This is a genomic window from Paenibacillus sp. PSB04 (assembly GCF_025809195.1).
Classification (GTDB): domain Bacteria; phylum Bacillota; class Bacilli; order Paenibacillales; family Paenibacillaceae; genus Paenibacillus_AQ; species Paenibacillus_AQ favisporus.
The window spans coordinates 1,355,001-1,412,671 of the sequence record NZ_CP081301.1 but is presented as its reverse complement, the minus strand read 5'-3'; the positions used below and the strand labels follow the sequence as shown (position 1 = coordinate 1,412,671).

The 57,671-nt window shown below is 52.8% G+C and carries 54 protein-coding genes, 2 rRNA genes, 1 pseudogene and 1 riboswitch (2 of these 58 cut by a window edge); of the genes and pseudogenes, 3 read left to right on the top strand and 54 right to left on the bottom strand.

The window, feature by feature from the left end:
- From pabA to pth, 28 genes and pseudogenes are all read right to left on the bottom strand, one after another.
- Positions 1-180, bottom strand: the 5' portion of a protein-coding gene (pabA, locus tag K2F33_RS06840) for an aminodeoxychorismate/anthranilate synthase component II (RefSeq protein ID WP_076176688.1). Its footprint begins 402 nt before the window's first position; the window shows 180 of its 582 coding nt (coding positions 1-180); it begins with the start codon at positions 178-180; its stop codon lies beyond the left edge, outside the window.
- A 4-nt stretch (positions 181-184) separates the two neighbouring features.
- The gene (locus K2F33_RS06835; RefSeq protein WP_263881298.1) at positions 185-1,783 is read right to left on the bottom strand and encodes an anthranilate synthase component I family protein; all 1,599 of its coding nucleotides are present in this window, start codon (positions 1,781-1,783) and stop codon (positions 185-187) included.
- A 192-nt stretch (positions 1,784-1,975) separates the two neighbouring features.
- Positions 1,976-2,914, bottom strand: coding sequence for a cysteine synthase A (cysK, locus tag K2F33_RS06830; protein WP_076176686.1), 939 nt, complete (start codon positions 2,912-2,914; stop codon positions 1,976-1,978).
- Positions 2,915-3,164: 250 nt separating this feature from the next.
- A complete protein-coding gene (locus K2F33_RS06825) occupies positions 3,165-4,121 on the bottom strand; it encodes a peptidylprolyl isomerase (protein ID WP_263881297.1) in 957 nt (318 codons plus the stop codon).
- A gap of 17 nt (positions 4,122-4,138) precedes the next feature.
- The gene (gene hslO, locus K2F33_RS06820; RefSeq protein WP_076176685.1) at positions 4,139-5,023 is read right to left on the bottom strand and encodes an Hsp33 family molecular chaperone HslO; all 885 of its coding nucleotides are present in this window, start codon (positions 5,021-5,023) and stop codon (positions 4,139-4,141) included.
- Between the two features lie 108 nt (positions 5,024-5,131).
- Positions 5,132-5,899: a type III pantothenate kinase gene (locus K2F33_RS06815; protein WP_145142616.1), complete on the bottom strand. Its 768-nt coding sequence runs from the start codon at positions 5,897-5,899 to the stop codon at positions 5,132-5,134.
- Between the two features lie 5 nt (positions 5,900-5,904).
- The gene (gene nadC / locus K2F33_RS06810) at positions 5,905-6,771 is read right to left on the bottom strand and encodes a carboxylating nicotinate-nucleotide diphosphorylase (protein WP_263881296.1); all 867 of its coding nucleotides are present in this window, start codon (positions 6,769-6,771) and stop codon (positions 5,905-5,907) included.
- A complete protein-coding gene (nadB, locus tag K2F33_RS06805; RefSeq protein WP_263881295.1) occupies positions 6,761-8,377 on the bottom strand; it encodes an L-aspartate oxidase in 1,617 nt (538 codons plus the stop codon). Before nadB ends, nadC begins: the two co-directional genes overlap by 11 nt.
- A 39-nt stretch (positions 8,378-8,416) precedes the next feature.
- Complete coding sequence (gene nadA / locus K2F33_RS06800; protein WP_076176681.1) at positions 8,417-9,355, bottom strand: quinolinate synthase NadA; 939 nt, start codon at positions 9,353-9,355, stop codon at positions 8,417-8,419.
- Positions 9,356-9,796: 441 nt separating this feature from the next.
- Positions 9,797-11,917 carry an ATP-dependent zinc metalloprotease FtsH gene (gene ftsH, locus K2F33_RS06795; RefSeq protein WP_076176680.1) on the bottom strand — a complete coding sequence of 707 codons (2,121 nt, stop codon included), beginning with the start codon at positions 11,915-11,917 and terminating at the stop codon, positions 9,797-9,799.
- A gap of 113 nt (positions 11,918-12,030) precedes the next feature.
- Positions 12,031-12,570 carry a hypoxanthine phosphoribosyltransferase gene (gene hpt, locus K2F33_RS06790; RefSeq protein WP_076176679.1) on the bottom strand — a complete coding sequence of 180 codons (540 nt, stop codon included), beginning with the start codon at positions 12,568-12,570 and terminating at the stop codon, positions 12,031-12,033.
- 52 nt (positions 12,571-12,622) lie between these two features.
- On the bottom strand, positions 12,623-14,068 hold the full coding sequence (gene tilS, locus K2F33_RS06785; RefSeq protein WP_263881294.1) for a tRNA lysidine(34) synthetase TilS: 1,446 nt from the start codon (positions 14,066-14,068) through the stop codon (positions 12,623-12,625).
- 75 nt (positions 14,069-14,143) lie between these two features.
- On the bottom strand, positions 14,144-15,091 hold the full coding sequence (locus K2F33_RS06780; protein ID WP_263881293.1) for a serine/threonine protein kinase: 948 nt from the start codon (positions 15,089-15,091) through the stop codon (positions 14,144-14,146).
- Positions 15,075-15,812: a vWA domain-containing protein gene (locus K2F33_RS06775; RefSeq protein ID WP_076176676.1), complete on the bottom strand. Its 738-nt coding sequence runs from the start codon at positions 15,810-15,812 to the stop codon at positions 15,075-15,077. The genes K2F33_RS06780 and K2F33_RS06775 overlap by 17 nt, the downstream gene beginning before the upstream one ends.
- A 166-nt stretch (positions 15,813-15,978) precedes the next feature.
- A complete protein-coding gene (spoIIE, locus tag K2F33_RS06770) occupies positions 15,979-18,390 on the bottom strand; it encodes a stage II sporulation protein E (protein ID WP_373309647.1) in 2,412 nt (803 codons plus the stop codon).
- Between the two features lie 536 nt (positions 18,391-18,926).
- Positions 18,927-19,418, bottom strand: a complete 492-nt coding sequence (locus K2F33_RS06765) for a S1 domain-containing RNA-binding protein (RefSeq protein WP_076176674.1) — start codon at positions 19,416-19,418, stop codon at positions 18,927-18,929.
- 125 nt (positions 19,419-19,543) lie between these two features.
- The gene (locus K2F33_RS06760; protein ID WP_089549459.1) at positions 19,544-19,909 is read right to left on the bottom strand and encodes an FtsB family cell division protein; all 366 of its coding nucleotides are present in this window, start codon (positions 19,907-19,909) and stop codon (positions 19,544-19,546) included.
- 60 nt (positions 19,910-19,969) lie between these two features.
- Positions 19,970-20,548 (bottom strand): spore cortex biosynthesis protein YabQ, encoded by a 579-nt coding sequence (gene yabQ / locus K2F33_RS06755; RefSeq protein WP_076176672.1) that lies wholly within the window; start codon positions 20,546-20,548, stop codon positions 19,970-19,972.
- Complete coding sequence (gene yabP / locus K2F33_RS06750) at positions 20,545-20,826, bottom strand: sporulation protein YabP (protein ID WP_076176671.1); 282 nt, start codon at positions 20,824-20,826, stop codon at positions 20,545-20,547. Before yabP ends, yabQ begins: the two co-directional genes overlap by 4 nt.
- 187 nt (positions 20,827-21,013) lie before the next feature.
- Positions 21,014-21,292: an RNA-binding S4 domain-containing protein gene (locus K2F33_RS06745; RefSeq protein WP_076176670.1), complete on the bottom strand. Its 279-nt coding sequence runs from the start codon at positions 21,290-21,292 to the stop codon at positions 21,014-21,016.
- A gap of 1 nt (position 21,293) precedes the next feature.
- Positions 21,294-21,566, bottom strand: a complete 273-nt coding sequence (locus tag K2F33_RS06740; RefSeq protein ID WP_076176669.1) for an HU family DNA-binding protein — start codon at positions 21,564-21,566, stop codon at positions 21,294-21,296.
- 315 nt (positions 21,567-21,881) lie between these two features.
- Positions 21,882-23,372 carry a bifunctional methyltransferase/pyrophosphohydrolase YabN gene (mazG, locus tag K2F33_RS06735; RefSeq protein WP_263881292.1) on the bottom strand — a complete coding sequence of 497 codons (1,491 nt, stop codon included), beginning with the start codon at positions 23,370-23,372 and terminating at the stop codon, positions 21,882-21,884.
- Positions 23,373-23,591: 219 nt separating this feature from the next.
- A pseudogene (locus K2F33_RS06730) lies at positions 23,592-25,270 on the bottom strand (putative polysaccharide biosynthesis protein).
- 190 nt (positions 25,271-25,460) lie between these two features.
- The gene (spoVT, locus tag K2F33_RS06725; protein WP_076176700.1) at positions 25,461-26,003 is read right to left on the bottom strand and encodes a stage V sporulation protein T; all 543 of its coding nucleotides are present in this window, start codon (positions 26,001-26,003) and stop codon (positions 25,461-25,463) included.
- Positions 26,004-26,248: 245 nt separating this feature from the next.
- Entirely contained in the window at positions 26,249-27,442 is a 1,194-nt protein-coding gene (locus K2F33_RS06720; RefSeq protein WP_212986135.1) for a peptidylprolyl isomerase, read from the bottom strand.
- Positions 27,429-30,953, bottom strand: coding sequence for a transcription-repair coupling factor (mfd, locus tag K2F33_RS06715; RefSeq protein ID WP_076176665.1), 3,525 nt, complete (start codon positions 30,951-30,953; stop codon positions 27,429-27,431). The genes K2F33_RS06720 and mfd overlap by 14 nt, the downstream gene beginning before the upstream one ends.
- A 239-nt stretch (positions 30,954-31,192) precedes the next feature.
- Positions 31,193-31,423 carry an anti-sigma-F factor Fin gene (locus tag K2F33_RS06710; protein ID WP_076176664.1) on the bottom strand — a complete coding sequence of 77 codons (231 nt, stop codon included), beginning with the start codon at positions 31,421-31,423 and terminating at the stop codon, positions 31,193-31,195.
- Positions 31,424-31,504: 81 nt separating this feature from the next.
- The gene (pth, locus tag K2F33_RS06705) at positions 31,505-32,065 is read right to left on the bottom strand and encodes an aminoacyl-tRNA hydrolase (RefSeq protein ID WP_076176663.1); all 561 of its coding nucleotides are present in this window, start codon (positions 32,063-32,065) and stop codon (positions 31,505-31,507) included.
- Positions 32,066-32,214: 149 nt separating this feature from the next.
- Between pth and K2F33_RS06700 the strand changes: the two genes are divergently transcribed.
- A complete protein-coding gene (locus K2F33_RS06700) occupies positions 32,215-32,415 on the top strand; it encodes a hypothetical protein (RefSeq protein WP_076176662.1) in 201 nt (66 codons plus the stop codon).
- Positions 32,416-32,491: 76 nt separating this feature from the next.
- On the opposite strand, the gene K2F33_RS06695 is transcribed toward K2F33_RS06700, so the two are convergent.
- The 13 genes from K2F33_RS06695 to K2F33_RS06635 form a co-directional block, all read right to left on the bottom strand.
- The gene (locus K2F33_RS06695; protein ID WP_076176661.1) at positions 32,492-33,445 is read right to left on the bottom strand and encodes a ribose-phosphate diphosphokinase; all 954 of its coding nucleotides are present in this window, start codon (positions 33,443-33,445) and stop codon (positions 32,492-32,494) included.
- Positions 33,446-33,549: 104 nt separating this feature from the next.
- Positions 33,550-34,941, bottom strand: a complete 1,392-nt coding sequence (gene glmU / locus K2F33_RS06690) for a bifunctional UDP-N-acetylglucosamine diphosphorylase/glucosamine-1-phosphate N-acetyltransferase GlmU (RefSeq protein ID WP_163883102.1) — start codon at positions 34,939-34,941, stop codon at positions 33,550-33,552.
- A gap of 123 nt (positions 34,942-35,064) precedes the next feature.
- Positions 35,065-35,349, bottom strand: coding sequence for a septation regulator SpoVG (spoVG, locus tag K2F33_RS06685; protein WP_076176659.1), 285 nt, complete (start codon positions 35,347-35,349; stop codon positions 35,065-35,067).
- 194 nt (positions 35,350-35,543) lie between these two features.
- A complete protein-coding gene (gene purR, locus K2F33_RS06680; protein WP_076176658.1) occupies positions 35,544-36,374 on the bottom strand; it encodes a pur operon repressor in 831 nt (276 codons plus the stop codon).
- A 120-nt stretch (positions 36,375-36,494) separates the two neighbouring features.
- Complete coding sequence (gene ispE, locus K2F33_RS06675; protein WP_263881291.1) at positions 36,495-37,349, bottom strand: 4-(cytidine 5'-diphospho)-2-C-methyl-D-erythritol kinase; 855 nt, start codon at positions 37,347-37,349, stop codon at positions 36,495-36,497.
- 313 nt (positions 37,350-37,662) lie between these two features.
- Entirely contained in the window at positions 37,663-37,842 is a 180-nt protein-coding gene (locus tag K2F33_RS06670) for a small, acid-soluble spore protein, alpha/beta type (protein WP_076176656.1), read from the bottom strand.
- A 134-nt stretch (positions 37,843-37,976) separates the two neighbouring features.
- Positions 37,977-38,252: a biofilm formation stimulator Veg gene (gene veg / locus K2F33_RS06665; protein WP_076176655.1), complete on the bottom strand. Its 276-nt coding sequence runs from the start codon at positions 38,250-38,252 to the stop codon at positions 37,977-37,979.
- 237 nt (positions 38,253-38,489) lie between these two features.
- The gene (yabG, locus tag K2F33_RS06660) at positions 38,490-39,389 is read right to left on the bottom strand and encodes a sporulation peptidase YabG (protein WP_076176699.1); all 900 of its coding nucleotides are present in this window, start codon (positions 39,387-39,389) and stop codon (positions 38,490-38,492) included.
- Between the two features lie 56 nt (positions 39,390-39,445).
- Positions 39,446-40,336, bottom strand: coding sequence for a 16S rRNA (adenine(1518)-N(6)/adenine(1519)-N(6))-dimethyltransferase RsmA (gene rsmA, locus K2F33_RS06655; RefSeq protein ID WP_076176654.1), 891 nt, complete (start codon positions 40,334-40,336; stop codon positions 39,446-39,448).
- Entirely contained in the window at positions 40,333-40,887 is a 555-nt protein-coding gene (gene rnmV / locus K2F33_RS06650) for a ribonuclease M5 (protein ID WP_076176653.1), read from the bottom strand. Before rnmV ends, rsmA begins: the two co-directional genes overlap by 4 nt.
- Positions 40,888-41,113: 226 nt before the next feature.
- Positions 41,114-42,286, bottom strand: coding sequence for a resuscitation-promoting factor (locus tag K2F33_RS06645; protein WP_263881290.1), 1,173 nt, complete (start codon positions 42,284-42,286; stop codon positions 41,114-41,116).
- Positions 42,287-42,556: 270 nt separating this feature from the next.
- Positions 42,557-42,783, bottom strand: a riboswitch (cyclic di-AMP (ydaO/yuaA leader).
- Positions 42,784-42,987: 204 nt separating this feature from the next.
- Positions 42,988-43,758: a TatD family hydrolase gene (locus tag K2F33_RS06640; RefSeq protein WP_116234472.1), complete on the bottom strand. Its 771-nt coding sequence runs from the start codon at positions 43,756-43,758 to the stop codon at positions 42,988-42,990.
- Between the two features lie 58 nt (positions 43,759-43,816).
- Positions 43,817-45,097: an HD domain-containing protein gene (locus tag K2F33_RS06635; RefSeq protein ID WP_263881289.1), complete on the bottom strand. Its 1,281-nt coding sequence runs from the start codon at positions 45,095-45,097 to the stop codon at positions 43,817-43,819.
- Positions 45,098-45,420: 323 nt separating this feature from the next.
- Between K2F33_RS06635 and K2F33_RS06630 the strand changes: the two genes are divergently transcribed.
- Entirely contained in the window at positions 45,421-45,675 is a 255-nt protein-coding gene (locus tag K2F33_RS06630) for an AbrB/MazE/SpoVT family DNA-binding domain-containing protein (RefSeq protein WP_036712714.1), read from the top strand.
- A 307-nt stretch (positions 45,676-45,982) separates the two neighbouring features.
- Here K2F33_RS06630 and rsmI read toward each other — a convergent pair whose 3' ends face one another.
- From rsmI to K2F33_RS06580, 10 genes are all read right to left on the bottom strand, one after another.
- Positions 45,983-46,867: a 16S rRNA (cytidine(1402)-2'-O)-methyltransferase gene (rsmI, locus tag K2F33_RS06625; protein ID WP_263881288.1), complete on the bottom strand. Its 885-nt coding sequence runs from the start codon at positions 46,865-46,867 to the stop codon at positions 45,983-45,985.
- Positions 46,864-47,631 carry a tRNA1(Val) (adenine(37)-N6)-methyltransferase gene (locus K2F33_RS06620; RefSeq protein WP_076176648.1) on the bottom strand — a complete coding sequence of 256 codons (768 nt, stop codon included), beginning with the start codon at positions 47,629-47,631 and terminating at the stop codon, positions 46,864-46,866. The genes rsmI and K2F33_RS06620 overlap by 4 nt, the downstream gene beginning before the upstream one ends.
- A 111-nt stretch (positions 47,632-47,742) precedes the next feature.
- Complete coding sequence (yabA, locus tag K2F33_RS06615; RefSeq protein WP_076176647.1) at positions 47,743-48,108, bottom strand: DNA replication initiation control protein YabA; 366 nt, start codon at positions 48,106-48,108, stop codon at positions 47,743-47,745.
- A gap of 29 nt (positions 48,109-48,137) precedes the next feature.
- A complete protein-coding gene (locus tag K2F33_RS06610) occupies positions 48,138-48,938 on the bottom strand; it encodes a PSP1 domain-containing protein (protein ID WP_076176646.1) in 801 nt (266 codons plus the stop codon).
- A 45-nt stretch (positions 48,939-48,983) separates the two neighbouring features.
- Positions 48,984-49,958, bottom strand: coding sequence for a DNA polymerase III subunit delta' (holB, locus tag K2F33_RS06605; protein WP_105442445.1), 975 nt, complete (start codon positions 49,956-49,958; stop codon positions 48,984-48,986).
- Positions 49,959-50,097: 139 nt separating this feature from the next.
- The gene (locus K2F33_RS06600) at positions 50,098-50,541 is read right to left on the bottom strand and encodes a YaaR family protein (RefSeq protein ID WP_076176644.1); all 444 of its coding nucleotides are present in this window, start codon (positions 50,539-50,541) and stop codon (positions 50,098-50,100) included.
- A gap of 15 nt (positions 50,542-50,556) precedes the next feature.
- Positions 50,557-50,886, bottom strand: coding sequence for a cyclic-di-AMP receptor (locus K2F33_RS06595; RefSeq protein WP_036712689.1), 330 nt, complete (start codon positions 50,884-50,886; stop codon positions 50,557-50,559).
- A 175-nt stretch (positions 50,887-51,061) separates the two neighbouring features.
- Positions 51,062-51,691, bottom strand: coding sequence for a dTMP kinase (gene tmk / locus K2F33_RS06590; RefSeq protein WP_076176643.1), 630 nt, complete (start codon positions 51,689-51,691; stop codon positions 51,062-51,064).
- Positions 51,688-53,367 (bottom strand): aminotransferase class I/II-fold pyridoxal phosphate-dependent enzyme, encoded by a 1,680-nt coding sequence (locus K2F33_RS06585; RefSeq protein WP_412973968.1) that lies wholly within the window; start codon positions 53,365-53,367, stop codon positions 51,688-51,690. The genes tmk and K2F33_RS06585 overlap by 4 nt, the downstream gene beginning before the upstream one ends.
- Positions 53,368-53,675: 308 nt before the next feature.
- The gene (locus tag K2F33_RS06580; RefSeq protein ID WP_076176641.1) at positions 53,676-53,861 is read right to left on the bottom strand and encodes a sigma factor G inhibitor Gin; all 186 of its coding nucleotides are present in this window, start codon (positions 53,859-53,861) and stop codon (positions 53,676-53,678) included.
- Between the two features lie 210 nt (positions 53,862-54,071).
- Here K2F33_RS06580 and K2F33_RS06575 point away from each other — a divergent pair, with 210 nt between their 5' ends.
- On the top strand, positions 54,072-54,596 hold the full coding sequence (locus K2F33_RS06575) for a hypothetical protein (protein WP_263881287.1): 525 nt from the start codon (positions 54,072-54,074) through the stop codon (positions 54,594-54,596).
- 101 nt (positions 54,597-54,697) lie between these two features.
- Here K2F33_RS06575 and K2F33_RS06570 read toward each other — a convergent pair whose 3' ends face one another.
- From K2F33_RS06570 to K2F33_RS06560, 3 genes are all read right to left on the bottom strand, one after another.
- Positions 54,698-55,114 carry a hypothetical protein gene (locus K2F33_RS06570; protein WP_076176639.1) on the bottom strand — a complete coding sequence of 139 codons (417 nt, stop codon included), beginning with the start codon at positions 55,112-55,114 and terminating at the stop codon, positions 54,698-54,700.
- 420 nt (positions 55,115-55,534) lie between these two features.
- A 5S ribosomal RNA gene (gene rrf, locus K2F33_RS06565) occupies positions 55,535-55,651 on the bottom strand.
- 59 nt (positions 55,652-55,710) lie between these two features.
- Positions 55,711-57,671 (bottom strand): 23S ribosomal RNA (locus tag K2F33_RS06560) (it continues 967 nt past the right edge of the window).

Sequence of the window (57,671 nt, the reverse complement as noted above, 5' to 3'; positions counted from 1 at the left end):
CCCCGCCTCGTTCGGCGTGCAGGGGCCCGGGGAAATCAAAATATGGTCGGGTGCAAGCTCCTCAATGCCGGACACGGTAATTTCATCGTTGCGGTATACCTTCACTTCCTGTCCGAGTTCCCCCAAATACTGCACCAGATTGTACGTAAAAGAGTCATAATTGTCGATAACCAAAATCATATGCTCATCCCCTTATCCCAGATTTGGCGGCGGATTCCTCTTCGCTTGCGAGAACCGCCAGGATCATGCCTTTAGCTTTGTTTTGGCATTCCCGGTATTCCCGGTAAGGGTCGGAATCGATGACGATTCCCGCCCCGGCCTGGATATATCCCGTACCTTCCAGGACGGCCATCGTTCTTATGATAATATTTAATTCCATATTGCCGTTGTAGTCAATCCAGCCGATTGAGCCGGTGTATGGCCCGCGCCTTACGGGTTCCAGCTCCTCGATGATCTCCATCGTCCTCACCTTAGGGGCGCCCGTGATGGTTCCTCCCGGGAAGAAGGCGGCGATCACGTCGTATACGCCTTTGCCCGGAGCGAGCCGGCCTTCCACCTGAGAAACGAGGTGCATCACATGGGAGTAATGCTCGACCGTCATCAGCTCCGGGACGTGCACTGACCCGTACGCAGCCACCTTCCCCAGATCATTGCGTTCGAGATCCACCAGCATGATATGCTCGGCTCTCTCCTTCTCGCTGCCCAGCAGCTCGGCCGCCATGGCCGCATCCTCCTGCGGGGTAAGCCCCCGGCGCCTTGTGCCGGCGATCGGGCGGGTGCTGATCCGCTCCCCCTGAAGCTTCACCAACAGTTCCGGGGAGCCGCTGACCAGCGTGAAACCCGGGGAACGCAGAAGCCCCATGTAAGGGGAAGGGTTCAGCAGGCGGAGCCATTCATAGGCCTGCTCCGGCGGCGAATGCAGGTCCAGCTCCTGACGGAGCGACAGATTCACCTGGAAGACGTCTCCTTCGCGAATGTACTGCTGGATGGCTCGCACAGCCCGCTCAAAGGATTCCTGCGGGAATCCGGTACGCAGCTGCGGCCACTCCATCCGGGGGGACAGCTCCTCTGCCTGCTTTCGCCGCCGGTCCGCTTTGGCCTGGCTCCCTTCGTCCAGGTTCACCATGGACAGCCACAGCGACTGCATGGACCGGGCACGCTCGGCAGCCTCTTCGTAAAGCACACCCAGCCTTTGCCCGATCAGATCCCTGTCCAGCCCTTCTGCATCAAAATGCACATGGACCGTGCAGTACACCTTCCGGCTGTCTGCATCATGTACCCACAACTCTTCCATCCGCATCCACAAATAATCCGGGAATGCCGGAAGATCGGCTGCCGTGGACGGCAGATTTTCAAGGGAACGAACGATGTCATACCCTAGAAAGCCAACGCATCCTCCAAGAAGGGGCGGCAATTCTGGATTCGGCAGCTGGGGAGCCCGGTACGGCGCCATCCACCGCTGCAGCACCTGCAGCGGACTTCCGTCCACCTTCTCCGTCGCCCCGCTCAGCAGGTGCGTCACGACGCCACCGTGATCTTTTCCGTGAAGAACCGACACCGGCCGCAGCCCTAGGTAGGTGTACCGCCCCTCCTTACCGCTCTCGAGTACGAAGGAATAGGGCGAAGCCTGTTCCCAGGCCGACGTCCAAGCCGCCGGGAGCTCCCCTTCTTCCTGCCGGTCCCATCCTCCGGACGACAGCACATATGGAAACATCGTGATGCCCTCTGCGGCCCAAGTCATCCATTGATCCAAGGTGATCAAACCGCGCTCATTTCTCTTCATTTTCTGATCCCCTTTTAGTAACAAGACCCGTCTATTGGTTGTCAGTATACTTGGAGTCGGCAGGTTTGAAAAGACTTTTTCCAAAAAGATACCTGATTTGGCTTCCAATGAGCAGCAATATGAACAAAAAAAACCTGCAGCCGGATAGACCGGCAGCAGGGGCGAGAGTTTTTACAATGTATAAGACGTTAATTACGCCTCAAAGTTATACAGCGGTGTGCTCAAATAGCGTTCGCCGTTACTTGGGATAACTACCACGACACGTTTGCCTTTACCGAGCTCTTTGGCCACTTTGAGTGCGGCGAACACGGCAGCGCCGGAAGAAATACCGGACAGGACGCCTTCTTCTTTGGCGACACGGCGTGCCGTTTCAAAGGCTTCGTCGTTCTCCACGTGAATGATTTCATCGTAGATGTCACGGTTAAGGATATCCGGAATAAAGTTGGCGCCCAGACCTTGAATTTTGTGCGGTCCTGGTTTGCCTCCTGCCAGAATTGGAGAAGCCGCAGGCTCAACAGCCACGATCTTGATGTCAGGGAAGCGGTTCTTCAGCACTTCGCCGGCACCGGAAATCGTTCCGCCCGTTCCGATTCCTGCCACGAAGGCGTCGAGGGATCCGCCAATGGATTCAATCGCTTCCACAATTTCCGGACCCGTCGTTTCGCGGTGAATCTTCACGTTGGCCGGGTTTTTGAACTGCTCAGCCATAAAGTAATCCGGATTTTCCTTCACGATTTCTTCGGCTTTCTTAACGGCACCGTTCATGCCTTCAGCTCCCGGTGTCAGAACCAATTCTGCACCGTAAGCGCGAAGCAGGTTGCGGCGCTCGAGGCTCATCGTTTCAGGCATGACGATCACGGCTTTGTAGCCTTTGGCTGCAGCTACCATAGCCAGACCGATACCGGTGTTGCCGCTTGTCGCTTCCACAATCGTACCGCCAGGCTTCAGAAGGCCGTCCTTCTCCGCTTGTTCGACGATGCTGATCGCAATCCGGTCCTTAACGCTGGAGCCCGGATTTTGATATTCCAGCTTCAAGTAAATTTCCGCGCTGTCTTCCGGTGCAAGCCGGTTCAGCCGGACAAGGGGTGTTCCTCCGATTAATTCCGTTACGTTGTTGACGACCTTAGCCATAGGTAAATCCTCCCTGTTTATAATGAATTTGATGAATAACTGCTGTATACAAAATTCTAGAAAGAGAATCTGGCTGGCTTGGATCAAACTATATCCGAGTAAATAAGTAGGTATTTATACCTTCATCTTATCAACCTTCCACCTCAATGTCAATACGAACCCGGACGTAAGGCCTGGTTGTAAACAAAGAAAACATCCTGAAAACGTAGGTTAGCCAGGGCTCATCATCTTGCCTGCCGCTTCTGTCGTTTCAGGATGCTTTGGATGGCGATATTTTGATCAAAATTTTGGCGTCATATTTGTTTCTCAACTGTTCTTCCAGCTGCGAAAGGGGAACCGCCTCGCTTAAGGCCAGCTGTTTGCGGGCCTCCCGAATGATCTCCTCGCTGCTCTTGGTACTGCCGTTCTCCACGCTGATCAGCTGGACGACCGCATATCCGTCATTTAGCCGTACCGGACCCGCTGCGTCCCCTGGCTTCAGGGTTGAGGCTGTCTGCAGTACTTCCGGAGCAATAAAAGGATCATCCTCCTCCACCGTCCCCAGATCGCCGCCTTGATCGCGTGTAAATTCATCCAGGGAGTACGCTGCCGCCAGCGTGCCGAAATCCTCTCCCTGCTGCAGGCGGTCAAGCACCCGATTCGCCTCATCTTCGGTATCCGTCTGAATCCAGGCAAGATGATAAGCCTTCTTGGCTGCAAACTCCTCTTGATGCTGATCGATATAACGCTGTACCTCCGTATCCGTGATGCGAATTCCTGCGGTTGCGATCTTTTGCAGTGTGAGACGGTACTCGGTTTCCGCCCGGATCTCCTCGGGAGTCAGGTTCAGCTGGTCGGCCATCTCCCGATAATAGTCGTCCGGGGAAGCGTAACCCTGCATTTCCCGGTTAATCTCCTCCGTCACTTCCTCCGGGGTCACCTTAATTTTCAGGGACTGGGCTTCCGCATATACCGCCTTGTGATTCAGCATCTGCGTCAATGCTTCCTCCCCATGCGTCCGTTTCAGCTCCTCGACCCAATCGCTTTCCGTAATGGTGCTGCCGTTAAAAGACGCCACCGCATCCGCCCCTGCTTGCTTGTCTTCAGCCGGTGACGGCTCATCTGCCGGTTTAAGTCCCCGGATGACAATCAGACTCCCCATAAACAACACGCCCGCTGCCAAAATAATGACCGCGGCCCACAGCCCCTTCTCCTGTCTGGTTATCATATCATCGAACCCGCCCCTTACTTCATGGCTTGTTCAAGAATTTGCTGCAGTTGTTCCCTGTCAAAATCATACGCTTCATTGCAGAAATGGCACACCACTTCCGCCTGTCCATCTTCCTCAATCAAACGCTCCAGTTCCGCTTGGCCCAGGCTGACCAGCGTTTGCTCTACCCGCTCACGGGAGCACTGACAGCGAAACTTGATATCCATCTCTTCGAGAACCTCTACATCGGGAAGCAGCTGCTTCAGCATATCTTCCAGCTCCAACCCTTGGTCCAGCAGGGTGGTTACCGGCGGAATCGCGCTTACCGCCTGCTCGATCGCCGTGATTTCCTCATCGGAAAGGCCCGGAAGCAGCTGAATGATAAAGCCGCCGGCCACGAGGACGGAATTGTCGGGAGCGACGAGAACGCCCAGGCCAACCGCAGTAGGGGTTTGCTCCGATACGGCAAAATAATACGTAAAGTCCTCTCCGAGCTCTCCCGAAATAATCGGTACGCTTCCGCGATAAGGCTCTTTGAGGCCCAGGTCTTTCGTTACGTGCAGGTATCCCTCACGGCCAACCGCGCCGGCTACGTCGAGTTTTCCCTGGCTGTTGCTGGGCAAATGGACATGCGGATTAGTTACGTATCCCGTCACTTCGCCAAAAGAGTTGGCTTCTACGACGATCTGTCCAATCGGTCCGTCGCCCTTGACTTGAATGCTGAGCTTTTCCTTGCCCTTCAGCATTGCGCCCATCATACCAGCGGCTGTCAGCGTGCGTCCCAGCGCCGCTGTGGCGGTAGGCCACGTATCATGCCTTCTGCGAAGCTCCTCCACGAGAGCCGTCGTTCTCACCGCGAAAGCCCGGACCCGTCCGTTCATGGCCGTGCCCCGGATGAGGCGGTCCTGTTTGTTTTCCATTATGTGTACTGCCTCCTTTATTGGATGAGCCGGGAAGGCTCTGCCATTATCTATCTATTTTACCGCAAAACAGGCCTTTTTGGTGATCCGGTTGATCTTTCTGGCAATTCAGCGGTTGCGCTCATAAATAATCCGGAGACCGTCGAGCGTCAGCAGCGGATTCACTTCCTGGATGACCTTCGTTTCGCTGGCGATCAGATCCGCCAGTCCGCCCGTTGCGACCACTTTCAGGGAGGGCACCTGCATCTCGCCGCGAATCCGCTCTACAATGCCGTCAACCTGCCCGGCGTATCCGAAAATAATGCCTGCCTGCATCGCATGGACTGTATTTCGCCCGATGACCTTTTTGGGCTTCTCCAGCTCAATCCGAGGCAGCTTCGATGCACGCTGATACAGCGCTTCGGTCGCAATGCCGATGCCCGGCACGATCAGGCCGCCGAGATAGGCGCCTTTGGGATCGATGCAGTCAAATGTGGTAGCCGTGCCAAAGTCGATCACGACGAGCGGGCCCTGGTACTTCTCCACGGCGGCAACGGCGTTGGCGATCCGGTCAGCCCCGACCTCGCGCGGATTTTCGTAACGCAGATTGAGCCCGGTTTTAATCCCCGGTCCCACGATGAGCGGCGAATGGTGGATATATTTTTGGCACATCTCCTCAATGACATGGACCATAGGCGGTACCACCGAAGAAATAATCACGCCCTCAATATCGCTAACCGGGATCCCGGACATCTGAAACATGTTCCGGAACATAATGCCGTACTCGTCCGGCGTGGAATGATTGACCGTGCTGAGACGGAAATGATGCAATAGCTCCCGGTTTCTGTATATCCCCAAGACGATGTTCGTATTCCCGATGTCGATCACCAGAATCACGGGGGCTATCCCTCCTTCACCGCATTGAGATCAAGGCTGATGTCCAGGCTGTCGAAGGAATACGTCAGTCTGCCGACCGAAATGACGTCGACGCCGCAGGCCGCGATCCCCTTCACCGTCTTCAAAGACACGTTGCCGGAGGCCTCCACGGTCACATGCGGGGACTTGGACTTAATACGCCGGACAGCCTCTTTCATCAGATCCTGGCTCATGTTATCCAGCATGATGATGTCCGCACCGGCTTCCAGCGCTTCCTCGACCTGCTCAAGCGATTCCGTCTCCACTTCGATGGTCATCGTATGAGGGATAAACGCCCGGGCACGCTCCACGGCCTTGCGGATTCCGCCGGCGCCTTTAATATGGTTGTCCTTGATCATCACAGCATCGTACAGCCCGAAGCGGTGGTTGGCTCCCCCGCCGACGCGCACCGCGTATTTCTCCAGCATGCGGTGTCCCGGCGTCGTCTTCCGGGTATCGACCAAGCGGGTAGGCAGGCCCTCAAGCGCATCCACGAACGAACGTGTCCGGGTCGCAATGCCTGACAGGCGCTGCAGCAAATTCAAGGCCAGCCGCTCCCCCGTCAAAATCCGGTGCGTGCTGCCTTCCACGACAGCGAGTACCGTTCCCTTCTTTACAAAATCGCCTTCCGATACTTGAGGCGTGAACGTGAGCGCCGGATCCACGACTTGAAACACAAGCTCCGATACGGGCAGTCCGGCTACCACGCCATCTTCCTTGGCATGAATGATTCCCTTGGATTCATGACCGGTCGGGATGGTCGACAGCGTCGTCACATCTCCCGATCCGACATCCTCTCTCAGCCACAGCCGGATGGATTCCACAAGACTTTCATCATATCCGTTAAACGTCATCGCTGATTTCCTCCACTATTTCTTGATCCCGCCGCAGCAGCAGATGCTTGCGCCAGCCTTCGTCATCCCGCAGGGGGAAGTCTTCGCGGTAATGCGCCCCACGGCTCTCTTCCCGGGACAATGCCGCGCTGGTCACCAGCAGACTGCTGGTCAGCATGTTGGCAAATTCAAATTCCTCACGCTTGCTCAGTCCGGACTGAAAAATCGGCAGCTGGCGCTTCAGTTCATCCAGCCCCTTCAGCAGCAGCGTCTTGTTCCGGCGCAGACCAACGTACCGCACCATCACCTTCTGAAGCTTGAGCCGACGCTCTACAATGGCCTGCCTTGGCGATTCCAGACGCCCCTCATCGACCCGGATATCTTTAGGCTCCCAGTCCAGCGGGGACAGTTCCCGCAGGCGGTTCACAATACGCCGTCCAAACACGATCGCTTCAGAGAGCGAGTTGCTGGCCAGCCGGTTGGCGCCGTGAACACCGGTCGAGGACACTTCGCCGCAGGCAAACAGCCGCTTGATGCTGCTCTCGCCGTTCAGGTCCGTTTTGACGCCGCCCATCATATAATGCGCAGCCGGAGCCACCGGAATCCAGTCCGTCGACATATCCAATCCGTAAGTCATGCACGTTTCGTAAATGGTCGGAAACCGATGCTTAAGCATATCCTCCGGCTCATGGGTAATATCCAGATAGACGAAGGTGGATTTCGTTTCTTCCATTTCGCTGAGGATCGCTCGGGCGACAATGTCGCGCGGCGCCAATTCGAGCAGCTCATGGTATTTTTCCATAAAACGTTCGCCTTTAATATTCCGCAGAACGGCGCCTTCGCCCCGAACCGCCTCGGAGATTAAAAACCTCGGAGCACCCGGATAACAAAGAGCGGTCGGGTGAAACTGAATAAACTCCATATCGCGGATCTCAGCCCCTGCCCGATAGGCAATCGCCACACCATCGGCCGTGGCCACTTCCGGATTAGTGGTGTACCGGTAGAGCTGTCCCGCGCCGCCGGAACAAAGCACGGTCGCGTTAGCCTGCACAAAGATCCGCTGTCCATCCGGGCGCTGAACCAGTGCTCCCTTGCACTCGCCGTCTTCTGTAATAACGTCTATTACAAAGTGATGCTCCCATACCTCAATATGATCATGCTCCGCAACCTTCTCCGCCAGCGCTCTGACAATTTCGTAGCCGGTCGCGTCCCCGTTGGCATGCAAAATTCGCCGGTGGCTGTGCGCGCCTTCCTGTGTCAGGGCAAGCTCCCCGTTCTCCAGGTCAAACGTTGTGCCGAGCCGGATCAGCTCCTTGACGCCCTCCGGGCCTTCATTGACCAAGAGGTCCACCGAGGAGGACGAACACAGCCCTGCACCCGCCATCAGCGTATCCTGCCGGTGATACTGAGGGGAATCATCCTCCGAAATGACCGCGGCAATCCCCCCTTGTGCATACCGGGTGTTGCTTTCGAGCAGTGCCTTTTTCGTGATCATGATGACGTGCCGGTCCTTGCTTGCCTGAATCGCCGTATACAACCCGGCTATGCCCGAGCCGATGACGATGACATCCGTCTTGGTCCGGGGCAAAGTCTGCAGATCAAAGTCAACCAGATATTGTGGAATCATGTGCCTGTTCACCTGTCTTAAGAGAAAGAGTAGCGCATGCTACTGTACTTGTAACATGCGCTCTAAAGAAGTTCTGGCTTTATCTGCAACAACCGGCGGCACGTAGATTTGCGGCTTCATGGTTTCCAGACACTTCACCAGTTTTTTCAGATTGTTCACCTTCATGTTCGGGCATACCAAAAACTTGGTGGCGAAATGAAACTCCTTATCCGGGCTATCGAGACGAAGCTGGTATCCGGTACCGTCTTCGGTTCCGACGATAAACTGTTTGCTGCTTGATTTTTTGCAGTATTCCAAAATCGCCGTGGTGCTGCCCACGAAATCGCCCATGGCTACGACCTCCGGACGGCATTCCGGGTGTACGACAAACTCGGCGTCGGGATATTTGGCTTTCATCTCCACAACGTCTTTTACCGTCAGCATATCATGCGTATTGCAGTACCCTTCCCAAATGATGAGCTTCTTGTCGGTATGCTGCTGCACATAGTGACCCAAATTTTTGTCCGGTACCCAGATGATCTCATCGGAATCGACCGATTGAATCACCTTTACCGCATTGGAAGAGGTACAGCAAATATCCGTTTCCGCCTTGATCTCTGCCGAAGAGTTGATATACGTAACGACTTTGGCGTTAGGATGCTGCGCTTTCAGTTTGCGGAGTCCGTCCACGTTGACCATATCGGCCATTGGACAGCCTGCACGCTCATCCGGAATCAGCACCGTTTTGTTCGGAGCCAGAATCTTAGCGCTTTCACCCATAAAATGAACGCCGCAGAAGACGATGACTTCCGCATCGGTTTGAGCCGCTTTCTGGGCAAGCAGGAAGGAATCGCCACGGAAATCCGCTACTTCCTGAATTTCATCCCTTTGATAATAATGCGCCAAAATAATGGCGTTTCTTTCCTTCTTCAGCTTAAGCAGCTTCTCCGTCAGTTCCCGCTTTTGTTCCTGCTTATGCTCCAGTGCCAGAGCTTCCACCAGTAACCCACTCCCTCTGAAATCCCATGATTTTACCCGGTTGATGGCTTCATAACCTCATAACATCATGAATAGTTTGTGAAAATTCTCCCAAAGTTGCCCGTTGCAACCTCGAGACCATCTTGTTTATCAACTAATTTACACAAGGTTCACGATACTGTCAATTGACTAAAATGATCTTTATATGCTATCTAGCCGGAAGAAAACAAAGCTTCCCGCTCGATTCCGTCCGATTAGGCCGCCTCGCTTCTGTTTGGAGCTTGCAGCCGCCCCAATCGCTACTATGCCTCAAAAAAAATTAACTGGTGCAACAGAGTTAAGGCGGAACGCTGTCGGCTTTAATGCTTGAACACCTCAAATGTCCGCCGCTCTTATTTCCTGGCAAACGACACAAAAAACCCGGGGACGGCTAACCGTCTCCGGGCTGTTGTTGCATTGGGATTAGGATCTGGATTCCGGCGGTGTTCCGCCGTTGCCCGAACCTGGATTCTCATTCGTTCCATCATTGTTATTTGGAATGTCGCCCGGCGTATCCGTGTTGATATCGCTTGGCGGGTCATTCGGCAAGTTGGATGGAACATCGTTCGGAATTTCTTCCGTTGGCAGGCTGGTATTATCCTTGCCCTGAATGCGTACACGCACGTCACCGACGTTGTCGATGACAGGGGCGCCATGTTCGGAGGAACCTTCATCATTTCCGCTTCCGCCCTCTTTCGGGCCGTCTTCAGAAAGATAACCTTGCTCGATCAGTTCCTTGATCTGTTCAAGCTCTAGCGTCTCCTTCTCAAGCAGCGTGTTCGCGATGAGGTGAACCTCTTTCGAGTACTTGGTCAGCAGGTCTCTCGCCCGCTCGTAGCACTCGTTTGTCATGCGCTGCATTTCCTGGTCGATCTCATAAGCGATCGAATCACTGTAGTTCTGCTCGTGACCGAGGTCACGGCCCAGAAATACCTGACCTTGCGAGGACCCGAACTGAAGCGGTCCAAGCTTCTCGCTCATACCGTATTCCATAATCATGCTGCGGACGATCCCCGTAGCCTGCTGGAAGTCGCTGTATGCGCCTGTTCCGATTTCACCGATAAACAGTTCCTCGGAGACCCGGCCGCCCAGGAGACCCGTCACCTTATCAAGCAGCTCCTGCTTGGTCACAAGCATCCGGTCTTCCTTCGGCATCATGATGACATATCCGCCGGCGCGTCCGCGCGGAATGATCGTTACCTTGTGTACCATATCGGCATGCTCCAAGAAGTAGCCCACAATCGTGTGGCCGGCTTCGTGGTAAGCGACAATCCGCTTCTCCCGGTCGCTGATCACGCGGCTGCGCTTCTCGGTACCGACGATGACACGGTCAATCGCTTCATCAACTTCTCGCATGGAGATGTCTTTACGGTTACGGCGTGCAGCAAGCAGCGCCGCTTCGTTCATCAGGTTCTCCAGCTCGGCGCCGGTAAAACCTGTCGTACGTTTAGCCACAACATCCAGCTTGACGTCTTTGGTCAGAGGCTTGTTGCGTGCATGAACCTTCAGTACTGCCTCGCGGCCTTTCACGTCTGGACGATCGACCGTAATTTGACGGTCAAAACGGCCTGGACGCAGAAGCGCGGGGTCGAGGATGTCGGCACGGTTCGTTGCAGCCACGATGATGATGCCTTCGTTACCGCCGAAACCGTCCATCTCAACGAGGAGCTGGTTCAGCGTCTGTTCGCGTTCGTCATGCCCGCCGCCAAGTCCGGCACCGCGCTGACGACCTACGGCGTCAATCTCGTCAATGAAGATAATACATGGTGCGTTTTTCTTGGCGTTCTCGAACAAGTCACGCACACGGGATGCACCGACCCCGACGAACATTTCCACAAAGTCCGAACCGGAAATACTGAAGAACGGAACTCCGGCTTCACCCGCTACAGCGCGGGCGAGGAGGGTTTTACCTGTACCTGGAGGGCCTACGAGGAGAACCCCTTTAGGAATACGGGCACCTACTGCGGCAAATTTCCGCGGATCCTTCAGGAACTCAACGACTTCGACAAGCTCCTGCTTCTCTTCGTCAGCTCCCGCAACATCCTCAAAGGTAACCCTTTTCTTCTCTTCATTATATAGGCGGGCGCGGCTCTTGCCGAAGTTCATAACCTTGCCCCCGCCTCCCTGCGCTTGATTGAACAGGAAGAAGAAGAGAATAAACATAATAACCAAAGGAATCAGGGAAGAGAGCAGCGTCAGCCAGACGCTTTCGCCTTCCATCTTCTTCTGGGTGAATTTCATGCCGGTTTTGTCACTGGCAGCTACCAGCTCTTCGATTGCAGCATCTGTAGCCGGAGTGTAGGTCGAGAAATTCTCTGATTTAACGTCGGCCGGTTTATTCTTATATTTACCGGTTACCAGATAGGCGTAACCGTCGAATTGAACCGTAATTTCCGATACGTTACCAGCAGCGATTTGCTGGCGCAATTGATCGTATCTAGGGCTGTCAGCAGATTCACCGCTGTTGCTGACAAACTGGACTATGCCCACCACAACTAAAAAAAGAATCAAATAAAAACCAGAATTCCGGATGAACCGATTCATCCCCTACCTCCTCTCAAAACACTTTAATTATTTTACCATAGCCTGTCTGACCATCTCAAATAGAGGTGGTAAAGGCATGAGCGTGCTTAAGCTCATGGGCTTGAGTATCGCAATTAGTGGGTATAGATTTCCGGTTTCAAGATCCCGATGTAGGGCAGGTTCCGGTAATGCTCAGCGTAATCCAGACCGTATCCGACAACAAACGCGTCAGGGAGTACGAATCCGGTATAATCCGCCTCGAGCTTCACAGTTCGGCGGGCAGGTTTGTCAAAGAGCGTAACCACGCACGTCGATTTGGCGTTGCGGCTCTTGAGCAGCTCAATCAGATGGCTCAGCGTGAGACCGCTGTCGATAATATCTTCGACAATCAGCACGTCACGTCCTTCAACCGGGACATCCAAATCCTTGATGATTTTGACAACGCCCGAAGACTTGGTCTGCGCCCCGTAACTGGATACGGCCATGAAATCGAGTTCCATAGGTACTGTCATATTTTTAACCAAATCCGCCATAAAAATAAACGCGCCTTTGAGTACACAAATCACAAGAGGGTTGCGACCCTCATATACCGAGCTCAGCTCGGCACCAAGTTCCTTAATTTTCTTCTGGATTTCTTCTTCGCTGATCAGAACTTCTTGAATATCGTTTTGCAACTGAGCGAACCTCCTACGTTATACTATGAAAGCCTAACAATGACCATTACAGTTACTCCGCATTCCCCGCATCCTCCAAGGAAAAGTGAAGCACCGTCGATGTATGCGCACCTACAGCGGCATGAATCGAACGCCTTACACCCGGGATCCATACGATGCTGCCTGAACCGTCAACAAGAACCGGTATGCGGGAGCGCATGGATGGAGGTATCTTCGCGTCAATGAAAATATCTTTTACCTTTTTGCTTCCGTTTAATCCCATGATTCTCATTGTGTCCCCAGGCTGTCTTGAACGGATCGTGAGCGGAAACTGCAGCTCATCGGCGTCAAAAACCGCTTGATGACCGTCTAACGCCATCTTGGACAATTGATTTACTTCAGGCGTATGCTCCGCCATTCTCAGGACTTTCCTTATTTCTTGCAACCACAACTCCGGGACGATTGCATCCAACCGATATGTATAGCCAATCATCTTCTCCGGCATCCCGTGCATAAACGTTATCCAATCGTATTCGCGTATGCAGACCAGGCCGCAGCCCAGATCCAGGTGCCATGTTGTGCTGTCTTTCTGGTGAATCCCGTGCCGAATGGTTTCGATCTTGTGATAATCGGTGTTTTCGGAACCCGGCGACAGATAATTTAATATTAGTTTAATCAACCTCCGTTGTAAAGCGACATGTAAGGCCAAAAAGGAAGGCGCCCGAAAAGCGTGCCTTCCATGATTACACTGTACCAGTTCGCGGTATGCGTTCACCGCTGCCTGTTCCACGAAGTCGTCTTCCGGGCCGATAATGTCAGCCATCTGATTGATCGATTGAACAATCCGACTATTATATTGCCCTAAATAGGGCAGGACATCCAGACGGATTGCATTCCGTCTGTACTCGGTCTGGAAGTTGGTCTGGTCGACAGCGTAAGGATAACCATTCTGCTCACACATATCCACGAGGTCTGTTTTGTATATACGTAAGAAAGGACGGATAAGTTCCACATTTTTTTCCCGTCTTTTGAACCGGATTCCCCGGAGCCCCCCCGGCCCGCTTCCGCGCAGCAAATGCATCAGCACCGTCTCCGCCTGATCGTCAGCGTGATGGGCCAGAGCGATAGTGTTGGCACCGCAGTCCTGCGCCGTTTCAAACAAAAATTCATAGCGCTTGAACCGGGCCGCCTCCTCTACCCCCTTGCCGCTCTCCTTCATATAAGAAGGTACGTCGACTCTGGCCATCTCAAAGCGGATACCTAATTCTGCGGCCAGCCGCCGGACCAGCTCGGCTTCCTCATCCGCTTCCGGCCGCAGCCCATGGTGAGCGTGGGCACAAATGAGGTTAAGGGGGACCGCCGTTTCGGAAATGTCCTTCAGAACATGCAAAAGAGCCACAGAGTCCGGACCTCCGGATACTGCGACTACGAGGGTGTCATGGGGAGACCATAAGCGGTGCTCTTCCGCTGTGCGGAGCACTTGCTCTTTAATTGTGCTGAACTTCTGCCTGCTCTCCATCCATGTTCTCCTTTTTTCGCATTCATGCCTATGTATCAATATCTTCTATTATACAGCTCACCGATCTGGTGTTGCTCATTTAAAAAATACAAAGTACACCGCAGCTCCCAGCATAATGACTGAGAAGGCAAACGTATTGATCAGCCACCTCGGCGTCTTGCCCGGGGCTCTGCCGGAAATGGCCGGTGCATAAATTTGCTGTTTCCACGCGGCCAGTGCCTCCCTGGACCCCGAAAATTCTCCTTGGATTGCTGTGCGCAGCCATGGGGCATACGGCTTCAGCCTCGGGCTCCGGCCGATCAGGGTGAGCAGCTCCGAGCGGTTCCGCGTCTGCGGAAGCAGCTGGGCGCAGGCCGCCTTCAGTCCCTCTTCATTCAGAAGCTGGATCATCAGCACGGCAAAAGCGAACAAGTCGTAAGCTTCATCGCTGCTGCGGCTGCCGGCATTCCAGTAACCCCGGTCATACCATTCCGTGAACTGCTTGACGCTGCGTCCGATTTTACTGACGCCGCCGTAATCGATCAATTCCACCTGCCCATAATCCGATACCATGACATTGTCGGGCTTAAGGTCTCCGAATATGAACCCGAGCCGATGCAGGCCGGTCAGCTTTTCGAGCAGCCGCAGCCCTGTAATTCCAACCCATTCCTCGCCCCGCCGGCGGATAAAATGATGGATCGGATTCCCCTCAATATAACGCATCACGTAGAATGGCACTTCTTTACCCATCCCCGTAAAATCATCCACTTCCAGCAGAAACGGAGTTTTGAAGCTCCCCTTCAGCCCGTCCTGGCGCCTGCTCTGTGACTGCAATGAGGTCAGCACATTGATCTCCGACTGCAGATCCAGTGTGTCATACCCCATTTTCAGCGCGTACAAATTCCGGTATCCGGCCTTGTGAACGAGGTACACGATGCCATTGCCGCCCTGTCCAAGCACTCGCCGGATCACAAAGCGGTTATTATGCCATTTTCCCGTAATTACCGTTCCGGCCGGATATGCCGGTCTAGACGACGTAGTCACCGAGCATCCCTTCTCCTTCTCCGTCATTTCCCCGCCAGGTTTGTCCGTCTAGTGTACCATAACGGAAGAAATCAATCACCTTCAGAATCGCCGGTCCGGTTGGCGTGGCCCCTTTCATTTGGATTCGTTGGAACAAGTTACGCACTCCGCCAAGATCCTGGATCCAGTCGGAGTCCATGACGGCATCCTCTCCGCTGTTCCGTCCGGGAAAATGGAATACAGCCAGTTCACTTAGGCCTTCCCTGGCCTGCAGGCTGAGCATCAAATCCCGAATGGCGTCCTCGACCGCAGCCAGCTTCGGCTTCATACTGGCACTGGCATCAATCAACAGGGCGACCTGAAGCGGTGTCGTTTCGGTCAGCTCATCCACGACTTGAACTACCTGAGACCGCTGCTGGGGCGGAAGCTCCTCCAGGGATCCGTCCCCCAAAATCGTCTTTAACTCCTTATTAACCGCCTGCTGTATCGTCTGAACCACCGTTTTGCGCGTCATCATCTGCATCGTTTGAGCCAGCTGCCTAGTCCCCACGATGCGGCTCACCCCCCCGCCGGCCTTGGCAATTTCAGCAATTTCCAAGCTGCCAAGCTCCCCAATCGTTCCGTAATCGATCACACCGGCGACATTTACCGTAATTCCCTCCTGCAGCGCATGAGCTGCGGCCATGACCGGGCTTGCCCCGACATTGGAACAACCGTCCGTAATTAATAAAATTTGTTTCATGATGGCATCATTCCTCCCAAAAGTGTCTATCACCCTTTAGGTTCTAGTATTTCCACTTTTGAGAGATTCAAACGGCTGCCCGGCCTCTCCATCCCATTTCCCGGGCAATGGGACGGATAACAACTAGTTATACATATTCACCTCCGATCGTGATCCGGCAATGCGGTCAGCTGACCGTGCGCGGCCGCTCCATGCGGTCGACGCCCGGCACATGCAGGGTAGCCCACTCAGGCTGGTAATGCTCTACCTTTCCGACAACGACGGTCATGTCGTCATGAATTTGATTTTGCTGGTAACGAATCACTTTCTCGAGCAGGCAGTCGGCAATATGCTGCGGATCGTTACTTTCGATCTCCTGCAGCATCCGCTTCATCCACAATTCCTTGTTCACGGCGTAACCCGGCGCATCATAGATGCCGTCCGTCATCATGATAACGATGTCCCCTGCTTGTAGCTTCAAGGTGACCAGGTCCACCTCAATATCCTGAATAATGCCGATCGGCAGGTTGCTGGCCGAGACGGGAATCACTTCATTGCCTCGTTTGATAAAGCTTGGGGCGGAGCCGATTTTCATAAACGTCGTTTCCGCTGTATATTGATCAATCAACGCCATATCCACTGTCGCATAAATCTCCTCCGGGGATCTCAGCATCAGAATGGAATTCACCGATTTGATCGCCAGTTTCTCATCCATGCCCGACTGCAACAGCTGCTCCAAAATGTTCAGCGCGGTGCTGCTCTCCAGTCTCGCCCGCTCTCCGTTGCCCATTCCGTCGCTCAGCGCCACGGCGAAAGTGCCGTTGCCCAGCTCAACCGTACTGAAGCTGTCGCCTGACAGCAGATCTCCTCCTTTGGCGGCCCCGGCCACCCCCGTCGTAATTTCAAACGTTTTGGCCGACCCGAACATCACGGTCGCAAGGCCGTCTTTGGTACTGCTGAACGTTTCATTCAGCACGGCCACATGTTCGTCCAATATATCGGACAGCAGCGGCGCAATAATTTTACGGCATTCATCGTACCCCCTTGTATACGCATGCACAATTTCGATTTCTACATGTCCGGGATCCAGACTGATGATTTCGATCCCCTGGATCGACAGTCCCAGCTTCTCCAACGCGTCCCGAATTTGCTCCTCCTGCCGGTACATCGCTTGTCCTTCCCGCTGAATTTCCTTAGCCAGGTCCTCCATCACCTGGGATACGCCCGATAATTGCTCGGCGACCAATTGACGGCTGTCGTATATTTGCCGTTTCCACTGCATATCATGTTGGTAGAGATGATACTGCTGCTTCATGACATCCACAACGTCGCCGGTTTTGGCGCACATTCTCTTCCATTCCTCCGGAACGTCCTCAGCCGACATCTCCGGATTCTCCTCCACCGAAGTCATCACGTCGGTCATATATTTATAAGTTTGATAGAACTTCGCGTCCCAGCAATGGTTTTTCTTGAAGCAGTTCGCGCACGCCCCTTCCGTCACGGCATTCATAAAATGGTCCATTTCTTCGTTCCGCTTGCTCACCTCCTCCGTGCCGGACACCTGGCCGAAGCTCTGGGACAGCTGACGGAACACCTGCGAGAACTGGGTCACCCGCTCGGCGGTCAGATCCCTTACCCGCTTGGCGTACTCATGCTGCGATTTGCTGTGATCCGTCGTCCCCGGCACATACTTGGAGATCACCGCAATCATCGCTTTCGGGGTCAGCAGAAACAGTCCGATGGCGATACAGGTTTCCCAGGTGGACTGCATGACGTCGCCCGGACCGCTGAAATAGATAGACAGGATGGAAGAGCCCAGCAGCATGCCGATGGATACGGCCCCCTTCCGCCCTTCCCGCAGCATGCCGGCGAGCATCCCGGAAAAAGCGAGCAGGCTCATCTGATAAATGGCCGATATATCCGCCAAGCTCAGAATCAACCCGGTTACGACGCCGACCGAAGCCCCGAGCGGCGCCCCGCCGACCAGCGCAAACACCAGGATCAGGTACCTGGAGAGGACATGCTCCACGGACAAATTATATATACTCCAACCCACCGCACCCGTCATGACGGAAGCAAGCAGGATAATCAGGCATAGAATTTCTTCATTTTTCAGCTGATAGTTCTTTTTCCTGTACGTAAACACCGGAATCGCCTGGATGAACACGAGCGTCAGCACAAAGCTGAGTACGGCGTCGACAGTGGTCATCATCAGGGAATACCATGTAAACGGCGGACCGATCAGCACCATGAATATTTTGACGCAGAAGGCGGATACGAACACCATCAGCGGGGCGTAAGATAACTCGGCATGGTCAAAGGCGTTCAGCCCTTTATACATCAGGTGGAAGATGATGAGTTCGGCCGCGATGATCAGCGGTGCCGGAAACGGAGCAAACAGGGAGCCCAGGATTACGGCCATCCCCACCGGCAGGATGTAATCCCTCCGCATGAAGGCGATGACTGCAAAAAAGGCGACCGCAAACGGCGACAGCTCGTCCAGTATCATGGCTTTTCCGAGTAAGAAGCCCATAAAAGTCAGCAGCAGCATCCACTTCTTTGCTGCGAGGAACTGCATCGGCCGCTGCACGGCCGACATGTTCCGGATCCGTTCCGACCAGCTCATTCCGTCCACGACCGCTTCCCCCTTTGCCGATTTCATGACAGGTACGTCCATCACATTCCATTTTTCCATGAGCTTGGCACCACCATTTCGTAGGATTTGTTGGTACCCATTATAGAACCGGTGAAACATGAAAGTTTGTCAGAACAGCGGACAAGCGCCCAAGAAATTTCCGACAAAAAAGCCTGCGTTCCCGAATGATCGGAAATCCGGGTCGACTGGTTGTCCCCCAACACTTCCAGGCCGTTTCCAGCGGGTTCGATCCGGGGTAATCTCCCGAATAAAATCACCGCTTCGGCTAGCGATTGCGACAGAGATAGCTGGAATGGCGTTGGATGCTGTCGGTAATTTCTTGCAGAACGACAAAATTACCGAATGCCGCCCTTGATGGGAAGAAGACTGCAGAACAGTGCCTGGCCCGCAGCAAAAACAAAAAAACCGCAGAAGGCTTGGCGCCCTCTACGGTTATCTGCTTCATACGGTTATCGTATGCTCTAATCTGTTAGTAAAAATTACATGCGTTTCGCGCCACGGCCTCCGCGCTTGGATTCCGTGTTCTTCTTGATCGACGATATGCGCTCCTCGCTGTCTTTTAGGAAACGAGACATTTTATCCTCGAATGAAGTCTTGTTGGCCGCAGGCTTAAACGGACGCCCGCCACGTTCACGATTGTAACCTCCACCACCGCCACCGCCAAAACGGTCTCCGCCGCCTCCACCGGTACGTTCCGGTCTTGGTCCTCTTGGAGGCCGAGCTTCGGATGCCGGCTTATCAACAGCTTGTTTGATGGAAAGCCCGATCTTGCCGTCCTTATCGACATTGATCACCTTCACTGTCACAACATCATTGATCTTCAGGTGATCGTTGACATCCTTGACGTAATTATCGGCGATTTCCGAGATGTGAACGAGACCCGTGACACCTCCTGACAGATCCACAAATGCTCCAAAATGCGTTATGCCTGTCACCTTGCCTTCTAACTTGGTGCCCACTTCGATTGCCATAGAATAAAATGATCCTCCCTTAAAAATATACAACAAGATTTAATAAAACCTTGGCTGTGGTGATTTGATTATACATAAAGCGTAAACCCAGGTCAACTGAGTAATAACCCACTTCAGCGCCTATATTAAGGGCTGGTGGATTCCGCATGAATCGGAGTTTCCCCCGGCAAATACAGACCATATTTCTTCCTTGCCAACTGTCCGATATACTCCGGATCGTTCAGCCGTTTCACGTCCCGCTCGAGCTGTGCCTTCGTCTGTGTGGTCTGTGCCTCCAGCTTCAGCTTCTTCGACAGCTCGGAACTCTTGTCCGCAATTTGCGAATTCTGGTCAATAAAGGTATAACCTGCCCACCCCATAAACAGAATCATGAAAGTCAGCCATAAAAAAATCCGCCTCCGTGCGCCAGCATGATGACCGGCAGGCTGCTTGTCATTCTTTTGTGTAGTCTGCGGACGGGTTTGGGCTGGTGATGCAGCGTATTTTCCCATGAATGCCTCCTCTTTACAAATACGGAAATCGTTGCGTAACGGGCCGTTCCTAAGCCTTGTCTACTCCTTGGAGAACCATCGCTTCCACAGCTCTGCAGCTGCGGTGAGAAACTTCCTGAACCACTCGGGCATCTTCAGACGGGAGGTGATGGGGCGGAGCATCCATTGAAGCAGCTTCCAGAAAGGCGTGAGACAGCGCAGGATCACGTGGAGGAGAAACATCAGGAGGCTGCCGAGCATGACGGCAATCCACTTCAACAGTTTCAAGATCGCACGGATCGGAGCCCAGACGAGCGCCCGAAACAAACGCTTGACCACATCAATCACGTAACGTACTGTCCTTATTAACATTACCACAAAACGCTGGGTTGTAACACTCAAGATTAAAAAATATACCCATACCCCAATAAAGAGTCCCACAAATACATAAAACCGAAGCTGGCCGTAATTGCTGATATACAGCATCCGAAACACAAACAGGGCCGCAGCGCTCCAGTACAGCACGTCCAATACATGAAGGGTCCATTTCGGAAAGTGGAGCTGGCCCGACAGCACCCGGTAACTGTCATAGGCCACCCCCAACGCCGCTCCCGAGAACAGCATCCACAGCAGGGTAATCCATTGAATCTGTGGACTCATTTAAACAGCTTGCCGAGCATTCCTTTGTTTTTGCCGTGCGAACCGGGATCCAAATAAACCAGGGAATTCACGTGGCCCTCGATCGAGAGCAGGCCTTCTTCCAGGTTTAAATTTTTAATATGTAAATTCTGGCCTTTGATGGTCAGGTGCCCTAGCTCGGTTTGGAGCAGAAACTCCTCGCTGTCAAAACTCTCCACATTGTTTACCCCCGTCAGGTGCAGCTGCTTGCGATTCAGCATATGCAATTCATGCTGCTTGTTTTTCGCTTGCTCGATCATGGCATGTACCCCTCCTTCTTAACAATAGCTTATGGAGCGGTTTCGGGGTTTAGAACCAGCCCTGCCGGGTGAAACGGAGGAACTTTACGCATGAGCTGAACATCGTGCCAAGTTAAAAAGGCATCCCCCGATCGTGATCGGAAGATGCCTCTAATGTGCTGCTGTATATGCCTTCTGGAATGCCCGCTTACCAGTTCAGACCGTTATCTTTGGCGATCGGTTCTTCCTTGACCAAGGTGTACAGGCTGTTCGCCTCGTCCTTGCGGGTCGTTTCGGCAAGCCGCTCCACCTTCACGGTGACCAGCTTCTGGCCGAACTGGACGGTGATCTCATCGCCCACCTTGACCGTGCTGCTGGGCTTGGCTTCCCTGCCGTTAATGAGGACCCTTCCCTGATCGGAGACGTCCTTCGCAACGGTACGCCGCTTAATTAACCTTGATACCTTAAGGAATTTGTCGACGCGCATCTTATTTTACGGCTTCTTTAAGCTTGTTGCCCGCTTTGAAAGCAGGAACGTTGGATTCCGGAATTTCGATGGTTTTGCCGGTTTGCGGGTTGCGGCCTGTACGACCGGAACGCTTGCGGGTTTCAAAAGTGCCGAAGCCGATCAGCTGAACTTTTTCACCGCTTGCCAGAGCTTCCTCAATTTCACCCAGGAAACCGTTCAGAACGGACTCCACGTCTTTTTTAGTCAAACCGCTTTTCGTGGAAATGTTGTTGATCAGATCTGTCTTGTTCATAAATTATAATCCTCCCAATATACAAAGAAATAAGTATTGGCGCGGTAGAGGAGCTTAGCCCCAAATCATACCGCTTTTGGCGCGTTCTGTATGGTATTCTTGCTGTGCCGCCCGAATTCCTGCCTCAATCCGCCAATTTTTTATAATTTCCGAGGAAATCCCTGTAAAAAGAGCTGCTGGGTGTCATCTAACGGAAATTTTGCGCGAAATCGGAACCATGAAATACGAAAGTCATTCATTCCTGTTCGCTAAAAGGGCTTCACTTCGCAGGCATTGAAGGCGCCCTCCGTCCCTCCGGGGACCGGAGATTTCATATCATACCTCATTTTTGGCCCGTTGCCAAATTTCCTCCATCTCATCCAGGCTGGCTTCCTGCAGTGTTTTGCCTTCTGCGTGCAGCACATCCTCGATATAACGGAATCGGCTGACGAACTTGCGGTTCGTTCTCGACAGCGCTTCTTCCGGATCGGCATCCAGGAACCGGGCCGCGTTCGCCGCCGCAAACAGAAGGTCACCCAGCTCGCCTACCTGCTCGTCGACGCTCTGTCCCTCGGCCACGGCCTGCCGCAGCTCTCCGAGCTCCTCCTCGATCTTGTCGAATACGCCCTCGATGGAATCCCAGTCGAACCCGACCTTGGATGCCTTCTTCTGAAGCTTATAAGCCTTCATGAGCGCCGGCAGGTCTCTTGGAATCCCGTCCAGGGCGGACGCCTTCTCGGGCTCGATGCCTTTACGGCGTTTCTCCTCGGCCTTCATGGCATCCCAGTTCTGCAGGGCGGCTTCCGCATCCTTGGCCTTGTTCTCGCCGAACACATGCGGATGGCGGAAAATCAGCTTGTCATTCAACCCTTGAATGACGTCGAACACGCTGAAAGTGCCTTCCTCTTCCTCCATTTGCGAATGCAGCATGATCTGCAGCAGCAAATCGCCAAGCTCCTCCTGCATATGCTCAGGGTCATCGTCATCGATGGTCTCCAGCACCTCGTAGGTTTCCTCGATGAGATTTTTCCGGATCGACGCATGCGTCTGTTCCCGGTCCCACGGACAGCCCTCCGGACTGCGGAGGATGCCGACGATTTCATGAAGCCGGGCGAAGGTCCGCTGGCGCAGGCTCTCGTCGTCGCTTCTTGGGACGTACACGAGCGAGAGGTTACCGTAACCAAGGGCACGGTCAAGCTCATACAGTGGAACCTGAAGCACCTGCTCCTCCCCTTCGACACCAAGCGCATGTCCGACAACGACCTGGTAATCGTCAGGATAGAGCTCCATGAGGCACAGCTTCACCTCGGAAGCCGTAAACTCGTCGTATACCTGCCCGATTACGGTGTGCAGTTGAGGCTGCAGCATGCTGCTGCGAATGCCGGTGGAATCGAGAAGCTGAAAGCCTTCGATCGGATCAAAACCGAGTCGGATAAAGGCTTCGTCGAGAAAGGATTCCCCGCCCAAAATTTCAAGGGAGATCCCCTTCTGCGGGCAGTGCTCCCTCAGGAGCTGAACGGTGGACTCCGCCACCATCGGATGCCCGGGCACCGCATAGACGATCACGCTCTGTTCATCGCCAGCCGAAGCCAGCTCCAGCAGCCGGTCTGCGATGGAGGCGTACACCTCCGGAAACGAATCATGCGCTTCGTAGATGTGGTCAAACGAACTGACTACGAGCTTCAGCTCCTCCAGCATCGACATGACCGGATGCTCTTTCGTTCTGACGTAGATTTGTGATGCCTGCTGCAATGTCTTCACAATACCCATCGTCAGCCGATCCGGGTTGCCCGAACCGAGACCGACAACCTTCAGTACTGCGCTCATATGTCATTCCTCCGCTCTATTTCCCATTCTTCCGGGAATGGGGCATAAATATACTATATCACGGTTTCTTTTTTAAAAGAAAACCAGAAGCGCAAGAGAGTCCCCGCATGGCCCGGCCCTTTACTGAAGCTAGTTCAGCGGATCCTTTAATCCTTCGCCTTCTATCATTTTCCCTCTATGACGGCCAAAAACAGAAGATTCCCCAGTCCCCTGCGGTTATTACCGCAGCAGCCGAACCCGCTTCAGTAAGGCGGTCAGCGGACGGCCGATCTTCGGCAGCATCGCAAGCTCCTCTTCGGTAAGGAGCTTGGTCAGCACGGCGCCGGCGAGGAACACGGCGCCCCCGGCCGCGGCACCGGCAACACTTGCCGCGGCGGCCACGAGGCGGGCGGGCAGCCCGAGCGCGGACAGCAACGCGTCCGCCGCGAGCGCCGCAGCGCCCGCCACCACGGCCATGCCGGCCAGCATCAGCGCCGGCTTGGCCAAGGCGGCACCGGCGCGAATGCGCAAGCCGGTGCTGCGGGCCAGCAGCGCGATGTTGAGCGCTGCCGCCAGGAAGTGCGCGGCCACGCCGGCGATGGCCGCGCCGGTAATGCCCAGTTGCGGAACCAGCAGCAGGTTCAGCAGCGTCTTCGCCGCTGCCGCGGCCAGCAGGTGCACGGCCGGCGCACGCACGATGCCGACGCCCTGCAGGAGCGCGGCTGAAATGATGCTGAGCGCGCTGCCGACGGCGGTGAAGGCGATCCAGCGCATGACGTCGCTGCCCGCCGTGTCCTGGTACAGCGCGATATTCAGGGGATCGGCCAGAATGGCAATCCCCACCGATGCGGCAAGTCCCAGCAGCCAGAACCAGCGCAGGGACAGCCGGGTACGCTCGCTCACCAGCTCGCGGTCGCCTCTCGCCTTGGCCTCCGCCAAAGCGGGGATGAACAGCACCGACAACGACGTAGCCAGCATCGTTACCAGCTGGACGATGGGAATGCCGCGGTTGTAGATGCCGAACTGGATCATGGCCCCCGCCTCGCCGGCGCCTCCGGCTTTGAGCAGCCGCGGTACGGTAAAGCTGTCCACCATGCCGATTAAAGGCACGGCCAGTGAACCCAGGCAGACGGGAATCGCGTACAGCAGGATCCGCTTCAGCAGGCTCCAGCTGCTTTCCCGCCCGGCTTGATGCGGCTGGCCCGTCCGAACGGCAGACTCCTTGTGCGCCGACACGGCAGCGCCTTCTTCGTCGGCAGAGCCACGCCGATTCCGCCGGAACCTGCGCCAATAGCCGAGCATGACGATGAGACCCGCGGCTCCGCCAGCAGCCGATCCCAGCAGTGCCCCTGCTGCGATGGTCTCCGGCTTCGCCCCGATCCCCGTCAGGTAAATCAGCAGCCCGATCATGACGGCGACCCGCGCACACTGCTCCGTGATCTGCGAAACGGCGGTGGGCATCATGTTTTGATATCCCTGAAAAAAGCCGCGCATCCCGGTCATCACCGGCACAAACAGCAGCGCTAAGGACGCCGTTCGCACCGCCGGCACGACGCTGGAATTGTCGATCCAGGTCCCGATAAGCGGAGCGCAGGTGTACACGGCGGCCCCCAGGACGATGCCCAGCAGCGCCAGCAGCACCGAGGACAGCCTCATCACCCGGAGTCCTTCCCCCGTCCCCCGACGGCTTCGTCCTCTGCGACGAATTTCGAGATCGCGGCGGGCAGGCCCGCGAGTGCGATCGTCATCATTAATGAATAGAGCGGATATACCGTGTTATAGATGCCGAACACCGCATCCCCACCCATGTTTTGCAGCGGAATTTTCTGCAGCGTGCCGATCAGTTTCGACAGCACCATAGCCATGCTTAAAATCAAAGCCCCCTGCAGCATCTTCGATGCCGCACCTGTCTGTCTCATCCTCTTCCCTACTTTTTTGCCCGGATTCAACCTCGGTCATTTGGCGTTGCTTCCGTTTTTTTGATACGAATACACCTATTATACCTGAGGAGCGCGGACACAAAAAACTCCCGCCTTCATTCCCGGATCATCCGTGAATATGAAGGGGGAGCTTCGGGTGCTCGAGGAAGAGCCGTACCGGGCTGCCGGATTACTGCTCCATTTGCTTGCCAAGAAAAGCAGCGGCTGTCTCGGACATTTTGACTTCCAGCTGCGACATCTTGGTCGCTTCGTCCTTGCTCAGCAGGATCACTGAACCAATTGGATCTCCGCCGGAAATGATCGGCGCGGCCACAAAGGAGGACAGATTCTCCTGATGGTCCTTGCTGATTTCGTAGCTGCCTTGGTTTGTTTCCAGCAGCGTCTTGCGGCTGTCCATGCAGTTCTCGATCAGGGATCCGATCGGTTTCTCCAAGTATTCCTTCTTGGAGCCGCCTGCAACGGCGATAAAAGTATCGCGGTCGGAAATGATGGTCGTATGTCCGGTGCCTTCATACAACGACTCCGCATATTCCTTGGCGAAATCGCCCAGCTCGCCGATCGGGGAGTATTTCTTCAGAATAACTTCACCATCACGGTCTACAAAAATTTCAAGCGGATCTCCTTCACGGATACGCAGTGTACGTCTGATTTCTTTAGGGATGACCACTCTGCCAAGGTCATCGATACGGCGGACTATTCCAGTAGCTTTCATTAACATGTTGCCCCGCTTTCTAGAGAAGATTTTTCAACTACTGTTCTTATGGGAAGAGGTGAGTCCCAGGAATATAAGTTGTGATATCTGCCCATAGTATTCATCCATTCCCAATTCCTTATACATGATGTTGGAACTATTAGTTGCGGTTGTTCTGCACATTTTATCCAGCTCATTGCCGCAAAAAAAGACGCGGGTCTGGCCCGCGCCTTCCTTCCCGCACACGATTCAATGCGGAATATGGATTATTTGCCCGATCCCTCGCCGGGCTCGGTTACCTTTTCTTCAAAAGTAGTCGTACCTTTATCGGTGGTTTTGGCATCTCCGCTGCTGCTGCCTGTCGTGCCTGTACCGGTGCCGTCTCCGCTTCCGGATGTACCGGAAGTAGAGCCCCCGGAAGGAGTGCCTTTCGTGCCGCTGCCGGACGTTCCCGTTCCGGTTGTTCCCGTGCCGCTCTTGGACGTATCCGCCGTTTTCGGCAGATCAATCTTCTTGATGATCTTCGTCAGATCATTCTGCATAAACTGATCGATCTTCGATGCGCCCAGATTGCTCCGGATCATTTCTTTCTGATCGTTCGTCAGCTTGTCATAAGGCGTGTCCTTTCGGGAATCGACCTTGATAATGCTGTATCCGAGATTGGACTCGACGGGAGCACTGATTTTGTTCAGCGGAAGGGTCAGCACCTGCTCCTTGAACTCCTGCACGCTCCACTGTCCAACGGTAAAGTCTTTGTAGACGCCGCCATTGTCCTTGGAGGAGGAATCATCCGAGTACTTTTTGGCCAGCTCGGCAAAATCTCCCCCTTTGTCCAGCTGCGATTTGACGTCTTTGGCAATCTTCAGCGCATCTTCCTTGGTGCGCTCCTTGTTATTCGAATCGGTTAGCCCGATCAAAATATGATGCACCGTGGCCACCATGAAATCCTGCTTGTTGGCCTCATACTGCTTCTTGATGTCGTCTTCGGTCACTTTGGCGTTCATGTCCTCCATAACCGTCATAACCTGCACCAAATATTGCTTGAGCTCGTCCTCTTTGAGCTTCTGGTCGCCCAGAAGCTGCTTGAACTGGTCATCGCCCACCTGTTTCTTCATTTGGTCAATTTGCTGGCCGGCCTTTTTCTCGCCTTCCTTCTTGGCATCGTCCGTAGCCTTGCCGCTCAAATATTTAAAAGCAATTTTTTGCTTCACCAAATAATCCTGGAAATCGGCCATGTCCATAAATTGGGCATATTCCGGAGACATAAACGTCATGATTTTTTTCTGCGTCTCAAATTCATTCTCCGTAATCTCTCCGCCTTCATAGGTTGCCACCGGTTTACTGGCATCCTTCTCTTTATCGGAGCCGCCTTTCTCGCAGGCTGCCAGCACGGAAAGGGTCAGTACGCACACCAAAGTCAGCAAAATTCCTCTCCATGCTTTTTTCTTATTGAACAACATCCTGAAGTTCCTCCTTCGATTTGAACAGCTCACGGATCGCTTCCAAGAATTGTTCCAGCAGATCGAGCAGCTGCTTGTCATCAAGCCCCTTGCCTTTGATTCGGATCGTCATTTGAGCATCCTGCTCAAATTGTACACGTCTCTCGAAGCGATTGCCAACCTGTGCAAGCTTCGCGGTGCTGACGGCCTTTTCCTGCCCCTCGTAAAATTTGAGGATCAGATCATCCCCACGGCGGTTGATGGAGTCGATGCCGTACATCTTGCCGTATACCTTCAGCCGGGCGACGGTCAGCAGGTTCGTTACCGCCTCAGGCAGTTCCCCAAAGCGGTCCAGCAGCTCATCCTCCAGCTCTTTCCCGTCGTCGAACGAAGAAACTGCCGCCACTTTCTTATAAATTTCAATCTTTTGAATGCTGTCATAAATGTACTCGGACGGCAAATACGCATCGATGCCGATATCGAGCGCGGTATTCCATGTCTTCTCTGGTTCGACCTTTTCTCCGAGAACGGACACCTTCCGCTTCTGGATTTCCTCGGCAAGCATTTGCGAATACAGGTCGAAGCCGACGGAGGCAATAAACCCGTGCTGCTCCGCACCAAGCAGGTTCCCCGCTCCGCGGATCGCCAGGTCGCGCATCGCGATTTTGAAGCCGGAGCCGAGCTCCGTAAACTCCTTGATCGACTGCAGGCGTTTCTCCGCCACCTCGGTCAGCACCTTATCCCGCTGGTACGTAAAATACGCGTACGCAATCCGGTTGGAGCGTCCGACACGGCCGCGCAGCTGATAGAGCTGGGACAGGCCCATTTTGTCAGCATCATGCACGATAAGCGTATTTACGTTCGGAATATCGACACCTGTCTCGATAATGCTCGTGCTGACAAGGACGTCGTATTCCCCGTCCAGAAAGTCGAGAATCGTCTTCTCCAGCTCCGTCTCCGACATTTGCCCGTGGCCTACTCCAACCTTGGCCTCCGGCACCAGCGCCGAAATTTGGGCGGCCATTTCATGAATGCCTTGAACGCGGTTGTACAGATAATACACCTGACCGCCGCGGGCCAGCTCCCGTTCGATGGCTTCCCGCACCAGCGTCTGGCTGTATTCCACGACATACGTCTGCACAGGGAAGCGGTTTTCCGGTGGCGTCTCGATGACAGACAGATCCCGGACTCCCAGCATGGACATATGCAGCGTCCGCGGAATCGGCGTCGCCGTCAGGGTCAGCACGTCGACATTCGTCTTCAGACGCTTCAGCTTCTCCTTATGCGTCACACCGAACCGCTGCTCCTCGTCCACAATCAGGAGGCCCAGATCCTTGAACACCAGATCCTGGGACAACAAGCGGTGCGTCCCGATCACGACGTCGACCGTCCCCTGGCGGATCCCCTTGATCGTTTCGTTCTGCTCTTTCCGCGAACGGAACCGGCTCAGCACCTGGATGTTCATCGGATATCCCGAGAACCGCTCCCGGAACGTCTCATAATGCTGCTGCGCCAGAATCGTCGTCGGCACAAGAACGGCCACCTGCTTGCCCTCCATGGCAGCCTTGAACGCGGCGCGGATCGCCACTTCGGTCTTACCGTAGCCTACGTCTCCGCACAGCAGCCGGTCCATCGGACGGTTCCGCTCCATATCCTTCTTGATCTCTTCGATCGCCCGCAGCTGATCGCGTGTCTCATCGTAAGGGAACATTTCTTCGAATTCCTGCTGCTCGGTCGTGTCCTTCTCAAAGCCGTATCCCGGCGTCGACTGCCGCTCGGCGTACAGCTTGATCAAATCGTCGGCGATGTCCTGTACCGAAGAGCGGACTTTATTTTTAACGCGTGTCCACTCGTTGCCGCCCAGCTTATAGATCTTCGGCTCCTTTTCCTCCGAACCGACGTATTTCTGAATGAGATCGATCTGTTCGATCGGCACGGACAGCTTGTCGCCGCCGGCATACAGGATATGCATATAATCCTTGTGGATACCGTTGATTTCCAGCGTGCCGATACCCATATATTTACCGATGCCGTGGTTTTGATGGACGACATAATCGCCGACCTTCAGCTCGGTATAGCTCTTGATGCGCTCAGCGTTATCAATGTTTTTGCCCAGCTTGCGGATCTTCCGCTGCTTCTGGGAGAACATTTCGCCCTCGGTAATTACCGCCAGATGAATGGACGGCATCTCAAAGCCCGTCTGCAAATTACCCTGCAGCATGATCGGCTCCTCGATGTTATAATCCTGGAGCACCCGCCGCATCCGGTCGAGTCGTTCGTCGCTGCTGGCAAGCATCATCACCTGAACCCCGGACTTATGCCAGCGGTCCATTTCCGCTTTCAGCACGTTCATCTGCCCATGAAAATCCTGCATCCCCCGGCTGATAAAGTTCAGGATGTTCTGAGGCTGGGTATGCGGAACCTGACGCAGGAAAATCGACATGAATATCGTCTGGAACGGACGCTGGTACAGGATCTCGTCGCCGTCAACGGACAAATGCAGCTGCGGCAGCGTCTTTCCGTTCTGCAGCAGATGCAAGTTCCACTCGGATTCGTCGCGCTCCAGCTGTTTGGCTGTTTCAAGAAGGCGCGCCGGCTCGTCGAGAATGAGGACGGTGTCCTTGTGTAAATAGTCGTACAGCGTCTTGCGCTCCGGATAGAGCAGAGAGATATATTTATAGATTTCCGGAAAATAGACATGCTCGCGCAGCAGCTCCATCTCCCGTTTCATTTCTTCCGTTAGACGCAGCTTCGCCTGCCGGTCGGTCATCTTGCCAAGCTGCTCTTCCAGCAGTTGAGCGGTGGCTGCAGCTGCCTGCTCCAGCCTCTGGTGATCGGCGATGATCTCCTTGCATGGCGTAATAGTGACTTCCTTAACTTTATCGATTGACCGCTGATCGGACGGATCAAACGTGCGAATCGAATCGATTTCGTCGTCAAACAGCTCGACGCGGTAGGCCAATAGGGAGGTCATCGGGTAAAAGTCGATAATTCCTCCGCGTACGCTCATTTCGCCCTTGCCTTCGACCCGTTCTACCCGTTCGTATCCCATTTCGATCATTTGGGCCAGGAAAGCTTGGGCGTCCAGTGTGCCTCCATCTTGAATTACAATTTGGGCTTTGGCCATCACTTCCGGGGCAGGCAGAAACCGGCGCACACCCGAAAACGGTGCCACCACAATGCCCGAAAACCCCTGCGCGCACTTCATCAGCACATCAATACGCTGCGCAAGGGTCTCTGGACTGGATACCGCGGATTCGGCTGCCACCAGCTCATTGGCCGGATACAACAGCACACGGTCTGGTGAAAGCGCTTCCTGTAAATCCTCCGCGATTTTCTGGGCGGAAAACATGTTGTGAGTGACGACGAGCATCGGGCGTTTGATTTCTTCAAACAGTGCCGACAGCATAACCTGACGCGCGGACCCCGATAACCCGGAAACGAGCTGTTCCTTCATACCGGCCGATAACCCGGCGGTAATCGACTTCAAATCCGGATCTTTAGAGAAAGCTTCTATAAGTGCATGTAACAAAGGGGGCACCTCTCTTATGCTTACTTGTTATCTTTTGGATGGTAGATTGAATTTTACCATAAAATACCTGACTGCGGTGATTTTTCGCTGTGCTTCATTAAAATATATCTACCGGCAGCGGACCTCGCCTGGTCTTAGGAGACTGAACAAAAGGAATACCCAAAAGAAGCCTCAGCAGCACTGCCAAGGCCCTTCCATTCACGGTATCTGTCCGCATTCTTCGCGGTTCGCGCACAACATTATTGAAGCGGGTTTGCCAACAGGCTCAGCTCCGGATTGTTCTCCAGCGCTTCTCTGCAGTAATCGCAGATCACTTTGACCGTTACGTCGCCGCTTAAATCATACGCTATTATATCTCTACGTTCTGCCGGGGTCAAGGAATGGAACCCCAGCTGGGCGTCGGTAACCAGGGACGAATCTATTTTTCCGAGCGGCGTGCGGCAGTGCCGGCAAATATAATTTATTGCCATCTATATGCCTCCTGAAAGTCGTTTATACTTCAGTATGCCCGAAAAAACGTTCGTTTAGCCCCCCGGTTCCTGCCCCCGAGATCAACCGTTAAACTTGGCCATCGTTTGTTCAAAGGTATGGTTCAGACTGAACTCTGCGGCGTCGCAGGCTTGCTCAATCATCGTCTTCAGCAGCTCGTTCTCCTTTTTCGGAAAATTCGAGAGCACATAGTCGACAATCGCATATCCCGGCTCAGGCCGGGAAATCCCCATCCGAATCCGGTCGAACACCTGCGTTCCCGTATGCTGGATGATCGATTTGATGCCGTTGTGGCCTCCGGCGCTGCCCTGATACCGCAGGCGGATTTTGCCGGTTGCCGTATCCATGTCGTCATAAACGACAATCATGTCCTCGAGCTTAGCCTTGTAATAATCCATATAGGCCCGCACTGCTTCTCCGGACAGGTTCATGTACGTCATAGGCTTGATAAGAACGACCTTGTCGGTTCCGATAAAGCCCTCGCCGATCAGCGCCTTGCATTTGCTTGGCCCAAACTTAATACCATGCCGCTCCGCCAGCGCATCCAGCATCATAAAACCGACGTTGTGGCGCGTTTTTTCATAATTGGATCCCGGATTCCCGAGTCCTACAATCCATTTCATTGCGTTATTCGATCCTCCAAACCGGCCGCTGCCGCTACGCCTGCTGTGCAAGTTAGCATTAGCACCAAATTTTGTTACAATAGAGTATAGGATGCTGCATCGCTTCTTGCCATGGCATCCATGATCACCATAAGAAGGTGGTACGGTTCATGACTGAATTCGGCCAATTGCTTACGCTGCACCGGCACTTTCAGCAGCACCAGATCCACGGCATTCCCGTTCAGGTTCTCCGGCAGGGCGTACACGTGGACATTGGAACGATTACCTCATTCACCAAGCACTTCGTTGAAATTCAAGGTACGCTCTACAACCGGAATTTGTATACGTTTGTGTCGACTCCCGGATATTAAAGAGCATGCGCGAGAAGGGTTATATTTCCTGGAGCCAGGAAACATAACCCTCTCTTTGCATATACCTTCCCTTGCCTTATTCGATTTCAAACAGCTTGCTGATGGACAATTCCTCATGCACACGGATGATGGCTTCACCCATCAACGGAGCTACCGACAGAACTTTAATCTTCTTGCTCGGCTCCGGATGCATAATCGGAATCGTATCCGTCACGATGACTTCGCTGAGCGGAGAATTCTCCAGGCGTTCCATCGCCGGGCCGGAGAAGACGGGATGCGTACAGCAAGCATACACTTCCTTGACGCCGCCTTCCATCAGGGCATTGGCCCCAAGCACGATCGTGCCGGCCGTGTCGATAATGTCATCGATCAAAATGGCCGTTTTGCCTTCGATATGACCAATAATGTTCATGACTTCACTTACGTTCGGTTCCGGACGGCGTTTATCAATGATGGCCAGCGGGGCATTCAGGAAATCAGCCAGTTTTCTGGCACGAACCACACCACCGTGGTCAGGAGACACAACAACCGGATTCTCGATTTGCTTGGAACGGAAATACTGGGCCAGAATCGGCACCCCAAGCAGATGATCAACCGGAATGTCGAAGAAGCCTTGAATCTGCATCGCATGCAGGTCCATCGTGATGACACGGTGGGCACCCGCCTTCTCAATCAGATTCGCAACCAGCTTAGCGGTAATCGGGTCACGGGAACGGGCCTTACGGTCTTGACGCGCATACCCATAATAAGGGATTACGACGTTAATGCTCTTCGCAGAAGCACGCTTCAGCGCATCGACCATGATCAGCAGTTCCATGAGATTGTCATTTACCGGACCGCATGTCGACTGCACGACATAAACGTGGCAGCCGCGAACGCTCTCCGATAATTTTACCTGAATCTCACCATCACTGAAGCTGGTCGTATGCGAATCCCCCATGGGGATGCCGATATAATCCGCAATTTGCTGTGCGAGCTTCGGATTGGAATTGCATGTAAATATTTTTAACTTCGAATCACAATAAGTCATAGAATTAAAACCCTCCGTGCTGGTTCATTGAAATTCTGGCCTGCCTCCATGCCGCTTGAAACCATGTATCTCACACTCCCCGGTAAGATGGGGACGCTTTACGTTTAAACCTGCTGCTTGCTTTCCTTCTTGGCTTTGGCCTTGGAGCGAATTTTCTCGGCATACCCCGGTTTATTCTCCTGGCGTTTTCTGGCGATGGCCAGGTCATTTTCAGGAACCGATTGGGTAATCGTCGAGCCCGCTACTACGTAGGCTCCTTTGCCCACTTTCACCGGAGCCACCAGATTCACATTGCTGCCGATAAAAGCATCATCTTCAATTTCAGTCATAAACTTATTATACCCATCGTAGTTGACCGTTATCGCACCGCAGCCGACATTGACGTTCTTGCCTACCGTCGCGTCTCCGACATAGCTTAGATGCGAAACCTTGGAGCCGTTATCGATCGTTGCATTTTTCACTTCCACAAAATCGCCGATCTTGACGTCTTCTCCAAGCTTGGATTTCGGACGCAGATATGCATACGGGCCTACCGATGTTCTAGAACCCACTTCTGCCTGATCCAGCACCGAATGCTTGATCGTCACGCCGTCGCCGATGACGGAATCGCTGATATCGCTCTGCGGGCCGATCACGCAATCTTCACCGATAACCGTTTTTCCCTTCAGTACCGTGCCGGGATAGATCACGGAGTCGGCTCCAATGGTCACGTCGGCACCGATATACGTTGAAGCGGGATCAATGATCGTGACGCCGTTCAGCATATGACGGATATTAATGCGTTCCCGCATTAATCCTTCAGCCTCTGAAAGTGCACGGCGGTCATTAACGCCGATCGACTCAGCGTAGTCGTCGGTCACATAGCCGAGAACGGTTTCTCCCTCGCCTACAAGAATCCCGATCACGTCCGTTAAATAATATTCCTGCTGGACGTTGTTGTTCGTTACCTTCTCCAAAGCGGCAAACAATTTCGCATTATCAAAAACATAAGTGCCTGTATTGATTTCACGAACCGCATCCTCTTCCGGCGTGCAGTCCTTCTGTTCAACGATACGTAGTACGCTTCCGTCCTCGCTGCGGATCACGCGCCCGTAACCCTGCGGCTGGTCCGTATAGGCAACCAGTACGGTGGCGGCAGCGTTGTTGCTTTCATGCAGCTGCGTCAGTCCCTGCAGTGTCTCGGCCGTGACCAGCGGAGTATCGCCGCAGATGACAATGGTTGAGCCTTCTTCCGAGCCCAGTAAAGCTTTGGCCTGCTTCACCGCATGGCCTGTACCAAGCTGCTGCTCCTGCAGCACGTATTCAGCGGCCTCACCCAGATAAGATTGGACAGCCTCTGCCCCGTGGCCAACGATGACAATGCTCCGTTCGCAGTTCACCTGTTTGACGGTATCCACCACGTGCCCAACCATCGGTTTGCCACAGACGGGATGAAGCACTTTGTATAGTTTGGATTTCATTCGTTTTCCCTGCCCTGCGGCAAGAACAATCGCCATTCTTTTCAAGGATCTTGACCTCCTACTCTAGAACTCGCTCAATACTGAATATATCGTATTATAAGCAAAAAGAAAAGAGAGCCATAGTCCTGGCTCTCCTTTCCTTGAACCCCAATTGTAAACTTAAGCGCCTTCCTCGATCACTTCTTCTTCACTGGCAGCGCGTTCATATTCCGCCAGGACGGCCGTTTGAATCTTCTCCCGGGTGCCGGAAGAGATTGGGTGGGCAATGTCGCGGAATTCTCCATCCGGAGTGCGTTTGCTCGGCATAGCAACGAACATTCCATTGTTTCCATCGATGACCCGAATGTCATGAACAACAAATTCGTTATCAATGGTAATGGATGCGATTGCTTTCATTCTCCCCTCGGAGTTAACGCGGCGGAGTCTGACATCCGTAATTTGCATGTGTGTGTTCACCACCTTTTTCCATCAGAGACTTGGTGTATAATTCCACACAGCATGCGCGAAATCCTCTTTTTTAAGTTAACAAAATGTCCTAAAATCAGGAATTTTTTTATAAGAATGTGAGTGTCGACAGACTTCGGAACTATTCGCCGATAAAATATTTTTATCGACAAAATCCGCAGGCCTCTTCAACGTTAAGACGGGTCAAAATAATTCCCCGGGCTCACAAATATTTCTTTCGTCTTTGGATCGACCGCCGTCAGTGTCGCCAGGGACACATAATCGTGCAGGAGCCGCTCCTCTGATTCCACCGCTCCCGACTCGACCAATACGCCTACGCCTGCGACTTCGGCATCAAATTCGGCCAGCAGATCTACCATGCCCTGGATGGTGCCGCCTGCCTTCATAAAATCGTCCACGATCAGAACGCGCGACTTTTCCTTCAGCGCCCGCCGCGAAAGGGACATCGTGTGGATGCTCTTATGCGACCCCGACACGTAATTGATGCTCACGGCAGATCCTTCCGTAACCTGGTGGTCCCGGCGCACGAGAACAACCGGCAGGTTCAGCTGGGCCCCGGTGGCATAAGCCAGCGGAATCCCTTTGGTCTCCACGGTCATGACCACGTCGATGTCCTTGCCGGAGAATGCAGTGGCAAAAATTTTTCCCGCCTCGTTCATAAGAGAAGGCTGTCCCAGTAAATCGGACATGTACAAATACCCGCCAGGCAGAATCCGGTCCTTCTGCTGAAGCTGGGAACAAAGATCGTTCGCAAACACCAGCGCCTGCTCCTTCGGCATTTTCGGAATATATTTCACGCCTCCGGCGGCCCCGGCCAGCGTCAGCAGGTCCCCGATGCCTTCCTCCTCAAACACTTCCTTGATAATAACCAAATCTTCGCTGATCGAAGACTTGGCGGCTCCGTATCTATCGGCAAATGTGGTGAGCGGGATCAATGTATGCGGTCTGGACAAAAGATACTGCGTCATCTCCACCAAACGCGCGCTTCGCTTTAATTTTTTCACGAAATACTCCTCGCTATCGCTGTATTCATCGGAATCTAAAGCAAAATCACCCAGAAAATCCGAATATTATAGTAAGAATATATCATTTTTGTACGGATTTGTACAACATGGTTGGCGAAGTTAGGTCAATAGGCGCACCGCATACACTTCTTTGCAAAAGCCCCGCAGCCCGTTATAGATTCGTGCCACCTTCGATTCCTTGTACACCAGGCCGAATACGGTCGGCCCGCTGCCCGACATCAAAGCCCCGTCTGCGCCAAGACGCAGCATCCCTTCCTTCAGCTGCTGCACTTCGGGATGCAGCCTCAGCGTCACATCCTCCAGCACGTTCCCCAGGCGGCTGCATACGCCATGAAAGTCTCCCGCTTCGATCGCACGGATCATGCCTTGGGCCGATGGATGCTCCTTGACCTGCGCCGCTCTGAATTTGCCGTAGACCTCCGCGGTCGATACGTTAATCGGCGGTTTGGCCAAAATCACCCAGCACTGCAGCGGATTCGCCACAGGCGTCAGCTTTTCACCCCGCCCTGTCGCCAGAGCGGTACCTCCAGTCACGCAGAACGGAACATCCGATCCGAGCTCCGCACCCAGCTTCTGCAGCTCCTCTATCGGAATGTTCAAATCCCACAGCCGGTTCAGACCACGCAGAGTGGCGGCGGCGTCGCTGCTTCCTCCGGCCAGACCTGCTGCTACGGGGATCTTCTTATCCAGATGGATATGCACACCGCTCTTGACGTCGTACCGGTCCTTAATCAGCCTTGCGGCCTGAAACGCCAAATTCTTCTCATCCAACGGTATGTATCCCGCCTGGCTTGAAATAATAATCGTATCCCGGGGCAAAGCCGACATCTCCAGCCGGTCCGCCAGGTCGACCATCGTCATAACCATTTCCACCTCATGGTACCCGTCTGGCCGTTTATGTAATACATCCAGCATCAAATTGATTTTGGCCGGTGCTTTTTCGTAAATTTTCAAGGCGTTCACCCACCCTCAAGATTCCCTCTATCTGGATTGACACAAGCCGCTTCGAATCCTTGGGCTCAATCCGAAACCTGGATTGCACCTCAAGCATTTTTTCTCTTGGGCTCAATCCAGAAATCTGGAATGAACCTCAAGCATTTTTTTCTCTTGGGTTCAATCCAGAAATCTGCAACTTCAAATCATTATATCAAACTGAACCAGTCAAGTCATTTTCCGTTTACAGACAAAGGGCGGAGCGGACACAGCCTTAATTCAAAAACGGAGAACCTCCCGCTTGGGAGGCCTCCGCCGGCATTGCTGGTGTGAATCAGGATTTACGTGCGGCGGCCTGTTCGGCAAGCTGGATCGCTCTTTTTACCATGTTGCCCGCATCCTTCGCCTTAATACCTCCCCAGCCTTCCTGCTGGACAGTTTCGTAAAATCCCAAATCCTTAGCCAACTCATTCTTCAGCTCATCCGACATGACACTGCGGCGTCTGCGGCTCATGAACATCCTCCTTTGGTTCCATCGGAATTAGGCTGCTGCCATAAGTATTATCCCGCTCCCGGCCGCTCCTCATTCCATATCCCCCTGCCAACTAAAAACAGCCCTCCATCAGGAAGGCTGTTTTGTCATTAAAGTTACGCTTTCTCCAACTCGATCCGGGTGCCGGTATTATCATCGCAAATAATAACCTCCACGGATTCCGTAAGAATATCGGCATAGCTGTATGAAACACGTTTAAAGGTTTGATGCTCTTGATCCAATTTCACAATAAAAACAGATGGGTACGTTTCTTCCAAAACACCAGTACGCTCGACGGTCTTGCGACGACCACCGTTAGCCCGAAGCGAAATCTTCTGACCCACGTGAGCTTCGAGATTGCGTTTGATTTCCAACAGCGTATTTTTAGCCATTGTCGACGACCACCTCTTTCCTTGTCCATTATAACTCGAAAAGAGAGTTTTGTCAAATCAAAACAATAATTATATCAGCATCAATTTTATGTTGTCAACGAATTTTTTTGCGGAACCCCAGCTCATTTCTGCTTACACCCGGATAACAACAAAAAACCGCAATCCGCCGGCAGATTACGGTTCCTGCATTTCGTTATACTGTCAGGTCAAGAGCTTTGCATGGCATTTCCGGACATGTTAAATGGCCGACGGCGTCACTTTAAGCTTGGTTAAGTCGTTCAGCCGGGGCAGGCCGATCCGGTAGCTCCCGCGGGTTTCAATGCCCCCGACGCCCTGCGTGCCGCTGATCGTATTGTGAAGCACATCCGTCATATTGATCGTATCTCTAACCGATGTAAACGACGCCTTGGCGGCAACATATACCGGATCCAGGGCATGAATCAAAATGCGCCCCGGGGAGCTGGCAAAGTTGGCTCCGGCCTGCAGCAGCGCCTCAAAGTGCGACTGGCATGCGCCGGCGATAATCGTCATCTGATCGTAATGGCGCTCAAACTGGCGCGCGACCTGAATCGCCCTGACGAAGTTTTGCGAGTTTTTATAGCTGTTCAAGCTGTACAAATCATGATTCTGGCGATGCTTCAGTACGCCGTCATGTCCCGTGATCACCACGATATCCGGCCGGACCCGAGGCAGCAGCCGGTACAAGGCGTCCGCCATCCCGGCCTCATTCACATAATGGCCCTCGGCCGGAACCCGGAGCTGCTCATACAGGCTCAGGCTCTTTTTCAAATAATTCGGATCTCCATCCAGATGAAGCACCTTCCCGGGGACTTCGAAATAAGCCGGCTCAGCTGTTCCCCATTCCCCGCTTCCGCTCAAGGTGGCCTGATTCCGCTGGGTCTGCTCCTGACGGTGACGTTTCAGTAAACTGAGCGACTCGTTTGCTCTAATATTTGCTTTCTCGGTTTTTTCGCTTACCGGCGCATAAGGGACCCTTACCAGATCATCGAGCGGAGAATCCGCCAGAAGTCTGAACTCCGTTCCCTTAATCACCGCTTCGTCCCTGCGCAAATCCTCGACGCGGAACGCGATATCGCCGCCGTAGGATCTGCGCACGACCAGGTCTCCAATATTCATGAACATCACCCCTACCCCATGGTATGGGCGAATCCCCCTATTGGTTCATCTTTTGTTTAATTTAAGCCGATGCCTTCCTTCCGCAGCAGGTTGCTTAGCACGGCATATTCCTCAATGCTGAGCGTCTCACCTCGGCGGGACGGGTCGATTCCTGCTGCCTGCAGCAGCTGATCCAGACGCTCCCGTCCCTCATTGGGGAAGAAGCGGCTCTTCAGATTGTTTGATATCGTCTTCCGCCGCTGAGCGAACGATGCTTGTACCACCTCGAAGAAATGCCGCTCATCGTCAACCACAACCGGCGGCTGTTCCCGCACGGCCAGACGGATCACTGCCGATTCCACGTTCGGCTGTGGAATGAATACCGTCTTCGGCACGATACACACCAGCTCCGGCACGCTGTAATACTGCACGGCAATGCTCAGGCTGCCGTAATCCTTCGTGCCCGGCCGGGCGGCCATCCGGTCCGCCACCTCCTTCTGGATCATCACGACGATGTTCTCCAACGGGAGCCGCTCCTCCAGCAGCTTCATCAAGATCGGCGTCGTCACATAGTACGGAAGGTTGGCCACGACGCTGACTTTGGATACGCCGGCAAAATTGCTCTTAAACAACGCAGCGAGGTCCGTCTTCAGTACATCCCCATGATGTACCTTTACGCCGGGGTATGGGGCGAGAACCTCCTCGAGGATCGGAATCAGCCTCTGGTCGATCTCAACCGCCGTGACGGCCCCTGCCTGCTGGGCCAGCTTTTCGGTCAGGGCGCCGATACCAGGACCGATCTCCAGGGCACCCTTGGTGGAATCAAGTCCGGCCGCGTCCACGATTTTATTTAAAATATTTTGGTCGATCAAAAAATTTTGCCCCAGGCTCTTCTTGAATGAAAAGCCGTGGCGCTGGATGATTTCTTTGGTTCGCCTTGGTGTGGCGATGTCGTCCATGCCGTTCACGTTGTCCGGCCTCCTTCATCTTCGATACGGGCAAGCGCATCCGCGAATTCTTCGCGGGATATTTGAAATATGGCGAGTCGCTTATAAAATTGCTTGCCGTTGCAGTAGCCGATACCGAGGAGGTTGCCCATCGCCATCCGCCGGGCGGCGGCATCCGGGTGCACCAGCAGCCCCGCCTCCATCAGGTCCTCCATGTCGATCTGGCTTTCCGCCCCCTCATAAGAGGTGTGAACCCGCTCCAAGGCTCTGCGGATCGCCGCAGGCGAGGCGTTCTCCACACCGATATCCCCCTTGCGGGTTGCATCGGCCTCCGGGATAAACGCATGCTTGCAGCCAGGCACCTTGGCCGAAATGATTTTGCGGATTCTTTCGCCGGCGTGATCCGGGTCCGTCAGCACAATGACCCCCCGCCGCTCCTGAGCCAGCGCGATCCGCTGGAGTATACGCGCATTGATGGCGGAGCCGCCCGTCTCGATCGTATCGGCATCCACCGCCCGCTTCACGGCCACGGTATCATCCCGGCCTTCCACCACAATGACTTCTTTAATCATGATTTCCTGTCTTCCTTTCGAGTACATTATACCCGTCAATGCCGCCGGACAGCCAAGTCCCTGCAAGTGGCATAAACCGTGATGCCTGTTCAGGTACTTTGCGGGGTCCCGGTATAGACAAACTGCTGTAAATTAACAACAAAAAGAAGAGGAAAGCTCCTCTTCTTTAGCATGACATTTTCATGATCATAATACTATAACATTAGAATGGCAAAGTAAAACGAAATTAGTTCAGCTCCGGTTTGACCGGACCGATCACGTATACCTTAAGGCCGGATTTACGGCCAAAGTTGCGTGCCTGCTGGACGGAATCGTAGTATATATCGATTTTATTTCCCTTAATGGCTCCGCCTGTGTCTTCCGCACGACGGAAGCCAACACCTTCAATGTAAACCCACCATCCCAAAGGAATGACGCTTGGATCAACCGCAATCGTGCGGCCTTCCGTGACGCGTGTTCCTGTGGCGGTGCGTGTGCCGACTCCGGACTCGCCAGACGAATAAGCGGTCATGGAGACTTTGATCAGCTTCTTGTAGGAAAAGTCAACGCCGGCCTTGCTGACCCGGTTGTTACTGCTGCTGCTGCTGACCTTCTTCACCTTGGCAGGGGTAGAAGAAGCTTTGGCAACGGCTGTTTTGACTTCGGTCACTACGGGAACAGGCTTTTTCTTCGTGCCGACGGCAATGACCTTATCTTTGGTCACCGTCTGCACTTTTTTGCCCACCATTTTCATGGACACCAGCTTGCCGTCTTTGTACTTCTTCTCGATGTACTGCACCATCACGCCAGGAGATCCCTGCTGAATCACCCGCGACTCGCCTTTGTAAATGCTGGGGTCGGAGGTTTTGACCACCCGGAAGGGGAGGGATTCATGACGCTGTACCACTTGTTTGTTCATCCGGACGATCCGGATGTCCGTGTTGGTGGAGACCGCCGTTTCGACAGCCGGAGTGACAATGTCTGTTTCCTTGACTTTGACGCCGGTTTCTTTCAGCACGTCGCCGACCGTTTTGGCCGTTGTATACAAATGCTTCGTTGCACCATCAGCCGTCACCTTCACAGGACTCGCGCGGTCGATCACGACCTTGTCGCCGTCGGATATAGCCCCGCTCAGCGGCATCGATATTTGGTCCTCGGGTTTCAGACTGATTTCCTGCTCATCCAGCATTTCTTGAAGTAAAGATGTATTGGTCTGTACAGATTTCATTTGACCGTCTACTACCAAATAAACTTGTTTTCGCGATTGACTGTACACGAGCAGCAAGATCATCAGGGTAACCGCGATTGAAACGATAGCTGCAGTGGAGATCTGGCGCAAATTCTCATGCTTCCATCGCAATGCGTAAGACATGCTGGAGATTTTTGAATCATGGGTCTTCTCTGGTTGGAAAACGCCCACTTTCTCGATCCTCCTTCATAGCCTCGCCGTCTAGAGTTATGCATGATTGTATTTGACGCGACTATACTCAATTTTTTACAAGAACCCACAGAAAGCATGCGTTCTTGCACCATGAACCAATCTCTCCATCATGATTTGTCACCTCCTGTTATACAACAGTATGATGACTGCCTCTCCTTTATTCAAAACAAAAGAAGCCGATAGAAAAGAGCTTACGAGGACTCTTTCGTGGCTTCCGGATGTCAGAATATCGGAATTGTCATGCACGAGGGTACCTCTCTTTATCCGCTTACGGGGTTAGCTGTCGGGTTCGGGCGAAAGAGAGCCGCCCTATTCGCGTCCTTACGCTCATGGCGTAAAGCCGTTCAATTCACCCCAGAGACCCAAAAAAGAAATCAAATACGTTTGCGAGCACCGGACCGCTTCCGGTCTGTCATGCCCCGCTCCAGTATTGGTTCCCCCGTTCTCCCATGCGGAAGACTCAGCGAGACTGGTTCATGAAGCTGCGAAGGTAAGACCTTAACGACAGCTCAATGATTCACTGAAAAGATGATATCCTGTTTTGATGCATGTTGTAAAGCGGTAATCAACCACGTTTATTTGAAAAAGTGGTTAAAAAAATGTAATATTCGGCGTTTTGTTTGTTAAAATTCTTTAATCATTCGCTCATGCTCATTTTTTCGGCTGTTTTTCTCCCGATTTCACACAATTCCAAATCGTTCCAGCCCATTTTGGGTGGTAATCTGGGCAATTTCCTCCAGGTCAACCCCCTTAATCTGGGCTGCCGCTTCAGCGACCAGACGGACGTTTGCCGACTCGTTTCTCTTCCCTCGGAAAGGGTGCGGCGTGAGATAAGGAGAGTCCGTTTCGATGAGCAGCCTGTCCATCGGAACCTGAGCCAGGACCTCTTTGGGGACTCTGGCATTCTTGAACGTAATAGGTCCGCCAAACGAAAGATGGAAGCCCATATTCAGGCATAGCTTCGCGGTTTCCCAGCTCCCCGAGAACGAATGCATGACACCGCCGACCTCGCCGGCCTTCTCTTCCCGTAATATTTTCACAATATCCTCATGGGCGTCCCGGTTATGTATAACAATCGGCATGTTGAGCTCTCGGGCCAGTCCAATTTGCTGGCGGAGGACCCGGTGCTGCACATCCTTTGGCGAGGTATCCCAGTAGTAATCCAGACCAATTTCACCGATGGCCACCACCTTGGGATGACTGCATAAGGATGCAATCCACTCCAGATCGCCTTCCTGCATAAAAACGGCGTCCTGCGGATGCCAGCCTATGGCCGCATATATAAAATCATACGTTTCCACCAGCTTCATCGTCGATGGAATCGTCTCCCGGTTAAAACCAACGTTGATCATCCGGGTTACACCGGCTTGTACGGCATTATCAATGACCCGCTCCCGGTCCTCGTCGAATTGTTGCGCATCCAGATGGGTGTGCGTGTCGAACAGTTCCATGAATTTGAACTCCTTTCTTGTCGGTACCACAGGTTCCTTTTCGTACGGTATTTTGTCATTAAAGCTTGAAAATGCGGGAAATCGAAGGAGAAAGATCGGTTATCGCCTTTTCCAGTTTATCTTCCGGATAATACAAGTGATATTTCCCGCGGTGAATGCCGCTGATGGAACGGACAATATCCGACACCTCGGATATTTCCCGCAGCTGCTCCTGGCGGTCGAGCAGCAGGATCTGTTTCTGGCTCGACTCGTCACCCGGACGAAATACATCGTAAGGAAGATCGGTCGGAAAATCAATCTCCAGATCATATTCCGGGTTCATTCCGGCTTGTCCAAACTCCCGGCGGATTTCATCGATCATTTCCAAATCGACGGAGTCCATTTCTACATATTTATACAGTTTGCGGTGCATAAATCGGGTACACAGCTCACTGAGTATGCGGTCGTCCTCATAGGACCACTGGAGGAAGGCCGTTTGAATCAGCGCCTCGTCCAGCTTCAGATAAGCCTGCACGTCCAGTTTGTCTTCAAAGAGCTGAGGCAGCGGCTCGACCATAAAGCCAAATGGATAACCATCCTGGTACAGCTCCTTGGCCCGCCGGAAAATTTGGCGCAAAATAATTTCTGAACTGCGGGTTACCGGATGGAAGTAGACCTGCCAGTACATCTGGTACCTGGACATTAAATAATCCTCCACGGCATGCATCCCGGACTCTTTGACCACCACTCTCCCCTGGTAAGGACGAAGCATCCGCAGAATACGGTCAATATCAATCGTACCGTAGTTCACCCCGGTGTAATAGGCATCCCGAAGCAGGTAATCCATCCGGTCGGCATCCAAGGGGCTAGAAACGAGGTTCACCACAATCGGTTTATCATAGGTCTTCGCGATGACGGCGGATACCTTGTTCGGGAAGTCCGGGGCAATCTCGCTCAGAATATCATTCACTTCCGTATCTCCGGTGACAATCCGGCGCGTCCAGTCTTCATGATTCATATGAAAGGCCTCTTCAATCGAATGAGAAAAGGGGCCGTGTCCCAGGTCGTGCAGCAGCGCCGCACACAGCGTCAGCAGCCTCTCTTCTTTCGGCCAATCCGGATAGCCGCTGCGCTCAAATTGCGAAATAATCCGCCGTGTAATCTCATATACCCCTAAAGAATGGGAGAAACGGCTGTGCTCCGCTCCATGAAACGTCAAATACGAGGTTCCAAGCTGCCGGATCCGCCGCAAGCGCTGAAATTCGGTCGTATTAATAAGCCTCCAAATCGTGGAGTCCTGGACGTGAATATAATTGTGAACCGGATCTTTAAAGACTTTTTCCTCACTTAGTGGGTTCATGTTCAGGTCAACTCCATTCATTTTGTGAAATTCGGGTTGTTAAGTGTTTTAATTTTGAAATATTTTTGACAATTGATGTCGATACATGTCGAAATAAGCAGAATTAAGGTTTTCCAAATCGACATTATACTACCAAGGCGATATAATTGGAAAAGAATCCTGATATGAGTGATTTCCTAGCTGTTATGCTATTTGTAAGGTTATTGAACCAAATTTACTGGTTGACTGTTTTGGGAATCGTTGGTATTATTGATATCATTAAAGAGAGAACGTTGTCGAATTATGACATTTTAAAACTATGGCGAGAGGAGCAATGATCAGTTATGATGAAATCAACTGGTATTGTAAGAAAGGTAGACGAACTGGGTCGGGTAGTTATCCCCATTGAACTGCGCCGTACCTTGGGCATTGGAGAGAAAGACGCACTTGAGATTTACGTGGACGGAGAACGTATTATGCTCAAGAAATACGAACCGGCCTGCATCTTCTGCGGCAATGCCGAGAATGTTACTTACTTCAAAGGAAAAATTGTTTGTCACGATTGCATATCAGAAATCCCAACACCTGTGACAAATTAAGATTTTTAGTATATAATAAGAGTAATTCAAATTGTTAATTCTAACCTTTTTCATATCTCCTTGGTGTCTCCTCGGCTTAGAACCCGGCCGTGGGAGGCATTTTTTTTGATTGAAGACGATATGACCGCTCCAAGGAGAAGAGGAGCAGCCGTACGACGCGTCCTACCCCGGCTGCTTCCATTTTGCCACAAATTACCTAACTTCGGAAAAACTTTCATCCCTATAAAAGGCGACTGTCTTTTCAAAAATGTGGTTTACCCACCTAATCTCTCTCTTCTACCTACTGCTCCCTCACCACTGCATTCGTTTACAATAGTGCGTTATACACATCTCTTTTGGAAACACCACGGTCGGCGGCTGCCTTCTTCATGGCGTCTTTCCTTGGCAACCCTTCCCCTTCGTAATGCTGCACATGCTCTTCCACGGTCAGCTCCTGCCACCAAGCATCCCGCTGCTTCTGCTCCTCCTTCGGATCCGCGCCTTCCAGTACGAGGCAGTATTCGCCAATCGGAGCATGCTCCTCCAGATACTCGAGGCATTCTTCAATGGTTCCCCTGACAAACTCCTCATATCGCTTGGTCAGCTCACGGGCGAGCACAATTCTCCGATTGCCGAGAATTTCAAGGATGGCCTTGAGTGTCTTCATTACCCGATGAGGCGATTCGTAAAACAGCAGCGTTCCGGATGCCGCCTGCAGCGGCTCCAGCACCGCTTGAATCTCTTTGCGTTCCCGGGGAAGAAAACCGATAAACGTAAATCGCTCGGTCGGAAGTCCCGACACGATCAGGGAGGATAACGCAGCATTGGCACCCGGGACCGGAATAACGGAAATTCCTTGTTCCAACGCCAGCTGGACGAGGTCGGCCCCGGGGTCGGAAATCGCCGGCAGACCGGCATCGCTGACAAGAGCCAAATTTTTTCCTTCTATTATATAGCGTATTAATTCGGGTCCGCTTGCCGCCTTATTATGCTCATGATAGCTGAACAACATCGACGGGGAAATGTCGAAATGGGTGAGCAGCTTGCGCGTCTGCCTTGTATCCTCTGCGGCGATGATGTCACAGGCCTTTAGCGTGTTTACCGCCCGAAACGTCATGTCCTCCAAATTGCCGATGGGCGTGGCCACCAGGTATAACGAACCCGGCGCGCCCTCTTCTTTTTCCTGAAAACTGCTTTGTATGCTCAGACTCATTCTTTTCCCTCTTTAGCTCCATAATAAATATCCAGAATTTCGGGGCAGTAGCTGTTATTCTCATTATATACAATGAGCGGCGGCAGCAACCGCACCTCCGGCTTGCCTTCCCTCATTGCCTCGACCAGCACCATATTTGCCTCCAAGTGGGCCCTCGGATGAACAAAGCGAATCCGTTTCGGCTCCAGCCGATGCTGCCGCATCAGTGATATAATGTCTGCAAGCCGCTGCGGCTTATGAACCATGCTGACTTTCCCTCCGGGCTTGACCAATCTGAAGCAGGTCTGAATAACCTCTTCCAGGGTGCAGCTGATTTCATGGCGGGCGATCGCCTGGTGAGGATTCAGCTTGATATCGCTGCCGTTCAGCGGCATATAGGGCGGATTGACTGTAATGGCGTCATATACGCCGTGCCCGGTCTCCTTGTGCAGCTCCCGCAAATCGCCTTCGCGGATGAGAACCCGGTCATTCAAGCCGTTCAGCTCCACGCTCCGCCGGGCCATGTCCGCCAGACGGGGCTGAATTTCAATACCTTCGATGGCCGCCGCAGTACGGGTGGTGAGCAGCATCGGAATGACACCGTTGCCCGTACACAGGTCGAGCACTCTCCCCTTGGCCGGAATTCCCGCGAAGCGTGCCAGAAGTACCGCATCCATGGAAAAGCTGAACACTTCGTCGCTTTGGATAATATGCAAATCATGCGTCAGCAGATCGTCGAGACGTTCCGTCGGCCGCAGGCTTACCTGTGATTTATCAATTTTCATTCTTCATTTTCCTTCTCTGCAGCATAGGGTAACCTTCCTTGGTACTTTACATAAAACCATTGTAAACCATAAAAACATTGAAAAAAAACCGTAGGGAGTTATCCTACGGCTTCATTTATTCAGAAAAGACAGGCAGAAAAGGCAATCGCCTTCTGTGCGCAAATGTCCATAATAGACGTTGCATATATGGAAACCTTCGTGATACAGCCTCGCGAGGTTGTCGTATCCTTCCCCCACCACGTCCTCGATCTCATGCTCCTGCTCTGCTGTGGCATGGGCCGGTTGTGGCAGCGGGGATCCTTCCTCCGGTATGGCTCCTTTTAATATTTTGCGCAGCTGCTCATTCTCCAGGCTCAGGCGGTTGTTTTCCTCCAGCAGCTCTTTGATGAGAAGCTTCATTTCACCCAGATCACTGTGAACCTGCTCCATTTGTGTTTCCATCTCTTGAATGTGTGCAAAAATATTTTTCTTTTCCAAGTTTCCACCCCGAAAGTAACCTCTACGGTTTACTTGATGACAACATCATCCAATGGCAGTTCCTTGACCTTGCTGATTTCAAACAGCTGGACATGGACGCTTCGGCTGCCGGCATTGATACCGACCACTTTGCCTTCTCCCAACGATGTGATGACGATTTTGCCTACTGATGGCAGCTCTTCCTTCACACTTTCATAATTATCATGCTCATATTTCAGACAGCACATGAGTCTTCCGCACAAGCCGGAAATTTTGGTCGGATTCAGCGACAAGCTCTGGTCTTTAGCCATCTTGATGGATACAGGCTCGAAATCGCCGAGCCAGGACGAACAGCAAAGGATGCGACCGCATGGGCCGATACCGCCCAGCATCTTGGCTTCGTCACGCACACCAATTTGTCTAAGCTCGATCCGCGTCCGGAAAATACCGGCCAGATCCTTGACGAGCTCGCGAAAATCCACTCTTCCCTCAGCCGTAAAATAAAATATAATTTTATTTCGGTCAAACGTAAATTCCACATCCACCAGCTTCATCTTGAGGCCGTGATCGCGGATTTTATTTAAACAGGTGGCAAAAGCATCCTTGGCGGCCTGCTTGTTCTCTTCCACAACCCGTGCGTCAGAATCACCGGCGATCCGGATGACCTTCTTCAGCGGGAGGACCACATCGGATTCCTGCACCTCTTTTTTTCCAACGACAACCTTGCCGTATTCGATACCGCGCGCCGTTTCGACGATAACGCTGTTATCCTTCTCAATCGGGAAATCGAGCGGATCGAAATAATAAATTTTGCCCGCCTTTTTAAAACGGACACCCACTACACTGTACAAAAACTAACCCCCTTATATGCCAGAGACCATTGGCTAGCCTTGAAGCTATCCTTCCAAACCGATTAAAAACTGTTCAAGACAGAGTTGGCTATTCACATTGTAGCGCAATTTCTTCCTGCATTCTGCGGCTAAATCCATATAGGAGACCCATTGTGCCGTGCTGCGGGTTAAAGCATGTGTAGACAAAAAGTCCAACTGATCTATGAAAACGATACTTTCGTGCTTACCGTACTGGACGTGAAGCATATCTTTGAACCACAAATGAAACAAATTAAGCAGTGTATCCAAGTGATCGGATAACCCGGCTTTGAACACCTTCTGCCCTGCGGTCACCAGAGCGGAGCTGCCGCGGCCTAGAGCTTCCTTCCCTAATTGTAACACTACGTTTCTAATTTCTGCAAACCAATTCTGCTCCATCAGCTCGCGGCATCCGTCCAGTCCCGACGATAGGTGAACGGCGCATCTGGCAAGCGGTGAAGGGTATCCTTCATCCACCAGCGTCTGCAGCATCAACCCGGGGCTGAGCGGGGTAAAAGGCACCAGCTGGGCGCGCGACTGAATCGTTGGGAGCAGAGCCTGTCCATTCTCCGTAATCAAAATCGCCACGGCCGGAATGGGCGGCTCCTCCAGAAACTTCAGCAGGCTATTGGCCGCCTGCACGGTCATCGTATCAGCCTGGTCGATAATATATACCTTCGGATTCTTTGATTCCGAGCGATAGGAAAAGACCCGCTGTAAGTCGCGGATCTGGTCGATTTTGATAGACGATCCATCCGGAGCAAGGAGATGAAGATCGGGGTGATTGCCGTGTTCCACTTTGCGGCATTCGAGGCATTGTCCGCAGGCGTCGTCCTCAAGCGTAGTACAGAAGAGTGCTTGGGCAAACGTCCGGGCCGTCTTCATCTGTCCGCTCCCCGCTGGACCGCTGAATATATAAGCATGGCTGACGGAGTTTCGGCGAAGGGCGTTTTGCAGCATTTGCTTTGCCGCATCCTGACCCGCAATATCTGCAAAAGACATATTTCCTCTCTTCCCAATATCGATGGACCGGAAGACGGATCGCCTGGCCGGCGCATCGATGTTACAATACGGCATTCTATCTATACCTATAGTTTATCATGTACGATGGGCTTTACCTATTCCTATTTCTTCTAATCTGTCAGAACATCAAATTGATCAGCATACCGCGGATTTCCCCAATCCGCTGCAGCAGCTCGATTTTCCCCTGTTCGCTCTCCAGCATATCGTCGGCCAGTCCCAAAAGGGCTGAGTCGATTTCATCAATCAGATTGTAGCGCTTGCCCCGGCCCCTGCGGTCCCAGCCACGAGCTTCCTTCATCCGGACTCCACGGCGGACCGTATCCTCCAGAAACCGTTTGACCAGCATACGGTAGGCCTTCAACTCGCGGATCGTCATCGATCTAGCAAGGCGGTCTCCCTGCATCTGAATCTCTTTAAACCGGCGGTCAAGCTCCTCCTGCGAAACCTTCTCGCCGTGCTGCTGCATGATATCGGAAAACGATTTGGGCTGAATCTGCTTCGCATTGCCCTCGTTAATCTGCAAATCGCTCTTTAGGGGTCTGAACCCCGGATTAATCTTCAATGGATATCTCCTGCCTTAAAAATGTTCGAAACGGTCAACCGGCAGAACGAACACGGTAGCACCGCCGACTTGAACCTCTACGGGGAGCGGCAAATATGAATCGGTCGTACCGCTCATCGGGGTTACGGGAGTGACGAGCTGTTCCCGAACCTTACAGCTGCTGCGGATGACGTTCATCACGGCTTCAACCTGGCTGTCATCCACCCCGATCATAAATGTGGTGTTACCTGCCCGCAAGAACCCGCCGGTACTCGCCAGTTTCGTCGCCCGGAAGTTCGCCTTGACCAGACCTGCCGACAAACGGTTGCTGTCCTTATCCTGTACAATCGCAACGATCAGTTTCATCTTGCATTCCCTCCTCGCTTATTTAGACCTGCCCATCCATATAGATTGAACCAAAGTAAGATGTAATAATCTTTTAAACTAACATTGATGTCCACATTTGCATCATTAATTTAGTTCATTCTATATAGCTGCAGGCTGCTACTGTACTTATTTGACAAAGATCCTCAAAAATCCTTTAAAATCGCTCCTGAAGCACACGGATGATATCCTGTTCCACGGCAGACTGCTCTTTGGAAGCATCAATGACGACGATGCGCTCCGGATAACGGGATGCGATGATATGATAACCTTCCCGTACCTTCTGATGAAAAGATAAACCTTCAAGATCCAGGCGGTTGACCTCGCGTCCCTGATTTGCCGCAATCCGCTGCAGTCCGGTCTCCGGCTCGATATCCAAATAAAAGGTGAGATCCGGCATCCGGTCATGAATGGCGAATTGATTAATGGCCCACACTTCATCCATGCCAAGTCCGCGGGCATATCCTTGATAAACCAGGCTGCTGTCGACGAATCGGTCGCAGATCACCGTGAGGCCTTTCTCCAGGGCAGGCTCCACCTTTTCAGCAAGGTGCTGTCTTCTTGAAGCAGCATACAGAAGCGCTTCGGTTCGGGCATCCATGGCCGTATGGGACGGATTCAATATAATTTCCCGAATCTTCTCGGCAATTTCAATACCTCCCGGCTCTCGGGTCATCATATAGGGGATGGCGAGCCGGTTAAAATATTCACCAATTTTTCCGATCACGGTTGTCTTCCCGGACCCTTCGCCTCCTTCCAGCGTAATAAATGCTCCTGGACCAGTCATAAATGGCTTCCCTGCTTTCTGTTTTTCTTATATACAATAATAGTTCGTAGATTCGGATCTGCCGCCCCCTGGCACTTCGCTCCCGCATTGGACAGGACGCGAAGCCTTGCTGCCGTATCCTCGGTGATCCGCTCTCCCGGATACAGTAACGGGATTCCCGGAGGATACGGAATAATCATTTCTGCGGCGGTTCTGTCCGCGCACTCCCGAAGAGAGACCGTTTCGGTATCTTCAGCAGGTATGGGCTGCAGGCCGAATGGAATAGGCTCTGAGACGGTGGCCTGGGCTAAAATGTTCCACGTGGAAAATTCGGCAGGGCTGCCTTGCGTCTTGGGCAGGCTGGACGCTCCCGTTAGACTTGAATCTTTTTCCGCCTCCGTCTGAACGGAATGGCGGCTTTCAACTGCCGGTGAGGCATCTGCTGAGTTCTGGGCGTCCGCCTTCTCTACAGTTATATGCCGGAGGGCATCCAGAAGGTGACGGGTGTCTTCCTCGGTGGACCCCAAGCTATATACCAAGACCACGTATCGGTCATCGCTCATCTCCGGTACGCAGCCATACGCCTCAAGCCGCTCCTGCAGCTCATATCCGCTCAGGACGCCGGTGTCGTCATACATGACGACCTTGAAGGGGTCCTGCGTGGTGTATGCGGCTGCCGGAGGGCGGATGGCCGCCTGCGCAGTGCTGCCCGCCGATGCGGCGCCGGCGGCGTCTTGGGGCTGCTGCCCCTGCGGGTGCAGCAGCTTGAAGCGCGGCAGCTCCGCCAGGCCGCGCACCAGGGCCTCCACGGCGGCGAGCCCCGCCGTGAAGGCGCCGGCGCCCTGCACATGCAGCAGGCGCCGGGCCAGGTCCAGCGAGCCCATAATCGGGTACGATGGGCTCGAGCTCTGCACCATGGCGAGCCGCTGGCGGAGCAGGCCGCGGTCAATCCGCGGCCCTTGGACGTGCAGCATGGCTCCCATGGTGAGCGCGGCCAGCATTTTGTGCGTCGACTGTACGACGCCGTCTGCTCCGCTGGCCAAGGCACTTCCGGGCAGCCGCGGATGCTGCCCGTAATGGGCGCCGTGCGCCTCGTCCACCAGCAGCGGTACCCCGTGCTGGTGGCACGCCTTCGCAAGCGGCGCCAAGTCGCTGCCCATGCCGTAATAGTTCGGCATGGTGACCAGCACGCCCTTGGCCTGCGGATAGGCGGCCAGGGCGGCGGTGACGGTCTCTGCGGACGGGGCTACTGCCAGTCCGCTGACCGGATCGGGCTCCGGCTGGATAAAGACCGCCTTCGCCCCCGCCAGCATCAGTCCATGGATCACCGATTTATGGACATTCCGCTGGACGATCAGCAGATCCCCCGGCTTGCTGCAGACCGTCAGAATCAGCGCTATATTTCCGGATGTGCTCCCGCCGACCAGGAAGAAGCTCTCCTCGGCTCCAAAACAATCCGCCGCCAGCGCTTGCGCCTCCCGAATCACACCCTCCGGGTGATGCAGATCGTCTGTCCCTGTGATTTCGGTCAAATCCGCCTGCAGCACATCCTGCAGAAATCCGGCTCCCCCGGACTCGGTATAGGCCCGTCCTTTTTTATGTCCGGGTACATGAAATGAAGAATAGGCTTTATCTTTCATCTCCTGCATCATCTCATATACAGGTGCACGTTCCTTGTTCACATGTTGCTTTTTCATCCCCAGCCATAATCCCTTCCGGTTTCAATCTCTACCCTATTTTATCGCATATTGAATCATCCGGCTAACGGTCACCGTATAAAGTCACTAGAAATAGTGGGGCATTTACTTAGATAAATGCACAATTTACACAACCGCTTGAAAAGAAATGTCTACCAACGTACATTCGTGGTAGCCAGGCCAGATGTATCAATTGTTTCTCTTGCGAACCAGGGGCGGCTGAGTCTCCGCTGCTTTTACGTGCTTATAACCTTTTTCTATGCAAAAAAGGGACAGCTTCCCGCTGTCCCCCTGTACAAAATACCTGCTTACGCGTTGGTCTGTAAATTGATTTGTCTCATCTGATGGATAAAATAATGGTATTTGGCGTCTTCGGCATTTGTATGCACCATTTCACATTCGCACTCTTCGCAAATAAATTGTGATATAATGGTGATTCCTTCTTCTTTGACTTGCCCGCAAATAATACAGACGTGTTCGGTTTGATTTTCCATCAACCATCCCACCTTATTTCATTAATTACTATCAAGTATGACTCATTTTCTATTATTTTAAACCTTTTCATAGTGGTTTCATATCCCCCTTTGATTCCTTACATACATATTCCCCGCAATCCCCGCGAGTGTCTGTACAGGAATTTTAAAAAAAGTCTTTCAATCAGCCGATATATGAATTAAAGACCTCTAGGAGGTGGAGCGTTCTCCATGCCGGATGAGAATCACGTTAATGCAACCTTTTACCACTATAAATTAATCAAAAAAATACCGGTTTCCCGGCTGCTCGTGCGCCTATATTTGCTTCTTCCCTACATAGCTGTGATTTCATTCATGATCGTCATTTCCTGGACCAGCTGCTTCTATTTTGTTCTCACCGCACCGGTTATGCTGTGGATTCATTATGTTATCTCCCGATCGGTTCTGCTGTTATCAGGAACACCGTTTCGTAAACGATGGAAGTTTTCGCTGCGGCTGCCATGGCTCGGGTATATCACCGATCAACATATCAGCTACCGCCTGTTTCGGAAAGTCTATATCTATATCACTGGATTTGGCCTGCTCCTGCTGGCTGTGATCATGTTTTGGTCACCGGTTCCCTTCACACTGTCCTTGCTGTTCTGGCATCTCTGGTTCCTGCTTCCGCAATATTATGCTTTTCTTCGTTTATTGAAGCAGCGTAAAGACGGCATGATTAAACTGAACGCACAGGACATCTCCTATTATCAGCAGTAGCCACTCGTCATCATTATGATGAACTTGAAGTCCCCTCTTACACAGAGGGGACTTTGGCTTGCACGCATAATTAAAAAACCCGCATCCTTGGATGCAGGTCACTATAAATCGGTATCCACACTTTCAACTGTCGCCTTACCCTTAGTTAAAACGGTCACCGTAAAATAATCTTTATGAATGGTTAAGTTAATTACCCGGCTTTGCTTCTCAAAAACGTGCGAGTTCCCTTCGGCCTCCTCCGTTTTTTCCTTCCAGCCCCACTCTTTAATCTTATTCAAGTAAGCTTCCGGAATCTGTTCATCTTCTTTGAGGCCTTTCATCGAGTAGCGTACATAGTCTAATTTAGAATTACCGGATGTCCGATCAGTACGGTTCGCTTCCTTCGGCACCGGAAAGGTTTTATCGTTCGCAGCTCCTTCAAAGGATGTCCACGAGGGCTCACTTTTCATGCAGCCGGTAAGCAGCAAACAGACGACTCCAAACACAAGAAGAGCATGCAGCCACGGTCTATTGAGCATGTATGTCCTCCTTATATCGCAAAAGTAATAATTATTCAGTTTTCTTAGGCACCCCCAAACATGTACATACATATTATACTGACTACTTCTGCCCTGTCGGTAACAAAAATGTTACTTCGTTTGGAGAGTATACAAACCTTATGCATGATAGCGAATAGGCAGCTGCGGTGTCTCGATCTTTTTTAATGACAAAAGATTCATAAACCCATATCATGTCCATCCCGATCCTATGTTCTCAAGACTTCCCTAACGGCCAATTTTATCATGCTGTCTAGTCTACAGGATGTATTCCATGAATAAAAAATTCAATCCTTCTTGTTAATGAATACGATAGGATCTGTATTTCATAACCCATTTTCTCTCATACACACAATTAAAAACAAAAAAACCACCGTTGATATTCATCAACAGTGGTCCTTCGCTTGGCAACGTCCTACTCTCCCAGGACCCTTCGGTCCAAGTACCATCGGCGCTGGAGGGCTTAACGGTCGTGTTCGGGATGGGTACGCGTGGAACCCCTCCGCTATCGCCACCAAACGTTCAAGTGTTTGATCACTTGAAAACTAGATACGAAACGAATCTACATTTTATATTTATTGGATAAGCCCTCGACCGATTAGTATTGGTCAGCTCCATGCATTGCTGCACTTCCACCTCCAACCTATCTACCTCGTCGTCTACAAGGGGTCTTACATACTGGGAAATCTCATCTTGAGGGGGGCTTCACGCTTAGATGCTTTCAGCGCTTATCCCGTCCGTACGTAGCTACCCAGCCATGCTCCTGGCGGAACAACTGGTGCACCAGCGGTACGTCCATCCCGGTCCTCTCGTACTAAGGACAGCTCCTCTCAAATTTCCTACGCCCACGACAGATAGGGACCGAACTGTCTCACGACGTTCTGAACCCAGCTCGCGTACCGCTTTAATGGGCGAACAGCCCAACCCTTGGGACCTACTTCAGCCCCAGGATGCGATGAGCCGACATCGAGGTGCCAAACCTCCCCGTCGATGTGGACTCTTGGGGGAGATAAGCCTGTTATCCCCAGGGTAGCTTTTATCCGTTGAGCGATGGCCCTTCCATGCGGTACCACCGGATCACTAAGCCCGACTTTCGTCCCTGCTCGACTTGTAGGTCTCGCAGTCAAGCTCCCTTCTGCCTTTGCACTCTTCGAATGATTTCCAACCATTCTGAGGGAACCTTGGGGCGCCTCCGTTACTCTTTAGGAGGCGACCGCCCCAGTCAAACTGCCCACCTGACACTGTCCCCATACCGGATCACGGTACCAGGTTAGAACCTAGATACGATCAGGGTGGTATCCCAACGGCGCCTCCACCCAAGCTGGCGCTCAGGTTTCAAAGGCTCCCACCTATCCTGTACAGATCGTACCCAAATCCAATATCAAGCTGCAGTAAAGCTCCATGGGGTCTTTCCGTCTTGTCGCGGGTAACCTGCATCTTCACAGGTATTAAAATTTCACCGGATCTCTCGTTGAGACAGCGCCCAAGTCGTTACGCCATTCGTGCGGGTCAGAATTTACCTGACAAGGAATTTCGCTACCTTAGGACCGTTATAGTTACGGCCGCCGTTTACTGGGGCTTCGGTTCACAGCTTCGGGATTACTCCCTAACCGCTCCCCTTAACCTTCCAGCACCGGGCAGGCGTCAGCCCGTATACTTCGCCTTGCGGCTTCGCACAGACCTGTGTTTTTGCTAAACAGTCGCTTGGGCCTTTTCACTGCGGCCCCCTCGTGCTATTCACACTACCGGGGCACCCCTTCTCCCGAAGTTACGGGGTCATTTTGCCGAGTTCCTTAACGAGAGTTCTTCCGCGCGCCTTAGAATTCTCTTCTCGCCTACCTGTGTCGGTTTGCGGTACGGGCACCTTCACCTGGTTAGAGGCTTTTCTTGGCAGTGTGAGATCATGACCTTCGGTACTATAATTTTCCCTCCCCGTCACAGCCCAGCCTTAAAGTGTGCGGATTTGCCTACACACCAGCCTCACTGCTTGGACGAGCATCCATCAGCTCGCGTCACTACCCTCCTGCGTCACCCCATCACTCATAACGGTTTACGGTGGTACAGGAATTTCAACCTGTTGTCCTTCGATTACGCCTGTCGGCCTCACCTTAGGTCCCGACTTACCCTGAGCGGACGAGCCTTCCTCAGGAAACCTTGGGCTTTCGGCGGATCAGATTCTCACTGATCTTTTCGTTACTCATACCGGCATTCTCACTTGTATACGCTCCAGCACTCCTTACGGTATACCTTCAACGCTGTATACAACGCTCCCCTACCCCTGATGCAAGCATCAAGCCATAGCTTCGGTGGTGTGTTTAGCCCCGTTACATTTTCGGCGCAGAGTCACTCGACCAGTGAGCTATTACGCACTCTTTCAATGGTGGCTGCTTCTAAGCCAACATCCTGGTTGTCTGTGCAACTCCACATCCTTTCCCACTTAACACACACTTGGGGACCTTAGCTGATGGTCTGGGCTGTTTCCCTTTTGACAATGGATCTTAGCACTCACTGTCTGACTCCCGGTCGATCAGTCGATGGC

What these genes read in the sequence shown, in the direction of transcription:
- K2F33_RS06835 (WP_263881298.1), bottom strand. Translation starts at nt 1,783, where the DNA reads ATGAAGAGAAATGAGCGCGGTTTGATCACCTTGGATCAATGGATGACT.
- cysK (WP_076176686.1), bottom strand. Translation starts at nt 2,914, where the DNA reads ATGGCTAAGGTCGTCAACAACGTAACGGAATTAATCGGAGGAACACCC.
- K2F33_RS06825 (WP_263881297.1), bottom strand. Translation starts at nt 4,121, where the DNA reads ATGATAACCAGACAGGAGAAGGGGCTGTGGGCCGCGGTCATTATTTTG.
- hslO (WP_076176685.1), bottom strand. Translation starts at nt 5,023, where the DNA reads ATGGAAAACAAACAGGACCGCCTCATCCGGGGCACGGCCATGAACGGA.
- nadC (WP_263881296.1), bottom strand. Translation starts at nt 6,771, where the DNA reads ATGACGTTTAACGGATATGATGAAAGTCTTGTGGAATCCATCCGGCTG.
- nadB (WP_263881295.1), bottom strand. Translation starts at nt 8,377, where the DNA reads ATGATTCCACAATATCTGGTTGACTTTGATCTGCAGACTTTGCCCCGG.
- ftsH (WP_076176680.1), bottom strand. Translation starts at nt 11,917, where the DNA reads ATGAATCGGTTCATCCGGAATTCTGGTTTTTATTTGATTCTTTTTTTA.
- tilS (WP_263881294.1), bottom strand. Translation starts at nt 14,068, where the DNA reads ATGGAGAGCAGGCAGAAGTTCAGCACAATTAAAGAGCAAGTGCTCCGC.
- K2F33_RS06775 (WP_076176676.1), bottom strand. Translation starts at nt 15,812, where the DNA reads ATGAAACAAATTTTATTAATTACGGACGGTTGTTCCAATGTCGGGGCA.
- spoIIE (WP_373309647.1), bottom strand. Translation starts at nt 18,390, where the DNA reads ATGTCGGCCGTGCAGCGGCCGATGCAGTTCCTCGCAGCAAAGAAGTGG.
- K2F33_RS06765 (WP_076176674.1), bottom strand. Translation starts at nt 19,418, where the DNA reads ATGGCAATCGAAGTGGGCACCAAGTTAGAAGGCAAGGTGACAGGCATA.
- K2F33_RS06760 (WP_089549459.1), bottom strand. Translation starts at nt 19,909, where the DNA reads ATGGGAAAATACGCTGCATCACCAGCCCAAACCCGTCCGCAGACTACA.
- yabQ (WP_076176672.1), bottom strand. Translation starts at nt 20,548, where the DNA reads ATGAGTCCACAGATTCAATGGATTACCCTGCTGTGGATGCTGTTCTCG.
- yabP (WP_076176671.1), bottom strand. Translation starts at nt 20,826, where the DNA reads ATGATCGAGCAAGCGAAAAACAAGCAGCATGAATTGCATATGCTGAAT.
- K2F33_RS06745 (WP_076176670.1), bottom strand. Translation starts at nt 21,292, where the DNA reads ATGCGCGTCGACAAATTCCTTAAGGTATCAAGGTTAATTAAGCGGCGT.
- K2F33_RS06740 (WP_076176669.1), bottom strand. Translation starts at nt 21,566, where the DNA reads ATGAACAAGACAGATCTGATCAACAACATTTCCACGAAAAGCGGTTTG.
- mazG (WP_263881292.1), bottom strand. Translation starts at nt 23,372, where the DNA reads ATGAGCGCAGTACTGAAGGTTGTCGGTCTCGGTTCGGGCAACCCGGAT.
- spoVT (WP_076176700.1), bottom strand. Translation starts at nt 26,003, where the DNA reads ATGAAAGCTACTGGAATAGTCCGCCGTATCGATGACCTTGGCAGAGTG.
- K2F33_RS06720 (WP_212986135.1), bottom strand. Translation starts at nt 27,442, where the DNA reads ATGTTGTTCAATAAGAAAAAAGCATGGAGAGGAATTTTGCTGACTTTG.
- K2F33_RS06710 (WP_076176664.1), bottom strand. Translation starts at nt 31,423, where the DNA reads ATGGCAATAAATTATATTTGCCGGCACTGCCGCACGCCGCTCGGAAAA.
- pth (WP_076176663.1), bottom strand. Translation starts at nt 32,065, where the DNA reads ATGAAATGGATTGTAGGACTCGGGAATCCGGGATCCAATTATGAAAAA.
- K2F33_RS06700 (WP_076176662.1), top strand. Translation starts at nt 32,215, where the DNA reads ATGACTGAATTCGGCCAATTGCTTACGCTGCACCGGCACTTTCAGCAG.
- K2F33_RS06695 (WP_076176661.1), bottom strand. Translation starts at nt 33,445, where the DNA reads ATGACTTATTGTGATTCGAAGTTAAAAATATTTACATGCAATTCCAAT.
- glmU (WP_163883102.1), bottom strand. Translation starts at nt 34,941, where the DNA reads ATGGCGATTGTTCTTGCCGCAGGGCAGGGAAAACGAATGAAATCCAAA.
- spoVG (WP_076176659.1), bottom strand. Translation starts at nt 35,349, where the DNA reads ATGCAAATTACGGATGTCAGACTCCGCCGCGTTAACTCCGAGGGGAGA.
- K2F33_RS06670 (WP_076176656.1), bottom strand. Translation starts at nt 37,842, where the DNA reads ATGAGCCGCAGACGCCGCAGTGTCATGTCGGATGAGCTGAAGAATGAG.
- veg (WP_076176655.1), bottom strand. Translation starts at nt 38,252, where the DNA reads ATGGCTAAAAATACGCTGTTGGAAATCAAACGCAATCTCGAAGCTCAC.
- yabG (WP_076176699.1), bottom strand. Translation starts at nt 39,389, where the DNA reads ATGAATATTGGAGACCTGGTCGTGCGCAGATCCTACGGCGGCGATATC.
- rnmV (WP_076176653.1), bottom strand. Translation starts at nt 40,887, where the DNA reads ATGATTAAAGAAGTCATTGTGGTGGAAGGCCGGGATGATACCGTGGCC.
- K2F33_RS06640 (WP_116234472.1), bottom strand. Translation starts at nt 43,758, where the DNA reads ATGGAACTGTTCGACACGCACACCCATCTGGATGCGCAACAATTCGAC.
- K2F33_RS06635 (WP_263881289.1), bottom strand. Translation starts at nt 45,097, where the DNA reads ATGAACCCACTAAGTGAGGAAAAAGTCTTTAAAGATCCGGTTCACAAT.
- K2F33_RS06630 (WP_036712714.1), top strand. Translation starts at nt 45,421, where the DNA reads ATGATGAAATCAACTGGTATTGTAAGAAAGGTAGACGAACTGGGTCGG.
- rsmI (WP_263881288.1), bottom strand. Translation starts at nt 46,867, where the DNA reads ATGAGTCTGAGCATACAAAGCAGTTTTCAGGAAAAAGAAGAGGGCGCG.
- K2F33_RS06620 (WP_076176648.1), bottom strand. Translation starts at nt 47,631, where the DNA reads ATGAAAATTGATAAATCACAGGTAAGCCTGCGGCCGACGGAACGTCTC.
- holB (WP_105442445.1), bottom strand. Translation starts at nt 49,958, where the DNA reads ATGTCTTTTGCAGATATTGCGGGTCAGGATGCGGCAAAGCAAATGCTG.
- K2F33_RS06595 (WP_036712689.1), bottom strand. Translation starts at nt 50,886, where the DNA reads ATGAAACTGATCGTTGCGATTGTACAGGATAAGGACAGCAACCGTTTG.
- tmk (WP_076176643.1), bottom strand. Translation starts at nt 51,691, where the DNA reads ATGACTGGTCCAGGAGCATTTATTACGCTGGAAGGAGGCGAAGGGTCC.
- K2F33_RS06585 (WP_412973968.1), bottom strand. Translation starts at nt 53,367, where the DNA reads ATGAAAAAGCAACATGTGAACAAGGAACGTGCACCTGTATATGAGATG.
- K2F33_RS06580 (WP_076176641.1), bottom strand. Translation starts at nt 53,861, where the DNA reads ATGGAAAATCAAACCGAACACGTCTGTATTATTTGCGGGCAAGTCAAA.
- K2F33_RS06575 (WP_263881287.1), top strand. Translation starts at nt 54,072, where the DNA reads ATGCCGGATGAGAATCACGTTAATGCAACCTTTTACCACTATAAATTA.
- K2F33_RS06570 (WP_076176639.1), bottom strand. Translation starts at nt 55,114, where the DNA reads ATGCTCAATAGACCGTGGCTGCATGCTCTTCTTGTGTTTGGAGTCGTC.